Here is a 55,728-nt window from a genome sequence, read left to right as displayed (position 1 = left end):
CGTCGAGGGACTGCGGCGGCGCACCGCCCGCCGTGGCCTCGTAGGCGAACGCCAGCCCCGGTCGGCCCCCGGCCGGCCGACGACCCGCTGCTGGACCGGCTGGTCCGCAAGGTGGTCGGAGCGATCCTCAAGGAGGTCTACGCGGACCTGACGCGGATGGAGGCCGCGCTGGCCCGGAGCGCGACGGACTGGACGTCCGTACGGCCGCCGAAGCTCACCAACGGACCGCTGACGGGGAAGTACCGCACGGCCGTCGACAGCACTCCGCGCAGCGGCCGGACCATCTCGCGCGCCGATGTGGCGCACGCGATGCTGGCGCTGGTCGACGATCCGGCGTCGGTGAAACAGGGCCTAGAGGCTCACGCCGACCGTCACGGGTTCGTTGACGAGCGTGACGCCGAATGCCTCGCGGACTCCGGAGACGACCTCGCGGGCGAGCGCGAGGAGGTCCTCGGTGGTCGCCTCGCCGCGGTTGGTGAGGGCGAGGGTGTGCTTGGTGGAGATACGGGCCGGTCCGGTGCCGTATCCCTTGGTGAATCCGGCCTTGTCGATGAGCCAGGCCGCCGAGGTCTTGATACGTCCCCCGTCCGCGGGGAAGGCGGGGGGCGTCACCTCGGGGCCGAGCCGGTCCTTGGCGCGGGCGAGGAACGCCTCGTACTCCGCCTCCTCCAGGATCGGGTTGGTGAAGAAGGAGCCCGCCGACCAGGAGTCGTGGTCCTCCGGGTCCAGCACCATGCCCTTGTCGGCGCGGAGCCCGAGCACCGTTTCCCGGGCGGCCGCCGCGGGCACGCGCTCGCCCTGTTCGACGCCCATGGCGCGGGCCGTCTCGGCGTACCGCAGTGGCGCGGACAGGCCGCCCGCGTCCTCCAGCTCGAAGCGGACACGCAGCACCACGAAACGGTCGGGTTCGGCCTTGAAGCGGCTGTGCCGGTACGAGAACGCGCAGTCGGCATTCGGGATGGTGACCGTTTCCCGGGTGTACCGGTCGTAGGCGACGACCTCCGTGATGGTGGAGGAGACCTCCTGCCCGTACGCGCCGACGTTCTGGATCGGTGTCGCACCGGCGGAGCCGGGGATTCCGGCCAGGCACTCGATGCCCGCGAGACCGGCTTCGACGGTGCGGGCCACGGCGTCCGTCCAGATCTCACCGGCGGCGAGTTCCAGTCTCGTGCCGTTCAGCGCGAAGCCCTTGGTCGCGATGCGCAGGGCGGTGCCTTCGAAGCCCTTGTCGCCGATGACCAGGTTGCTGCCGCCGCCGATGACGAGAAGCGGGGTGCTGCTCCCGTCGGCCTCGCGCACGGCTTCGATCACCTCGGCGTCGGTCGTCGCCGTGAGGAGGCGGGCGGCGGGGCCGCCCAGCCGGAAGGTGGTCAGGGGGGCGAGGGGGGCGTCATGGAGTTCCTGCACGGGGACAAGGGTACGGTCCGTGCCCCCGCCGCTCGGGCGGGGGCACGGACCGTGCGCGCGGAAGCGCGGCTCAGAGCATGTCGGGTGACCTCCGACCGGGCGGCCACGCCCTGGCACGCACGCTTCCCGCGTTGTCGTCGGTCGCCAACGCTCCGCGTTGACTCCCTCCTCCGCCTTGGAACCGCACGCACCAGACCGCGTCCGCTATCCGATCCGAGGTCACCCGACAGGCTCTCAGGCGGCGACAGCGGCACGCTTCTCGACCACCGCGGACTCCGGGGCCGAGGTGCCGCGGCGGCCCGGGATCAGCAGGGCGGCGAGGGCGGCCAGAGCCACCGCCGAGGCACCGATCCACACCGCCGGAACGGTCCCGTCCGTGAAGGACCGGGCGGACTCGTAACCGCCCTGCGAGGAGAAGACCGTGGCGAGCACGGCGACCCCGAGGGCTCCGCCGACCTCGCGCAGGGCGTTGTTGGCGCCGGAGGCGATGCCCTGCTCCGCGGGGCGGACGCTGGACATCACGAGACTGGCCGCGGGTGCGAAGTACAGAGCCATGCCGACCCCGCCGACGATCAGGCCGGGCAGCTGCGAGGCGTACGAGGCGTCGGGCGCGATGATCACCGCGAAGAATGCGAGGCCGACCGCCTGGAGGGCGAGTCCGGCCACGACCACCGGGCGGCCGCCGAACCGGTCGGAGAGCATCCCCGCGATGGGCGCGACCAGCATCGGCATTCCGGTCCAGGGCAGCATCCGCAGGCCGGCCTCGGTGGGCGAGTAGCCCAGCACGCCCTGGAAGTACTGGCTGAGCAGGAAGATCGAACCGAACATGCCCAGGAACATCAGCATGCTCGCCATGTTGATCCCGAAGAACGCGCGGTCACGGAAGAGCCGCATGGGCAGCATGGGGCGCTTCGCGCGGAACCCGTGGTGGATGAAGGCGGCTATGAGCGCTCCACCCGCGATCAGCGAGCCGAGGACGGTGGGGCTGGTCCAGCCGTCGGAGTTGGCGTTGACCAGGCCGTAGACGATGCCGAACAGTCCGCCGCTGACCAGGAGCGTGCCGGGGATGTCGAGCCGTGCGTCCGGCGCGTACGACTCCGTCAGGCGCAGCCGTGCCAGCGGCAGCAGGGCCAGACCCACCGGAACGTTCAGCCAGAAGATCCACTGCCAGGACAGGTGCTCGGTGAGGCTGCCGCCGATCAGGGGCCCACTGGCCACGGCCAGTCCGGTGACCGCGCTGAAGATGCCGAGCGCGGCGCCGCGACGGGCGGGCGGCACGGCGGCCGTGAGCAGGGTGAGCGTCAGCGGCATCATGATCGCGGCGCCCACGCCCTGGACCGCCCGGAAGGCGATCAGTTCGTTGATCCCCGGCGAGAGCGCGGCCGCGGCGGAGGCGCCGGTGAAGACGGTGAGCCCGGCGAGGAAGAGCCGGCGGCGGCCGAACCTGTCGCCGAGGGCCGCCCCGAGCATCAGCAGGACGGCGAAGGTGAGGGTGTAGGCGTTCACCGTCCATTCCAGCTCGGCGAGCTCGCCGCCGAGGCTCTTGCGGATGGAGGGCAGGGCGGTGGTGACGACGAGGTTGTCGAGGGCCGCCATGAATCCGGCGACGCTGGTGATGACAAGGGCCCAGACCGCTCCCGAGCGGCCTGCTGTGTGCTGGTTCACTGCTCCCCCTGGGGGTTAGTTATCAATGACTAACTTCTCTGGGCAGAAAACCGGGCGGAACCCCGGTCGCACGGTTCAGGCGATCGGCCTGGCCGCGTCGTAGAACCCCGACCAGACCCGATGCTCGGCCGGGAAGCCGAGCGAGGCCAGCGTGTTGATGAGCATTCCGTACGCGAAGAACGTCGTCGTCTCCTCGGCGTCGGCACCGAGAGCGAGGTGGACGTCGCCCCACATATCGACCCAGGCGGCGCGCACCGTCTCTCCGAACTCGTGATCCCCCGCGGCCCTGGCACTCGCCACGGCCGCGTACGTCTGCATCTGCATCTGGAGCTTTTCGGGGTCGTCGACGATGAGCCGCTGGTACGCGGCGGCCATCGCCGTCACCGCCGCGTCGCCCTTGAGCCCCTCCGCGGCCTCGGCGAAGACCTTGCGGGTGTCCGCGAAGCACCGCTCGACGGCTGCGAGGAACATGGCCTGCTTGTTGGGGAAAAGACGGAAGAGGTACGGCTGCGAGACACCGACGCGCTTGGCGATCGCCTCGGTGGAGGTGGCGCTGTACCCGCCGCGGGCGAACTCGATGATCGCCGCGCGGATGACGCTCTCACGCCGCTCTTCTGCACTCATCCTTGCCATGCGAGGAAGTTAGTACTCAATCACTAACTTAGTCAACCGGTCCGTCCCCACGAGTAAGGGCACGGCCCCGTGGACCGTGCCCTTACTGGTGTCGCGTCACTTGCGTCGCGTCACTTGCGTCGCGCGGTGCGGCCTCAGCCGAGCCGCACCACCGCGCGGGACATGCCCAGCACCTTCTTGCCCTCGCTCATGGCCGTCAGATCCACCCGCACCTGCTTGTCGTCCAGCAGGGCGGCGACCTTGGCGCTGACCTCGATCAGGGCGCCGTCGTCGTCGTTCGGCACGACGACCGGCTTGGTGAACCGCACCCCGTACTCGACGACCGCGCCCGGGTCCCCGGCCCAGTCCGTGACCACCCGGATCGCCTCGGCCATGGTGAACATGCCGTGCGCGATCACATCCGGCAGTCCGACCTCGCGGGCGAACTTCTCGTTCCAGTGGATCGGGTTGAAGTCGCCGGAAGCGCCCGCGTACTGCACCAGCGTCGCCCGGGTCACCGGGAAGGACTGCGCCGGCAGCTCCGTACCGACCTCGACCGACTCGTATGCGACCTTCGCCGTCATCACGCCTCCTCGGCGGCGCGCGCCACCAGCTTCGTCCACGCGGTCACCACATGCTCACCGGACTCGTCGTGGACCTCGCCACGGATGTCCAGGATGTCGTTGCCCGCCAAGGACTTGATGCCCTCGATGGTCGAGGTGACCGTCAGCCGGTCCCCCGCCCGGACGGGGCGCACATAGGCGAACTTCTGATCGCCGTGCACCACCCGGCTGTAGTCCAGGCCCAGCTGCGGATCCTGCACCACCTGCCCGGCGGCCTTGAAGGTGATCGAGAACACGAAGGTCGGCGGGGCGATCACATCGCTGTGGCCGAACGCCTTGGCGGCCTCGGGGTCGACGTAGACCGGATTCGTGTCGCCCACCGCCTCGGCGAACTCGCGGATCTTCTCCCGGCCGACCTCGTACGGCGGGGTGGGCGGATAGGTCCGCCCCACGAAGGACTGGTCGAGCGCCATGAGCTCGCTACCTCCTGATGAAAGATGAACAGGCCGAAGAACAGCCTTCATACAACGACACGAGGCCGCCCCCAATGGGGACGGCCTCGTGTACGAGCCTGTTTTCAGCGCGTTTCGCGGTGCGCAGTGTGCGAGTTGCAGCGCGGGCAGTGCTTCTTCATCTCAAGACGGTCCGGGTTGTTACGCCGGTTCTTCTTGGTGATGTAGTTCCGCTCCTTGCACTCCACGCAGGCCAGCGTGATCTTCGGGCGGACGTCGGTGGCAGCCACGTGAGTGCTCCTTGGACGGACGGATGGACGGATGAACGCAAAAAAGAGTAGCCGATCGAAGGACCGACCCCACAATCGGCTACCGTAAGTAGCGGTGACCGGACTTGAACCGGTGACACAGCGATTATGAGCCGCTTGCTCTACCGACTGAGCTACACCGCTTTGATGACGAGTCCCCCCGCCGAAGCGGGGTTTCCCGATCACCAGAGCCCCAATGCGGAATCGAACCGCAGACCTTCTCCTTACCATGGAGACGCTCTACCGACTGAGCTATTGGGGCGAGCGATGAAGACATTACACGGCTGTCGCCGATCGCCCAAATCCGTTTCGAGGGCCCATCCGGCGGCCTTGACCGACACCCCGCCGATCCCGTGATCGACAGCCCTGGAGACCGTCCTCCGACCGCCTGAGCAGCACCTCGGCCTCCCCGCGAGGCACCCTCCGCCGCAGCTGTGCACCCGCGCCCCACGCATCCCTGGGGCCACACCGGTACGACTATTTCGCTCCTCCTCGAACCCGGCCGAACACGCCCCTAGGCTCGATTCACTCTGCGTGATCTTGTCCCCATTTCCCAGGAGCGCGATGCCCGACAGCCAGCCGTGGCAGCCGGACGACCACGCCGCCGACGCGGCCGATGCGTCCAGCAGTCCCGACACCGTCACCTCGGCCGGGGCCGGCCTGGTGCTCTGCGGCGCCCGTCTCACCGACGGCCGCGTCGTGGACGTACGGCTCGGCGGCGGCCGCATCGAGGCCGTCGGCACCGCGGGCAGCCTGACCGCGCCCGGCCCCCGGATGGACCTGCGCGGCTATCTGCTGCTCCCCGCCCCCGCCGAACCCCACGCCCACAGCGACACCGCGCTCACCGCCGACGGCACGGGTCCCGGCACCCCGGGACCGGTGTCGCACCGCCCGGAGGACATCCGGCGCCGCACCATCGAGGCCGCCCTGCTGCAGCTCGGTCACGGCGCCACGGCGCTGCGCTCGCACGTGCGGATCGGGGACGTCCAGGGCCTCGCCTCGCTCGAAGCCGTACTGCAGGCACGCCGTTCGCTGAGCGGACTGGCCGACCTGACCCCGGTCGCCGTGCCCCGGCTGCTCACCGGAGTCGCGGGCGCCGACAACCTGGCCATGCTGCGCGACGCGGTGAAGATGGGGGTCGGTGCGGTCGGCGGCTGCCCGGATCTCGATCCGGACCCGGCGGGGTACGCGGAAGCCGTCCTGGAGGTCGCCGCCGAACAGGGCTGCCCCGTCGATCTGCACACCGACGGCGACGATCCGGCCCGGCTCGGCCGGCTGGCCGCCATGGCCGGAGGGCTGCGGCCCGGTGTCTCCCTCGGCCCGTGCGCCGGCCTCTCCCTGCTCCCCCCGCAGGCCGCCGCCCGCGCCGCCGACCAACTCGCCGCGGCCGAGGTGACCGTGATCTGCCTCCCCCAGGGCGGCTGCTGCGGCACGGAGGGCCGGGGCACCGCGCCCGTACGACTGCTGCGGGCGGCCGGAGTGCGGGTCGCGGCGGGCAGCGGGGCACTGCGGGACATCGCGAACCCCGTGGGCCGCGGCGATCCGCTGGAGGCCGCCTATCTGCTGGCCTCGCAGCACGGACTGCCGGCCACGGAGGCGTACGAGGCGGTGTCCTCGGTGGCCAGGGCGGCAACGGGGCTGCCCGGTGTCAGGGTCGAGGCGGGCTTCCCGGCCGAGCTGCTCGCCGTGCGCGGGGAGCAGCTCCCGGGCGCGCTCTCGCTCGCCTACAGCCGGATCGTGGTGCATCGCGGCCGGGTGGTGGCGCGGACGAGCGCGGTGCGCGAGTACGGCGACTCCGAGACCGTCGTGGCCCTCGGTCTGCCTCACCAGGAGAGACCGGATTCCGGTCCCTGCGGCGGGCCCTGAGCGCGGCGGGCCGTCGCGGCGTACGGTCGTGACCATGCGCATTGTCATCGCAGGTGGACATGGTCAGATCGCGCTGCGGCTGGAGCGGCTGCTCGCCGCGCGCGGGGACGAAGCCGTGGGCGTCATCCGCAATCCGGACCAGGGCGAGGACCTCCGGGCGGCGGGTGCCGAGCCGGTCGTCCTGGATCTCGAATCCGCCTCCGTGGAGGAGGTGGCGCAGGTGCTGCGCGGCGCCGACGCGGCGGTCTTCGCGGCCGGTGCGGGCCCGGACAGCGGCTCGGCACGCAAGGAGACGGTGGATCGCGGGGCGGCGGTGCTGTTCGCGGACGCGGCGGAACGGGCAGGCGTACGGCGCTACGTCGTGGTCTCTTCGATGGGCGCCGACCCCGACCACCCGGGCGACGAGGTCTTCGACGCGTATCTGCGGGCCAAGGGCGCGGCGGACGCGTACGTGCGCTCCAGGACCGCGCTCGACTGGACGATCCTGCGCCCCGGCATGCTGACGAACGACGCGGGCAAGGGGGCGGTCCTGCTGACCGCGTCGACCGGCCGCGGGCCGGTGCCGCGCGACGACGTGGCGGCGGCGCTGCTGGAGCTGCTGGAGACCCCGGCGACGGCGGGGCTGACGCTGGAGCTCATCTCGGGGAACGTGCCGGTGGCGGTCGCGGTCAAGGACGTCGCGGGGAACTGACCGGGCGGGCCGGGCGGCCTTCCGGCGCCGCGGGGCGTCGGACCCGGCCGCGTGCGGGCTTTTCGGGCTCGGAGGTCACCCGACAGCCTCTCAGGCGCCCGGTGCCGGGCGGACGGCGATGCCGTGGCGCTCCAGCAGCGCGGCGGTGACGCCGTCGCCCTCGCGGAGCTCGCCCGTGAACGTACCGTCATAGACCGTTCCGCGCCCGCAGGAAGGGCTGCGCGCCATCAGCAGCGCCTCGGTGCACCCGGTCCGGCGCGCGGCCTCCAGCGCCCTTTCCGCGCCGTCCACGAACTCCTCCGTCACGTCGTGCCCGGTGTCGTCGACGACGCGGGCGCGGCCGTCCAGCACGTCGTGGCCGTCGCCGCCGGTGATCTCGGCGGGGCGGCGCGGGGTGGGCAGTCCGGCGGAGACCTCGGGGCAGAAGGCCACGGGGCGTCGGTCGCCGATGGCCGCGGCCACCGCGGCGGAGGCCTTGCCGCGGCCGTCGAAGCGGCAGGGCACGCCCTGCAGACAGGCGCTGACCAGTACGGATTCCATGTTCACGGCCCTTTCGCGGTCTTGCGGTCTCGCGGTCTCGCGGTCTCGCGGTCTCGCGGCAGCAAACAAAGAAGGCCCCTGTCTGAGACAGGGGCCTTACCATGTGGCGGCGCCAGGGTTCGAACCTGGGTAGGCTGAGCCGGCAGATTTACAGTCTGCTCCCTTTGGCCACTCGGGCACACCGCCGGGGATTGTTGCCGTGAGAACCGCTTTTTGGCGGTGCTCCGTGGCAACGACGTAAACGATACCCGATGCCCGGGGGTGCTTCGCCACCGGATTGATCAGCGGCCCGATCGGGCGCGGGTGGCTAGGCTTTGATCGGCGACGCGGGGCCGACAGGCCCGCCCCCGCCCGTATGCACCCCGTTTCCGAACCCCCGATACAAGGAGCCACACGTCATGGCCGACTCCAGTTTCGACATCGTCTCGAAGGTCGAGCGGCAGGAGGTCGACAACGCCCTCAACCAGGCCGCCAAGGAAATCTCGCAGCGTTACGACTTCAAGGGGACCGGCGCCTCGATCTCCTGGTCCGGCGAGAAGATCCTGATGGAGGCGAACGGCGAGGAGCGGGTCAAGGCGATCCTCGACATCTTCCAGTCCAAGCTGATCAAGCGCGGCATCTCGCTGAAGTCGCTGGACGCGGGCGAGCCGCAACTGTCCGGCAAGGAGTACAAGATCTTCGCCACGATCGAGGAGGGCATCTCCCAGGAGAACGCCAAGAAGGTGGCGAAGATCATTCGCGACGAGGGCCCGAAGGGCGTCAAGGCTCAGGTCCAGGGCGATGAGCTGCGGGTCAGCTCGAAGAGCCGGGACGACCTGCAGGCCGTGCAGGCACTGCTGAAGGGCCAGGACTTCGACTTCGCCGTGCAGTTCGTGAACTACCGGTAGGTCCCGCCCCTTCGGTGTGCGGAGCGGGATACTCCGCTCCGCACCCGGGTGCGATGTCCGAAAACCGCCGGTCATGCCGGAGCGGGGAACGCAGACTTGTCCATGTCGGGCGACGATCCAGTCGAATCCCGGCATGACGTGCAGGAAAGGGACGAGTCATGACCATGTACGCAACGGTCGACAGCCCGCTGGGTGAACTGCTGCTGGTCGGCGAAGAGATCACCGGCGGGGTGGCGCTCGCCTCGCTCTCGCTGCCCGGCCAGAAGGGCGCCGCGGTCGTCCAGGACGGGTGGATCCACGCCCCGGAGGCCTTCGCGGGGATCGCCGCTCAGCTGCGGGAGTACTTCGCGGGGCGGCTGACCCGCTTCGACATCGTGTACGCGGACGGCGTGGGCACCGACTTCCAGCGCCGGGTGTGGGCCGCCCTGGACACCGTCCCGTACGGGGAGACCGTGTCCTACGGACAGATCGCCGAACGCGTCGGCACCCCGGGGGCGGGGGTACGGGCCGTGGGGACGGCGATCGGGCGCAATCCGCTGCTGGTCGTGCGGCCGTGCCATCGGGTGATCGGCGCGGACGGGGCGCTGCGGGGTTACGCGGGCGGCGTGGAGCGCAAGGAGCGGCTCCTGGGGCTGGAAGGCGCCCTGGCGGTGCGTTGAGATGTCCGGACTCTTCCCGAGGCCTCGTACCGTCGTCGCGCCGGGAGCCGTGCATGTGCCGGAGTGGCTGTCGCCGGAGCGCCGGCGGGAGCTGGTGGCGGCCTGCCGGGAATGGGCGCGCGGACCCGTGCCCCTGCGGCACACGGTGCTGCCGGGCGGCGGGGTGATGTCCGTGCAGACGGTCTGTGTGGGGTGGCACTGGCAGCCGTACCGGTATTCGCGCACGGCCGACGATGTGAACGGCGCGCGGGTGGCCGAATTCCCCGACTGGCTGGCGGCGTTGGGGCGCGAGGCGCTGACCGCGGCGTACGGGGACGAGAGTCCGGTACGGACGTACGCGCCGGACACCGCGCTCATCAACTTCTACGACGGGGCGGCGCGGATGGGCATGCACCAGGACAAGGAGGAGCGGTCCGGCGCTCCGGTGGTGTCGCTCAGCATCGGCGACACCTGCGTCTTCCGCTTCGGCAACACGGAGAACCGCGGAAAGCCCTACACGGACGTGGAGTTGGCCTCGGGCGATCTGTTCGTGTTCGGCGGGCCGTCACGTTTCGCGTTCCACGGCGTGCCGAAGGTCTGCCCCGGGACCGCCGATCCCGCGGCGGGGATGAGCCGCGGCCGGCTCAATGTGACCCTGCGCGAGACCGGGTTGGGTACCTTCGGCACGGACGGGCGTCAGCGGCGTTCGCGGGAGTTCCCGAACAGCAGCCGGTAGAGGATCAGCAGGACCAGCGAACCACCGATGGCTGCGATCCAAGTGGCCGTGTCGAAGAAGTCGTTGGCGATGGGGCGGTCGAGGAAGCGCGACGATATCCAGCCGCCGAGGAAGGCGCCGACGATGCCTATGAGGGTGGTGCCGACCAGGCCGCCCGGGTCGCGGCCCGGCAGCAGGACCTTGGCGATGACTCCCGCCACCAGTCCGAGAATGATCCATCCGATAATGCTCATGCGTGCGAACCTACCCGTCACTCGTTCCTGGAATCCAAGACGCTCGTGCCTGTGACGTGGTTGCCTGCGCGCCCCATGAGCGGGCGGCGCCCCGGCCGCCCATGGGTCAGGTGCGGGCGCTGAACTCCGGCCAGGGCGCCGGATCGGCCGTTTCGTCCTCGGACTCCTCGGAGTACCACGCGGTGCCGTCCAGCCAGCTGCCGAGCCGCTGGGCGAGGTCGGGCTGATCCGCGTACCAGGCGTGCCCCGGCGCATCGGCGCCCGGCAGGAGGAGGTGCTTCTCCCGGCGCGAGGCGGTGCGGGCGGTCTTCTCCGCGGCTGCGAGCAACTGCTCGGTGTCGTTCATGCGTTCATGGTGAATGACGGCACTGACAGTGGGGCGGTGCCGCGGGGCTCGGGCCGTCCGCCTGCGCTCCTCGTCACTCCACGGGCCCGTTCCGGTTACTGCTGTCCGTGACCGGGGCTGATACTGACCATGCAGAGCGACGACGGGCAAAACCCTCGGAAGGCGAGTGACCATGAAGCTCATACAGCTGATCCTGAACATCCTGTGGGTGGTGTTCTGCGGGTTCTGGATGGCCCTCGGCTACCTCGTCGCCGCGATCATCTGCTTCGTGCTGATCGTGACGATCCCGTTCGGCATCGCGTCCCTGAGGATCGCCGGTTACGTGTTGTGGCCGTTCGGGCGGACGACCGTGGAGCGGCCCGACGCGGGTGCGCCGTCCTGCGTCGGCAATGTGATCTGGCTCGTCTTCGCCGGGTGGTGGCTCGCGCTGGGGCACCTGATCACCAGCATCCCGCTGTTCGTGTCGATCATCGGTATCCCCTTCGGCTGGGCGAACCTGAAGATGATCCCCATCTCGCTGATGCCGCTGGGCCGCGAGGTGGTCCCGAGCGACGAGGCCTTCGGCGCCCGCTGATCGCTCCGAGCGGCCCCGGACTCCTCGTCCGGGGCCGCTCGCGTGAGCCGACGCGTCGATGGAGTCCCGACAGGCTCTCAGGGGCGGGGGCCCGCCATCTGCTCCAGCCGGGCGATGCGCTCCGCCATGGGCGGATGCGTCGAGAAGAGTTTGGACATGCCCTGGCCGGGGCGGAACGGATTCGCGATCATCATGTGGCTCGCGGTCTCGATCCTCGGCTCCGGTGGAAGCGGGAGCTGTTTCGTTCCTGCGTCGAGCTTGCGCAGGGCACTGGCCAGGGCCAGCGGGTCGCCGGTCAGCTGGGCACCGGAGGCGTCCGCCTCGTACTCGCGGGAGCGGCTGACGGCCAGCTGGATGACGGACGCCGCGATGGGGCCGAGGATCATGATCATCAGCATCCCGAGGATCCCGGGCCCGTCGTCGTCGTTGGACCGGCCCACCGGGATCAGCCAGGCGAAGTTGACCAGGAACATGACGACGGAGGCGAGCGCTCCGGCGACGGACGAGATCAGGATGTCGCGGTTGTAGACATGGCTCAGCTCGTGTCCCAGTACGCCGCGCAGCTCCCGCTCGTCCAGGATCTGCAGGATGCCTTCGGTGCAGCAGACTGCGGCGTTGCGCGGATTGCGCCCGGTGGCGAAGGCGTTGGGGGCCTGCGTCGGAGAGATGTAGAGCCGGGGCATGGGCTGGCGGGCAGCGGTGGAGAGCTCGCGGACCATGAGGTAGAGCTGTGGTGCCTCGAACTCGCTGACGGGGCGGGCCCGCATGGCCCTGAGCGCCAGCTTGTCGCTGTTCCAGTACGCGTAGGCGTTGGTGCCGACGGCTACGAGGAGCGCGACGATCAGGCCCGTACGTCCGAAGAAGCTTCCGATGACGATGATGAGTGCGGACAGTCCCCCGAGGAGTACGGCGGTTCTCAGCCCGTTGTGCCGGCGGTGCACGGTACGCCCTCCAAATGGTGCGGCAGGGGAACCCTTTGCTTGGTGGTCTCCACTCCCCCAGTGGAGCCTCCCGTACAGGTCAACGCGAGGCGAGAGGAGCTAGTTCCCTTGTGCGCGCCGCCGCAGGGCAGGGCCTGTCCGGCACTCGCGGGCCGGATCAGGCTCTGGGCCGTACGGGTCAGTGGCTGTGCGCGTGCCGGTCCGGTGCCCGGTCGCTCAGCGCTGGGCGGGGAAGCCGGCGACCGCGAGCGCCTCGGAGTCCGGCTTGATCTCGCTGGTGCAGTGGGCGCAGCGGGAGGCGATGGCCGGGATCTCGGTGTAGCAGCGGGGGCAGTCGCGCAGGGCGGCCTTGATGTCGACCTTCTCCGCCTTGGCGAAACGGTTCTGGACCTTCGCCATGGGAACCACGACACCGAAGTAGAGGACCGCGGCGGTGATCAGGAACGCGATGGCGGCGGCCAGGAACTTCCCGTACGGGAAGATGGCGCCCTCGACCGAGAACTGCGCCGAGCTGAAGTCTCCGACGGAACCGGTGGCGAGGCCGATCAGTGGGGTGATGAAGGCCGTGCTGAAGCCGGTGACGACCGCGGTGAACGCTGCTCCGACGGCCAGCCCGATGGCCATGGAGATGACGTTTCCGCGCAGGATGAAGTCCTTGAACCCGTTCAGCACTGCTCTTGCTCCTCTGGAATGCGTATGTGTGGGGGGTGTGCGGGCAAGACCTTGCCCTGTACGGGCCGTCCCGGGCAAACCGATCTTCGGTATGTCAGAAGAGATTGACGGCGGCGAACCTGAGGACCGTCTGCGGAGCGCCTGAGAGCACCACACCGGCGACGGCGGTGAGCGTGATCGCGACGGCGAGGGAGGCCGGGGCTCCATGCCTGGTGGGGGCGGGTGTGAAGCCGTCCGCCGGGGTCTCGTCGCGGGCCGCCGCCGGGGCTCCTTCCGGAGCCTCCTCCGGGGCGCGGAAGAGCGTCGCGGTCCACTGGAGGTAGTAGTAGAGCGCGATCACGACGTTGACGGCCATGACGACGGCGAGCCAGCCGAGTCCGGCGTCGACGGCCGCGGAGAAGACCGTGACCTTGGCGAAGAGACCGATGACGCCGGGCGGCAGGCCCGCCAGGCAGAGCAGGAAGAAGGCCATCGCCAGGGCGGCGAGGGGTCGGGTGGCGTACAGACCGCGGTAGTCGGTGATCCGGTTGCCGGGGCTGGTACGGGCGACCAGGGCGGCGACCGCGAAGGCCCCGAGGTTCACGACGGCGTACATGAGGGCGTACGCGACGGTGGAGCCGATGTGCTCGTCGCTGGAGTACGCGGCGGCGGCGATCGGCACCAGCAGGTAGCCGGCCTGGGCGACGGACGACCAGGCGAGCAGGCGCACGGCGCTGCGTGCCCGGCCGGCGTTCTGGCGCAGGGCGGCGACGTTGCCGATCGTCATGGTGAGCGCGGCGAGGACGGCGAGGGCCGGTCCCCAGACATCGGCGTACGCCGGGAACGCGACCACGGTGACAAGGATGAGGCCGGAGAAGCCGACCGCCTTGCCGACGACCGAGAGGTAGGCCGCGACCGGCAGGGGGGCGCCGATGTACGTGTCGGGAACCCAGAAGTGGAAGGGCGCGGCGGCCGTCTTGAACGCGAAGCCGACCAGGGTGAGGGCGACGCCCACCTTGGCGAGGGTGTCGAGCTGACCGGGTACGTCGTCGAGCCGGGCGGCGATCTCGGTGAGGTGCAGGGTGCCGGTGGTCGCGTACACGAAGCTGACGCCGAGCAGCATGACGGCGGTCGCGACGACGGAGGAGAGGAAGAACTTCAGGGCGGCCTCGGAGGACCGCCGGTCGCCGCGCTTGATGCCGACGAGCGCGAAGGCGGGCAGCGAGGCGACTTCGAGGGCGACGACGAGGGTGGCGAGATCGCGGGCGGCGGGCAGCAGTGCGGCGCCGGACGCGGAGGACAGCAGCAGGAACCAGAACTCGCCGGCGGGGAGCTTGCGGATGTCGCCGAGCGAGAGCAGGGCGGTGAGCAGGGCGCCGCCGAGCACGAGGGCCTGGATGACCAGGGCGAAGTGGTCGGCGGTGTAGCTGCAGGCGTCGGCGGCGCCGGATCCGGTGGCCGCCGCATTGAGGCAGAAGGTGGAGCGGTCGCCGTCGCGCAGCGGGACGAGGAGGGCCAGGGCGGCGACGAGCCCGGTGATGGTCAGCGCGCCGAGGAGCGGTTTGCGGCGCTCGGGCAGGAAGAGGTCGGTGACCAGGACGATCAGCGCCATGGCCGCGACGACGACCGGGGGTGCGATCGCGAGCCAGTCGACGGACTGGATGAGGCTGGTGGTGCTCTCGGCCGCGGTGGTGACGAGGTCCGGGGTGACGACGGCTGTGGTCACGACTTGCCTCCTGCGAGGAGCTTCTGCACGGCCGGGTCGGTGAGGCCGAGGAGGACGGCGGGCCACAGACCGGCGAGGACGGTGAGCGCGACGAGCGGGGTCCAGGCGGCGAATTCGTACGCCTGGACATCGGCGAGATGCGGCTCTTCGCGCTTCTCACCCATGCAGACCCGGCGTACGACCATGAGCATGTACGCGGCGGTGAGCAGGGTGCCGAACGCGGCGATCGACATGAAGGTGAGGAAGGCGGGCCGGCTGAGGCCGTCGGCGGGGTCGAAGGAGCCGAACAGGGCGAGCATCTCGCCCCAGAATCCGGCGAGGCCCGGCAGGCCGAGGGAGGCGACGGCGGCGAAGGCGAGGAGGCCGCCGAGGTGGGGTGCCCGGCCGTAGAGCGCGGCTCCGGTGGCCCCGGAGAGGGTGTCGAGGTCGGCAGTGCCGTACCTGTCCTTGACCGCGCCGACGAGGAAGAACAGCAGGCCGGTGATGAGGCCGTGGGCGATGTTGGCGAAGAGCGCGCCGTTGACTCCGGTGGGCGTCATGCTCGCGATGCCGAGGAGCACGAAGCCCATGTGTCCGACGGAGGAGTACGCGATCAGGCGCTTGAGGTCGCCCTTGGAGCCGGGGCGGACCAGCGCCAGGCAGGCCAGCGATCCGTAGATGATGCCGACGACCGCGAAGGCGGCGAGGTAGGGCGCGAAGGTGTGCATCCCGTCGGGGGCGATGGGGAGCAGGATGCGGACGAATCCGTACGTGCCCATCTTCAGCAGGACGCCCGCGAGGAGGACCGAGCCGACGGTCGGGGCGGCGGTGTGGGCGTCCGGCAGCCAGCTGTGCAGCGGCCACATCGGGGTCTTCACGGCGAGCCCGATGCCGATCGCCAGAACGGCGATGACCTGCACGGACGAGGTGAGTCCACGGCCGTTGTCAGTGGCGAGTGCCACCATGTCGAAGGTGCCGCTCTTCAGTCCGATGAGGAGCAGGCCCAGCAGCATGACGACCGAGCCGAGCAGTGTGTAGAGGATGAACTTCCAGGCGGCGGCCTGCCGCTGCGCACCGCCCCAGCGGGCGATGAGGAAGTACATCGGGATGAGCACCATCTCGAACGCCAGGAAGAACAGCAGCAGGTCGAGTACGGCGAAGGTCACGAGGGTGCCGGACTCCAGGACGAGCAGGAGAGCGACGAAGGCCTTCGGGGAGGGGCCCGCGGGCAGCTTGAAGTAGCTGTAGAGCGCGCAGAGGAAGGTCAGCAGCGCGGTCAGTACGAGAAGGGGGAGCGAGATGCCGTCGATGCCGAGATGGATGCGGACGTCGAGCGCCGGGATCCAGCTGATGTCGGTGGTGGCCTGCATCTTCGACGGGTGGTCGTGGTCGAAGCCCGCGGCGAGGACGATCGCGGCGACGAGGATCGCACCGGTGACGGTCACGCCGTGGCGGAGCACGGCCTGGTCGGGGCTGGTTCCCTTCAGTCCCGGCGGGGCCGGCAGCAGGGCGGCCACGGCGCCGATGAGCGGGACGACGACGATGAACGCGAGAAGGAACTGCATCACGGATTCACTGATATCGATCACGGCTCACGACCCGGCGTTGGTGTTGGCGAAGACGACGGCGGCGATCGCCAGGACCAGGGAACCCGCGAGCAGCGCGCCGAGGTAGGTCTGCACGTTGCCGGTCTGGGCTCGGCGGACGGCGGTGCCGAGCCAGCGTGCGCCGGTGCCGGAGCCGCGTACGTAGGTGTCGACGACCTCGCGGTCCAGGAAGCGGACGAGGCTCGCCGCGGCCTGGACGGGGCGGACGAACAGCGCCGTGTACAGGGCGTCGAGGTGGAAACCGGCGGCGGCGTGGTGGTGGAGCGGGCCGAGCAGCAGTCGGCCGGGGTCGGCCGGGTCGGGGGCGTCCCCGTCGGCTCCGTAGGCGGCGGTGTGTGCCGTCATGGCCTGGGCCTCGATGAGGGCGGGTTCGGCGTCGGGGTGGGCGACGACGGTGCCGACGGTGGTACGGGCGGCGAGCGCCGAGGTGTGGCGCCAGGCGCCGTAGGTGACGAGGCCGCCGACGAGGCCGACGCCCGTGGAGAGGACGGCGGTGGTGACGGTCGGGGTGAGGCTGTGGCCGTCGAACCAGTCGGTGATCGTGCCGACGGTCAGTCCGAAGGCGATGGTGGGGATGGCGAGGACCCAGAGGACGGCGGTCATCGCGACGGGCTGCCTGCCGTGGTCGGGGGCCTCGGCGCCGCGCCCCCGGAAGGCGAGGAGCCAGAGGCGGGTGGCGTACGCGGCGGTGAGGACGGCGGCGAGCAGTCCGGCGACGAGTACGGTCCAGCCGGCGGCGGCCGGGGCGACGTGCCGGTCCCCGAGCGCGGTGTGCTCGGCGGCGACGAGGACGGCTTCCTTGGAGAAGAAGCCGGCGAACGGAGGGATGGCGGCGAGCGCGAGCAGGGCGACGGTCATCGTCCAGTAGGCGTCCGGGATGCGCTTCGTCAGGCCGCCCATGCGGGACATGGCGGCCAGCGAGTTGGTCCCGGCGGCGTGGATGACGACGCCGGCCGCGAGGAAGAGGACGGCCTTGAACGCGCCGTGGGAGAGGAGGTGGAAGACGGCGGCCCCGCGGTCGCCGACGGCCAGGGCGCCGGCCATGTAGCCGAGCTGGCCGATCGTCGAGTAGGCGAGGACCCGCTTGATGTCGTCCTGGGCGAGGGCGGCGAGTCCTGAGCCGATCATCGTGATCGCCGCCATGACGGCGAGTACGACGAGCGCCGCGCCGGACTGGGCGAAGACGGGGAGGAGCCGGGCCACGAAGTAGATGCCGGCGGCGACCATCGTCGCGGCATGGATGAGCGCGGAGACGGGGGTGGGGCCGGCCATCGCGTCGGGCAGCCAGGTGTGCAGGGGGAACTGCGCCGACTTGCCGGCGACGCCCGCGAGGAGCAGCAGGGCGATGAGGGTGGGGTGGTCCAGGCCGCCGTTGGCGACGGCGCCCAGGATGCCGGTGATGCGGAAGGTGCCGGTGTCGGCGGCGAGCGCGAACAGGCCGATCAGGAAGGGGACATCGCCGAGCTTGGTGACCAGGAAGGCCTTGAGGGAGGCGGCGCGGGCTTCGGGCGTCTCCCAGTAGTGGCCGACGAGGAAGTACGAGCAGATGCCCATGATCTCCCAGCCAACCAGGAGCACCATCAGGTCGCCCGAGTAGACGACGAGCAGCATTGCGGAGGTGAAGAGGGAGACGAGGGCGGCGTACGAGGGGTAGCGGGGGTCGTCGCGCAGATAGGCGGTCGAGTAGATCTGCACACAGGTCGCGACGAGCCCGACCAGGACGGCGACGAGGACCGCGAAGCCGTCGAGGTGCAGGGCGAGGTCGATCGGGACCGAGCCGGTGGGGGTGAGCTGGGTCGCGGCGTCGATGGCCCGGCCGCCGCCCTGGCGTGCGGCGACGACGGCGGCGATGACGGCGGCGGCGAGGGTGGGCAGTACGGCGAGGGGCCGTACGAAGCCGGGGGCAAAGAGAAGCGCGCGAAGCCCCTTCTCGGGGCGGCGGCGGGAGACGGGCGGGCCGGACAGGAGACCGGCCGCGGCGCCCAGGAACGGAAGGAGGGGGACGAGGACGGCGAGGGTCGTGGTGGTCACGCGGTGGCCTCTGCCTTCTTTGCCTTCCCTGCCGCAGCAGTGGCCTGGTCTTCGGTGCCGGTGCCGGACTCGTCGTCCGGGAGGGCTTCGGCGGCGTCGGTCTCGGCGGTGTCGCGGAGGCGGTCGACGTCCGAGCTGCCGCGGTTGCGGTACACGGCGAGGACGATCGCCAGGCCGATGCCGATCTCCGCCGCCGAGATGGCGATGGTGAAGAGGGTGAGGGCCTGGCCGGAGTGCAGGGTGTCGCGGAGCCAGACGTCGAAGGCGACCAGGTTGAGGTTGACGGCGTTGAGCATCAGCTCGACGGACATCAGGACCAGGATCGCGTTGCGACGGGCGAGCACTCCGTACAGCCCGGTGCAGAAGAGGAGGGCGGCGAGCACGGCGGGATAGGCGAGGTGCATCAGCTCTGCTCCTTACCGCGCTTGCGGGACAGGACGATCGCGCCGACTAGGGCGGCTAGCAGCAGGACGGAGAGTGCTTCGAACGGCAGCACCCAGTGCCGGAAGAGGAAGGAGCCGGTCACGTCGGTCGAGCCCCGGGCCGGTCCGCCCAGGTCGATCCAGGTGGTCCGGAAGGCGTCGACGACGACCCAGACGAGCGCGCCGGCGGAGGCGACCGCCACGGCGAGGGCCGCCCAGCGGTTGCCCGAGTCGGCGTCCGGGGAGCGGCCGATGGGGGCCCTGGTGAGCATCAGCCCGAAGAGAAGGAGGACGACCACGGAACCGACGTAGATCAGTACCTGCACCCAGGCGATGAACTCCGCGGTGAGCAGGAGGTACTCGACGGCGAGACCCCCGAGCGCCACGACCAGCCAGAGGGCGGCATGCACCAGCTGCTTGGTCGTGACGGTGACGAGGGCCGCGCCGAGGGTGGCGATGCCGACGAGGACGAAGGCGATCTCGATGCCGGTCGGGGAGAGGAAGCCGGAGTGGGCCGGCTGGGCGGCGAGGGCGGTGTGAGCGGAGTGGGCCGCGGTGGCTGCGAGTGTCACTCCTCCCCCTCTGCTTCGCTCTGGTTCTGCTGGGTTTCCTGAGCCTGTCGGGCCTGCTGTGCCTGCTGGGCTTCCTGGGCGCGCTGGGCTTCGAGTTTCTCCGCCGTCTTGCGGGCGGCGGCGATCTCCTTCGGCTCCTCGGCGCCCGGGTCGAGCGCCGGCGGTTCCGGCACCGTCCACATCCATGCGCGGAGCTTGTCGCGCTCATGGGTGAGTTCGAGGATGTCCGTCTCCGCGTACTCGAACTCCGGCGACCAGAACAGCGCGTCGAAGGGGCACACCTCGATGCAGATACCGCAGTACATGCAGAGCGAGAAGTCGATCGCGAAGCGGTCGAGGACATTGCGGCTGCGCTCGCGGCCGCCCGGGGTCGAGGCCGGCACCGTCTCCTTGTGGGAGTCGATGTAGACGCACCAGTCGGGGCACTCACGGGCGCAGAGCATGCAGACCGTGCAGTTCTCCTCGAACAGCGCGATGACGCCGCGGGAGCGGGGCGGGAGCTCGGGCTGGACGTCCGGGTACTGCGCGGTGACCGTCTTCCTCGTCATCGTCCGCAGGGTGACGGCCAGGCCCTTGGCCAGGCCGGAGCCGGGAATCGGGGGCATCAGCTGATCGCCACCTTCACGATGCCGGTGAGCGCGATCTGCGCGAGAGCGAGCGGGATGAGCGTGGTCCAGGCGAGCTTCTGCAGCTGATCCTCGCGGAGCCGGGGGTAGGACACCCGCAGCCAGATGACGACGAAGGCGAGGACCGCGGTCTTGAGGAGCGTCCAGACCCAGCCGAGTCCGTCGGCGCCGAACGGGCCGTGCCAGCCGCCGAGGAAGAGAACGGTGGTCAGTCCGCACAGGACGACGATGCCCGCGTACTCGGCGAGCAGGAACAGGGCGAAGCGCAGGCCGGTGTACTCGGTGTACGCGCCGAAGATGATCTCCGAGTCGGCGACCGGCATGTCGAACGGCGGGCGTTGCAGCTCCGCGAGTCCGGCCACGAAGAAGACCAGCGCGCCGACGATCTGCCAGGGCAGCCACCACCACTCGAAGGCATCGAGGATGCCCGGGAGGGAGACGGTGCCGGCCGCCATCGCGACGGAGGCGGCGGCGAGCAGCATCGGCAGTTCGTACGCGAGCAGCTGGGCGGCGGTACGGAGGCCGCCGAGGAGGGAGAACTTGTTCGCCGACGCCCAGCCGGCCATCAGCGAGCCGAGGACTCCTACGCCCATGACGGCGAGCACGAAGAAGATGCCCGCGTCGACGACCTGCCCGACCGCGCCCTCGCCGGGGCCGATCGGGATGGCGACGAGTACGAGGAGGTACGGGAGCAGCGCGACGGCCGGCGCGAGCTGGAAGATCCGGCGGTCGGCCTCGGCCGGGACGATGTCTTCCTTCTGCGCGAACTTCACGCCGTCCGCGACGAGCTGGGCCCAGCCGTGGAAGCCGCCGGCGTACATGGGGCCGAGGCGGCCCTGCATATGGGCCATCACCTTGTGCTCGGTCTGCCCGACGACGAGCGGGAGGACCATGAACACGGCGAAGACGATGACGAGGCGGAGGGCGACGTCCAGTACGTCGTTCACGCGGTATCGCCTCCGGCGGGGGGATCGGGGGTCTCTGGGGTTTTCGCGGTTTCTGGGGTTTGCGGGGTCTCTGGGGTTTTCGGGTGCGCCGAGGGTTCGGGGTGGTTCGCGGGGGTGGTCTCGGTAGCGGGGGTGGCGTCGGTGTCGGTGTCCGCGTCGGGGGTGCCGCTGCGCGTGGCCTCTCCCCTACCCGCCTCTTCCCGAACCGGGGGCTCCGCCCCCGGACCCCCGCTCCTCGAACGCCGGAGGGGCTGGGGAGTACCGGGGTCCGGAGTGGCCCCGCCAAGACCGGGAGCAGCCGGGTCCGGAATGGTCCCGTCCGGCTGGGGAGCACCCGAGTCCGCCCCCGCCCCCGCATTCGCGTCGAAAGCCGGGCGGGCGTGATGCCACGGGGCATCGCTGGTTCCGAGGCTCGGGTCCGCTGCCCCGGTCCCCGTACCCGTATCGGTCCCCGTACCCGTACCCGCACCCGGCGCAACCGTCTCCGCCTGCCGGCTCGTCGGCTGCTGGCTCGCCGAGCCCTGGGAAGCGCTCCGAGTGCGGCGCGGGGTCGTGGTCCTGGGTGTCGTCTCCGTACCCGCATCCGCGCCCGCTTCTGGGGCCGGGGCCGCTGCCGCCGCTGCCGTGCGCTGGGCGGCCGAGCCCTCGCTCGTGCTGCGGGTGCGGCGCACCGGGCGGTCGCCCGCCGCTCGCGGGGTGCGGGCCGGGCGGGACGGGGCGGGCGGGAGCTGGCCCTTCAGGGGGCCCCATTCGTTCGGGTCGGGGACGCCGGGCGGCAGCATCGTGCGCCGCTTCGGGCCGCCGTGCTCCGACTCGCCCGGCTCCTTCGCGCCGGGCCAGGCCTTCGCGACGCGCGCCGCCAGCACGAAGTCCTTGCGCAGCGGGTGGCCCTCGAAGCCCTCGGGCAGCAGCAGCGGCACCAGGTGCGGGTGGCCGTCGAAGCCGATGCCGAACATCTCGTGCGTCTCGCGCTCGTGCCAGGCGGCGCCCGCGTAGACGTCGATCGCGGTGGGAAGGACCGCCGCCTCGTGCGGAACGGTCGTACGGATCATGAGCCGACGGACCTTGCCCCCGGCCAGGGCCGCGACATGGACGCAGACCCGGAAGCCGGTGCCCGGTTCGTCGACCGCGCTCAGCCAGTCGAAATACGTGCAGCCCAGCCGGTCGCGGGCCGTTTCGAGGGCGGCGATCCAGGCGGCGGCCGGTACGTCGACGGTCAGCAGGTCGTACGCGTACTCCGCCGTCGCGTCCTCGCCGAAGAGCTCGGCGGCGGCGTCGGGCAGGCGGTCGTAGGCGTCGGCAGGGGTGGTGGTCATGCGCGGTCCTTCCCCGGGGCCGGCGCCGGGTCCTGCGGGGGCGCGACCAGGCCGCTGCGCAGTGCGGCGGTGGAGGGACGGCTGCCGCCGCCCGTCGCGTACCGCTCGCCCAGCGACTCCCGGGCGATCTTCTCCTGGAGCTTGAGGATGCCCTGGAGCAGCGCCTCCGGCCGGGGCGGGCAGCCGGGGACGTAGACATCGACCGGGATGATCTGGTCCACGCCCTTGGTCACGGAGTACGAGTCCCAGTACGGGCCGCCGCAGTTGGAACAGGCACCGAAGGAGATGACGTACTTGGGCTCGGGCATCTGCTCGTACAGCCGCTTCACCGCCGGGGCCATCTTGTCCGTCACCGTGCCGGAAACGATCATGAGATCGGCCTGGCGCGGGCCGGGCGCGAACGGGATCACGCCGAGCCGGATGAAGTCGTGCCGGGCCATGGAGGCGGCGATGAATTCGATGGCGCAGCAGGCGAGCCCGAAGTTGAAGACCCAGAGGCTGTAGCGGCGGCCCCAGTTCAGGACCACCTTCATCGGCTCGGGCGCCAGGCGCGACAGGACGCCGAGCCGCTTGGGCTCCGGCAGGAAGGTCGGCTCGGGCTGCGGTTCGGATCCCTCGTCGGCCCGCGGGCTGGTCACGTCCATTCGAGGACGCCCTTCTTCCATGCGTAGAGCAGTCCTACGGCCAGGAAACCGAGGAAGATGAACATTTCGACCAGCGTCGTCGCCCCGTATCCGGGTGCGGCGAATACGGTCGCCCACGGAAACAGGAAGATCGAGTCGACGGCGAAGATCACGTACAGGAAGGCATAGACGTAATAACGGACCTGGGTATGTGCCCATCCTTCACCCACCGGATCCACGCCGCACTCGTACGTCAGGAGCTTTTCCGGCGTCGGGACCACAGGACGCAGCAGTCGGCCGGCCCCGAAGGCGACGGCGACGAACAGCACGCCGATCACGGCGAGCAGTCCGACCACTGAGTAACCGTGGAAGTAGTCCGACGCGAGAACGGTCGATTCCGGCAGGTCCGCCACGTCCGCCCCTCGCTCCCTCGAATCCGTCCGGTGATCTGTACGCACGGGAGTCTAGGCCCTGTTAAAGAGACGGTAAGCAGCCGCGTCGGACAAGGGGTGGGGTTATCCCTACTTCACCTCACCCATGAGCCCCATGGCGTGCGCCGGTCCGGCCCGGCAGGCTGGGGCGTATGACCATGAGCCCCCCGGTGCCGGACAACGACCGACCACCGCCCGCCCGCCTCGTCCTCGACCGTTGGACCTGGAAGGAGATCGGCCATCTGCTGGCCAATCTCCCCATGGCCATTGCCGGGTTCGTTTACACGGTTGTCATGATCGCTGTCGGCGTGGGACTTGCGGTCACGGTGATCGGTCTGCCCCTGCTCGCCCTCGGGCTGCACGGGGCGCGGCTGATCGGCAAGGCCGAGCGGGGCCGGGCGCGGGCGATGCTCGGGGTGCGGATCGACGAGCCGAGCCCGATGGATCTGTCCCGCCGGGACAAGGGGTTCTTCTCCTGGCTGTGGTCGAGCATCAAGGACCCGGTGGGCTGGCGGACGGTGCTGTACTCCTTCATCCGGCTGCCCTGGGGCGTACTCACCTTCGCGGTGACGCTCGTGAGCCTCCTCGTGCTGTGGCCGGTGCTCCCCCATGTCGCGCGGCTCCTCAGCAACGTGGACCGGTCGATGGTGCGCGGGCTGCTCTCGCCCTCCGACGAGCTGGAGCGCCGGATCGCCGAGCTGGAGTCGGACCGGGGGGTGGTCGTCGACACGGCCGCCGCCGACCTGCGCCGCATCGAACGCGACCTCCACGACGGCGCCCAGGCCCGCCTCGTCGCCCTCGCCATGGGCCTGGGCCTGGCGAAGGAGAAGCTGACCGACGACCCCGAAGCCGCGGCCCGCATGGTCGACGAGGCCCACGGCGAGGTCAAGGTCGCCCTCCAGGAACTGCGCGACCTCGCCCGCGGCATCCACCCCGCCGTCCTCACCGACCGCGGACTCGACGCCGCACTCTCCGCCATCGCCTCCCGCTGCACCGTCCCCGTCGCAGTGAGCGTGGATCTGCCGGGGCGTCCCGCGGAGGCGATCGAGGGGATCGCGTACTTCACGGTCTCCGAGCTGCTCCAGAATGTGAGCAAGCACAGCGCGGCGCGTTCAGCGTCCGTCGAGGTGTGGCGCTCCGGGGAGCGGCTGATGCTCCAGGTCACCGACGACGGACGGGGCGGGGCCCGGATGGACGGCGGTACGGGAATGGCGGGGCTGGCCGAGCGGCTGGGCGCCGTCGACGGGCTGTTCGTCCTCGACTCACCGGTCGGCGGACCCACGACGGTCACCGCGGAACTGCCCTGGCGGGACCGTGAGCAGCGGAAGGACAAGGAGCCGGGCAATACGGGGGCGGCCGAGCGCCGCTAGCCTCCCCCGGTCGAGCGCCACCAGCCTCCCCGGCCGAGCACCGCCAGCCTCGCCCGGCCGACCGCCACCAGTGCAGCCCGGTCGAGCGCCACCAGTACAGCCCGTGCATGGCCGTACGCACCCCTCGATGGTGGGGAAAACCCCCGGCCGAAGAGGGATACCCCCCTCATGGCGGGCCGGCCCGCGGAACAGCACCCTTGTCATAACGGCAACAGACCGCTGATGAAGATGAGAAGAAACGGACAGCACCCATGGCCACGGCATACGGACCGGACACTCGGGACCACCAGCGGTCCGGAGCCGACTTCGGGGACCATCCCCCGGTGAAGCACTTCTTCCCCGCCGCGCTGCGCGCGCCCGTCGAGGGCAGGACCTGGCGCGAGCTCACGTACCTGCTGCTGAGCCTGCCGATCGGCGTGGTCCTGTTCTGCCTCTCGATCCCCCTGACGACGCTGGGCGTCGGCATGCTGATCACCTTCCTCGGGGTTCCGATCCTGGCCGGCGCGCTGGCCATGTGCCGCGGCTTCGGCGCGATGGAACGGGCACGGGCGCGCGGACTGCTGAAGGTGGATGTGGCGGCCCCGGCGCCGGTGCGCGGCAGGACCGGCGGCCTGATGTCCTGGATGGGCGCGATGCTCAAGAGCGGGGCGTCCTGGCGGCATCTGCTCTACGCACTGCTGCACATGCCGTGGGCGATCTTCGCCTTCTCCGTCGCGGTGACGTTCTGGACGATCGGGTGGACCGCGTTCACCTACCCGCTGTGGCGCTGGGTCTTCCCGGCGTACACGGGTCGGGGCGGCATTCAGCTGTACAGCGACCGGGCCCATGACGTCCGCCTCGACTCCTCCGTCGAAATGGCCCTGACCAGCGCGGTCGGCCTGGTGTTCGTCCTCGTCACGCCGTGGATCATCCGTGGTCTGGTGAGCGTGGACCGGGTCATGGTGGCCGGGCTGCTCGGGCCGTCCCGGCTGGCGACCCGCGTCTCGGAGCTGGAGTCGGACCGGGGGGTGGTCGTCGACACGGCCGCCGCCGACCTGCGCCGCATCGAACGCGACCTCCACGACGGCGCCCAGGCCCGCCTCGTCGCCCTCGCCATGGATCTGGGCCTGGCGAAGGAGAAGCTGACCGACGACCCCGAAGCCGCGGCCCGCATGGTCGACGAGGCCCACGGCGAGGTCAAGGTCGCCCTCCAGGAACTGCGCGACCTCGCCCGCGGCATCCACCCCGCCGTCCTCACCGACCGCGGACTCGACGCCGCACTCTCCGCCATCGCCTCCCGCTGCACCGTCCCGGTCAACGTCGAGGTGGACCTGGCCTCCCGGCCGGCCCAGGCGATCGAGGGCATCGCGTACTTCACGGTCTCCGAGCTGCTCCAGAACGTGAGCAAGCACGCACGGGCGACCCGCGCCTCGGTCGATGTGTGGCGGGCGGCGGACCGGCTGATGCTCCAGGTCACCGACAACGGGCGCGGCGGCGCCGATGTGTCGTCGGGCAGCGGGCTCGCCGGGCTGACCGAGCGGCTGGAGGCGGTGGACGGCGTCCTGGTCGTGGATTCCCCGCAGGGCGGCCCGACCCGGATCACGGCCGAGTTGCCGTGGCGCGGCTGAACACGGCTGAAGTCCACCCGGCGGCCGAGGACAGCAGGGCGCCGATGCTGGGATGCTGGAGACCGTAGATGCGGGACCAGCGAACAGTGGGGGATACGGCTTCATGGTGGAGGACAGGGTGCGAGTAGTCATCGCCGAGGATTCGGTGCTGCTCCGGGAAGGACTCACCCGGCTGCTGACCGATCTGGGGCATGACGTCGTCGCCGGAGTGGGGGACGCCGAGGCGCTGATCAAGACGGTGAGCGATCTGGCGGGGCAGGACGCGCTGCCCGATGTGGTGGTCGCCGATGTGCGGATGCCTCCGACCCACACCGACGAGGGTGTGCGGGCGGCCGTGCGGCTGCGGAAGGACTATCCGGGGATCGGGGTGCTGGTCCTTTCGCAGTACGTCGAGGAGCAGTACGCGACCGAGTTGCTGGCCGGGTCCAGCCGGGGCGTGGGATATCTGCTGAAGGACCGGGTCGCCGAGGTCAGGGAGTTCGTGGACGCGGTGGTCCGGGTGGCGCAGGGCGGGACGGCGCTGGACCCGGAGGTGGTGGCGCAGCTGCTGGGCCGGAGTCGTAAACAGGACGTCCTGGCCGGGCTGACGCCGCGCGAGCGCGAGGTGCTCGGCCTGATGGCGGAGGGGCGGACGAACTCCGCGGTGGCCAGGCAGCTGGTGGTGAGCGACGGCGCCGTGGAGAAGCACGTCAGCAATATCTTCCTGAAGCTGGGGCTGTCCCCCAGTGACGGGGATCACCGCCGGGTGCTGGCCGTTCTGACCTACCTGAAATCCTGATGAACTGACACCCTGTCAGATATCTGGTGGAGGTCACCGCGGGGAGCCGGCCACGGCCGCCGCGGTGACCGGGGCGGGGTACCGGCACCGATGAACGTCACCGGGGTCCTAGCACCAAAGGATGAGTGCACAGCGTCTTCATCGAACGGCTGGGGGGCTTGCGAAACATGACAAACCGGTATCAAATCGCGTCCCAAAATGACGTCCACCATTTGACCGGTCCGGGGAAGGCGACCCTTACCGACGTAGGGTGGGCATGGGGACCGTCGGCGGGCCGGCGGGACCCGAGCCGCCGCCCCGAGGGAGGTCCAGTTCAGTGACCAGCCAGGTCAGTAGCCCAGCCGAACAGGCCGATGAGGCCAGCGAGGCGCTCGTCGGGGGACAGCGTGCCCCCCGCCCCGATCATGCGGGCGCCGGCGAGAAGGAGATCCGCCGCCTCGATCGGGTGATCATCCGCTTCGCGGGTGACTCCGGAGACGGTATGCAGCTCACCGGTGACCGCTTCACTTCGGAGACCGCGTCGTTCGGAAACGATCTTTCGACGCTGCCGAACTTTCCCGCCGAGATCCGCGCCCCCGCAGGGACCCTGCCGGGGGTTTCTTCGTTCCAGCTGCATTTCGCGGACCACGACATCCTCACGCCGGGGGATGCGCCGAACGTCCTGGTCGCGATGAATCCGGCCGCGTTGAAGGCGAACATCGGCGATGTGCCGCGCGGGGCGGAAATCATCGTGAACACCGATGAGTTCACCAAGCGGCCGATGGCGAAGGTCGGCTACCCGACCAGTCCGCTGGAGGACGGGTCGCTGGACGGCTACAACGTCCACCCCGTCCCGCTGACGACGCTCACGATCGAGGCGCTGAAGGAGTTCGGGCTCTCCCGCAAGGAGGCCGAACGGTCGAAGAACATGTTCGCGCTGGGTCTGCTGTCGTGGATGTATCACCGTCCGACCGAGGGGACCGAGGCGTTCCTGCGGGCGAAGTTCGCGAAGAAGCCGCAGATCGCGGAGGCGAACGTGGCGGCGTTCAGGGCCGGATGGAATTTCGGGGAGACCACGGAGGACTTCGCGGTCTCCTACGAGGTGGCGCCCGCCTCGCAGGCGTTCCCGGCGGGTACGTACCGCAATATCTCGGGGAACCTGGCGCTGTCGTACGGGCTGATCGCCGCGTCCCGGCAGGCGGACCTGCCGCTGTATCTGGGCTCGTACCCGATCACTCCGGCCTCCGACATCCTGCACGAGCTGAGCAAGCACAAGAACTTCGGGGTGCGGACCTTCCAGGCCGAGGACGAGATCGCGGGGATCGGGGCGGCGCTGGGGGCCGCGTTCGGCGGATCCCTCGCCGTGACCACCACCTCCGGGCCCGGGGTGGCGCTGAAGTCGGAGACGATCGGGCTCGCCGTCTCCCTGGAGCTGCCGCTGATCGTGATCGACATCCAGCGCGGCGGCCCGTCCACCGGTCTGCCGACCAAGACCGAGCAGGCCGACCTGCTCCAGGCGATGTACGGGCGCAACGGCGAGGCCCCGGTCCCGATCGTGGCCCCCAGGACCCCGGCCGACTGCTTCGACGCCGCCCTGGAAGCCGCCCGCATCGCCCTGACCTACCGCACCCCCGTCTTCCTGCTCTCCGACGGGTACCTCGCCAACGGCTCCGAACCGTGGAAGATCCCCGAGACCGACGAACTGCCCGACCTACGGGTCCGGTTCGCGACCGGCCCCAACCATGAACTGGCCGACGGCACCGAGGTGTTCTGGCCCTACAAGCGCGACCCGCACACCCTGGCCCGGCCGTGGGCGGTGCCCGGCACCCCTGGTCTCGAACACCGCATCGGCGGCATCGAGAAGCAGGACGGCAGCGGCAACATCTCCTACGACCCGGCCAACCACGACCTCATGGTCCGCACCCGCCAGGCCAAGATCGACAACATCGAGGTCCCCGACCTCCAGGTCGACGACCCCTCCGACGCCAGGACCCTGGTGCTGGGCTGGGGCTCCACCTACGGCCCCATCACCGCCGCCGTCCGCCGGCTCCGCGCGGCCGGACAGCCCATTGCCCAGGCCCATCTGCGCAACCTCAACCCCTTCCCGGGCAACCTCGGCGACATCGTCAAGCGGTACGACAAGGTCATCGTCCCCGAGATGAACCTCGGCCAGCTCGCCACCCTCATCCGGGCCAAGTACCTCGTCGACGCCCACAGCTACAACCAGGTCAACGGCATGCCGTTCAAGGCCGAACAGCTCGCGACGGCACTCAAGGAGGCCATCGATGCCTGACGCCAACCAGCTCCTGCACCTGGTGCCCAAGGCCGAGGCCAAGCAGTCCATGAAGGACTTCAAGTCGGACCAGGAAGTCCGCTGGTGCCCCGGCTGCGGCGACTACGCCGTCCTCGCGGCCGTCCAGGGCTTCATGCCCGAGCTCGGCCTCGCGAAGGAGAACATCGTCTTCGTCTCCGGCATCGGCTGCTCCTCCCGCTTCCCGTACTACATGAACACCTACGGGATGCACTCCATCCACGGCCGCGCCCCGGCCATCGCCACCGGGCTCGCCTCCTCCCGCCGCGACCTGTCCGTCTGGGTCGTCACCGGCGACGGTGACGCCCTGTCCATCGGCGGCAACCACCTCATCCACGCCCTGCGCCGCAATGTGAACCTCAAGATCCTCCTGTTCAACAACCGGATCTACGGCCTCACCAAGGGCCAGTACTCCCCCACCTCCGAAGTCGGCAAGATCACCAAATCCACCCCGATGGGCTCCCTGGACGCCCCGTTCAACCCGGTCTCCCTGGCCATCGGCGCGGAAGCATCCTTCGTGGCCCGCACCATCGACTCCGACCGCAAGCACCTCACGAGCGTGCTGCGCGCGGCGGCCGACCACCCGGGCACGGCGCTGGTGGAGATCTACCAGAACTGCAACATCTTCAACGACGGCGCGTTCGAGGCCCTCAAGGACAAGGAACGCGCCCAGGACGCCGTCATCCGCCTCGAACACGGACAGCCCATCCGCTTCGGCACCGACAACACCAAGGGCGTCGTCCGCGACCCCGGCACCGGCGACCTCCAGGTCGTCACCGTCACCCCGGAGAACGAACAACAAATCCTGGTCCACGACGCCCACGCGGCCTCCCCGACCACCGCCTTCGCCCTTTCCCGCCTCGCCGACCCCGACACCCTCCACCAGACCCCCATCGGTGTCCTGCGCGACATCGACCGCCCCGTCTACGACACCCTCATGGCGGACCAGCTCGACACCGCCGTCGAACAGCACGGCAAGGGCGACCTCGCCGCTCTCCTCGCCGGCAACGACAACTGGACCGTCGTCGGCTAGGCCCTGTCGTCGAACTGCCGTCGCCGGACGGGCGGAATTTCGGCCCGTCCGGCGATTGCGTACCGGGGGTGCGGCCGGCCACCGCGCACGATGTGGCCATGAGCCTCGACCGTCCCGTGTACCGCATCAAGCGGCGTCTGCTCGGCAAGCCGCTCACCACCGAGCGCATCAGCGAGGAGAAGCTGAACAACCGGACGGCGCTCGGAGTGCTCGCCTCCGACTGCATCAGTTCGTCCGCGTACGGCTCCGAGGAGATGCTCCGGGTTCTCGTACCCGTCGTCGGAGCCGCCGCCTTCACTCTTCTGATGCCGGTGACCGGCGCGATCCTGCTGGTACTGCTGCTCCTGACGCTCTGTTACAGCGATGTCGTCATGATCTACACCCGGGCCGGCGGGTCCTATGTCGTCGCACGGGAGAACTTCGGGCCGAACGTCGCGCAGATCGCCGCCGTGGCACTGCTCGTCGACTACATCGTCACCGTCGCCGTCCAGGTCTCGGCGGGCACCAACGCCCTGATCTCGCTCGCCCATCTGGCCGGCGGCAACTTCACCGGCCTCGACCACCTCCAGATCCCGGTCTCCGTCGGCGTCATCGTGCTGCTCGCGTACGGGAATCTGCGCGGGATCCGCGAGGCGGGCCGGGCCTTCGCGCTGCCCGCCTATCTCTTCATGGCCGCCGTCGGTCTCGTCCTCGTCGTCGCCGCGGTGCGCGGGCTCACGGGCGAGCTGCCGCACGCCGATCTGCACGCCGCCGGGGTCGTACCGCTCGGCACCCCGGGCAACGGCTGGCTCTACGGCGCCTCGCTCTTCATCGTGCTGCGCTCGTTCGCCAACGGCGGCTCGTCCCTCACCGGGCTCGAAGCGATCTCCAACGGCATCTCCGCGTTCCGCGAACCGCAGGGCCGCAACGCCCGCCGCACCCTGATCACCATGAGCTGTGTGCTCGGCGTCCTGGTCCTCGGCGTCTCCACGCTGGCGCACTTCACCCATGCCGTCCCCTACGCCGACGGCACTCCGACGGTCATCGCGCAGGAGGCCCATCTCGCCTTCGGCGGCGGGCTCATCGGGACGGCCGGGCTGGTCTTCGTACAGCTGGCGACCGCACTGGTCCTCTACACCGGCGCCAACACACCGTTCACCGGCTTCCCGTTCCTCGCCAGCTTCGTGGCCGAGGACCGGTTCCTGCCGCGGCTGCTGACCCGGCGCGGGCACCGGCTCGCGTTCTCCAACGGCATCATCGCGCTGACCGTCGTCTCGCTGGCACTGCTGCTGGCCACGGGGGCCAGTGTGGACAAGCTGGTGGCGTTGTACGCGATCGGCGTGTTCACCGCGTTCACCATGGCCGGGGCCGGTCTCACCGCGTACCACCTGCGGCGCCGGGAGCGGTTCCGCCGGCTCAAGATCACGGTCAACGGGCTCGCCGCGATCATCTCGGCCGCCGTCGTGCTGATCTTCGCGGTCACCAAGTTCACCGAGGGCGCCTGGCTGGTCGTGGTGGTCTTCCCGCTCGGTGTGTGGGCGCTGATGCGGATCAACCGCGAGTACCGGCGCGAGGCCGCGGCGCTCCAGAGCCTCCAGCCGGCGGGGGCCGACCGGCCCCTGAGCCTGCGCCATCTGGTCTTCGTCCTCGTCGAGACGCTGGACCTGGCGACGATCAAGGCACTGCGGTACGCGCACGAACTGCACCCGGACGAGATCCGGGCCGTGCACTTCGCGATCGACGAGGCGCACGGCAGACAGCTGGCCGCCCAATGGGAGGCGACGGCCGCCACATCCGTCTCCCTGGAACTGGTGGAGTGCCCGGACCGGCGGCTGCGCCACGCGATGAAGGAGCTCGCCACCCGCACCACGGAGGACGGCCGGACCTCGCTGACGGTGCTGGTGCCGCGGCGGATGTACGCCAATGTGCTCGGGAAGCTGCTGCACCGGGGCACGGGCGAGCAGATGGCGAAGGCGCTGGGGCAGCTGCCGCACGTGGCGGTGACGATCCTGCCGTTCGACGTGTCGCGCGCGCTGCGCACACTGGAGGAGGGACAGGCGCCTCAGCCGGACTGACCACGCGGGCCCTACGGGGCGCGCCTCAGCCGGACTTGCCCTACGGGGCGTGTGCCTTCCGTTCGTCGTACGTCTCGCGCGCCGTCCGCACCGCGTCCAGGCGGTGTTCGGTCCAGCGGGCCAGCGCCCACACCTGCTCGGCTGCTTCCCGGCCCAGGTCGGTGAGCGTGTAGTCGACCCTCGGCGGGATCACCGGCTTCGCGTCCCGGTGCACGAAGCCGTCACGCTCCAGCGTCTGGAGGGTCTGGGCCAGCATCTTCTCGCTGACGCCGCCCACCTCGCGGCGCAGCTCGCTGAAGCGGTACGAGCGCTCCAGCAGGGCGGCGAGGACCAGGACGCCCCAGCGGCTGGTGACATGTTCGAGCACCAGCCGGGAGGGGCACATCGGCCGGTTCACGTCGGGCCGCGCGCCCGGTTCACTCACGTTCACACCAGTACCTTACTTCAAAGTGGGTACTTTCGATTGGTTAGTACACCCCCTACAGTGAGTCGCACGAGCCCGAACACGGACAAGCGCCACAAGTGCCACAAGTGCCACAAGTGCCACCCAGGAGGAGAAACCCCATGAGCATCGTCGTCACCGGAGCCACCGGAGAGCTCGGCCGTCTCGTCGTCGAGGAGCTGCTGGCCACCGTGCCCGCGAGCGAGATCGCCGCCGTCGTGCGCAACGAGGAGAAGGCCGCCCCGCTCGCCGCCCGGGGCATCGAGCTGCGCGTCGCGGACTACGACCGGCCGGAGTCCCTCAAGGACGTCTTCCGGGCCGGCGACCGGGTCCTGCTCATCTCCGGCAGCGAGGTCGGCAGGCGCGTGCCGCAGCACACCGCGGTCATCGACGCGGCCAAGGCTGCGGGCGTCGCCCAGCTCGCGTACACCGGCGTACTGGGCGGCCCCGACGCCGACTTCCAGCTGGCCGCCGAGCACAAGGTCACCGAGCAGCTGATCCTCGACTCCGGGCTGCCCCACACCTTCCTGCGCAACGGCTGGTACACCGAGAACTACACGGCGAACCTCGCCCCGGTCCTGGAGCACGGCGCCGTCGTCGCCAACGCGGGCGACGGGCGGGTCTCCTCCGCCACCCGCGCCGACTACGCCGCCGCGGCCGCCGCCGTGCTGACCGGCGAGGGCCACATCGGCGCGGTCTACGAGCTGAGCGGCGACGTCGCCTGGTCGTTCGCGGAGTACGCGGCCGCGGTCGCCGCCGCCACCGGCAAGGAGATCGCGTACAAGAACGTCCCGGCCGCCGTGCACCAGGAGATCCTGGTCGGCGCCGGCCTGCCCGAGGGCTTCGCGGCAATCCTCGTCGATGTCGACGAGGCGATCGGGCGCGGCCTGCTCGCCGCCACGAGCGGCGACCTGGCCCGGCTGATCGGCCGCCCGACGACGCCGCTCGCCGAGACGGTGGCCGCCGCGGTGGCAGCGGCGTAACACCGCTCCTCCACACCTCAAGAGCCCCATGTCATGACCGTATTGCGATACGGCCATGACACGGGGCCCTTCCCGGCGCTACCGTCGTGCAGTTGACGCAGACACGCCTGGAGGGCCCGTGAAGGGGATCAACGAACAGCGGGCAGGACTCCTGTCCGGCATCGGCGCCTACGGCCTGTGGGGGCTCGTCCCGCTCTTCTGGCCACTGCTGAAGCCGGCCGGCGCCATCGAGATCCTCGCCCACCGCATGGCCTGGTCCCTCGGGTTCGTCGCCATCGCGCTGCTGGCGCTGCGCCGCTGGTCCTGGATCGGCGAGCTGATCCGGCAGCCGAGGAAGCTCGGCCTGATCTCGGTGGCCGCGGCCACGATCACGGTCAACTGGGGCCTGTACATCTGGTCCGTGAACAACGGCCATGTCGTCGAGGCGTCGCTCGGCTACTTCATCAATCCGCTGGTCACCATCGCCATGGGCGTCCTGCTCCTCGGCGAACGGCTGCGCCCCGTGCAGTGGGTGGCGGTCGGCACCGGTTTCGCGGCGGTGCTGGTCCTGGCGATCGGTTACGGGCGGCCGCCGTGGATCTCGCTGACCCTGGCGTTCTCCTTCGCGACGTACGGCCTGATGAAGAAGAAGGTCAACATGGGCGGCCTGGAGTCGCTCACCGCCGAGACGGCCGTGATGTTCGTGCCCGCGGTCGGCTATCTGCTGTGGCTGGGCGCCCGGGGCGAGTCGACATTCACCTCCGACGGCGCGGGCCACGCGGCGCTGCTGGCCTCGGCGGGCCTCGTCACGGCCGTCCCGCTCACCCTGTTCGGCGCGGCGGCGATCCGGGTGCCGCTCTCCACGCTGGGCCTGTTGCAGTACCTGGCACCGGTCTTCCAGTTCGTTCTCGGCATCCTCTACTTCCACGAGGAGATGCCGCCGGAGCGGTGGGCCGGGTTCGCCCTGGTGTGGCTGGCGCTCACCCTGCTGACGTGGGACGCGTTCCGGACGGCACGGCGGACGAGGGCCCAGGTGCGCGAGGCACGGCAGGCCGCGCAGCAGGCGTCGCGGCCGAATCCACCGGCCGGTGAGCCCGCTTCACGCGCACAACTTTAGTTACCTGGTTGCTTTTTTAACTCGGTTACGTTTTCCTGGGTATCACGGAACCGCGACCGAGGAGCCCGTATGTCTGCAACCGCACCCATCACCCCCGTACTGATCGTCGGTTCGGGTCCGACCGGCCTGACCCTCGCCTGCGATCTGGCACGGCGCTCCGTCGGCGTACGGATCATCGACAAGTCCCCCGAATTCCCGCGCAGCTCACGGGCCAAGGGCCCCAACCCCCGTTCCCTGGAGGTGCTGGAGGACCTGGGCGTCGTCGACCGGGTCCTGGCCGTGGGATCGGCACCGCTGGCCATGCGCAAGTACCGCAACGGGCTGCCGGTCGCCGATGCCGACCCGTTCGAGTCCTCGCAGCCGACGCCGGACGTCCCGTACGACCGGGGCGCGCTGATCGCCCAGTGGCAGCTGGAGGAGATCCTGCGGGACCGCCTCGCGGAGTACGGCGTGCACGTCGAGCTCGGCTCCGAGGCGGCCGGCCTGTCGCAGGGGCCCGGGTCCGTGACCGTCGCCCTCACCGACGGCCGGAGCATCGAGGCGCGGTACGTGGTGGGCTGCGACGGCGGCCACAGCGCGGTGCGCAAACTGCTCGGCGTCGCGTTCGAGGGGAAGACCACCGAGGAGCAGGCGATGGTCTGCGGGGACGTGGAGGTGGACGGCCTCGACCGCGGTCTGTGGCACCAGTGGTTCGACGAGGACGGGGCCGTGATGCTGTGCCCGATCCCGGGTACGCGCACGGGCTGGTGGTTCCAGGCGGGACCGGAGCGGGACGCGACGGGAGCCCTTGTGCCACCGTCCCTCGAAAGCTTCCAGCGCCTGTTCGCCAAGCACACCGGACTCCCGGGCGACCGGCTGTCGCACGCGACCCTGCTGTCCACGTACCGGGTCAACGAGCGCATGGCCGACCGCTACCGGGTGGGCCGCGTGCTCCTGGCCGGGGACGCGGCGCATGTGCACTCCGTCGCGGGCGGGCTGGGCATGAACACCGGCATCCAGGACGCGTTCAACCTCGGCTGGAAGCTCGCCCGGGTCGTCGAAGGCCGGTCGGCCCCCGGGCTGCTGGACACCTACGAGGAGGAGCGGCTGCCCGTGGCCTCCTGGACGCTGGACATCACCGCCGAGCGACTGCGGGCGACCCTCGAAGCGATCCGGCAGCCGGGCGGCGGCCTGGACTCGGCAATCTCCGGGGACACGGCGGGCCTGGGCCTCGGCTACCACTGGAGCTCGCTCTCCACCACCGGCTCCACCCCCCGGCTGCGGGCGGGCGACCGCGCCCCGGACGCCCCCTGCCGTGACGCCGGAACGGGCGCGCCGACCCGCCTGTTCGAGGCGTTCGCGGGCCCGCACTTCACCCTGCTGGGCTTCGGCCCGGACACGGCGGAGGTCCTGCGGGCGACGGAAGCGGCGTACGGCGACGCGGCGCGGGTGTACGGGGTGGACGCGGGAGCCCCACGCGACCTGACCGACGACGCGGGCCACGCCCGCACGGCGTACGGCGCCGAGCCCGGCACCGGCCTCCTCGTCCTGGTCCGCCCCGACAACCACGTGGCCCTGATCGCCCCGGCCCCGGAGAGCGGGGCGGTCGGGGACTACCTCGACCGCCTGGCCGGTACGGCCTGACGGCGGGGAGCCCCTGCGGCTGCGGGCGCCGCGCGGGCTCCGGGTCGGTGGCCGGCCGGGCGCGGAGCTCGACGTCGTACCGGACACCGTCGTACGCGAGCTTCTGCCGCTGGAGCCCGTTCGCCCCGAGCTTGTCCCGGCATGACCAAAGCCCCGCCACACTCCTGGATCGGGAGCGTGGCGGGGCTTCGATCGGTGGAGGCAGGCCGCTGCCGGAGTTCGGCACCGTCCGAACGCTTCGGCAGCCTCGGCTTATACAGCTGGAAGGCCAGAGACTACGCACCACCCGACCCAATTTCACCCGATCGTGTACGCGATCAGGTGACGTGTTCTGCTCGATGAACTCTGCCGCTCATGATCGGTGAGCGACTGGCGCCGCCCGAGGACGTGCTCCGTGTCCTTCCCCAGGCCCAGCCGCTGGCCCTGCCCGTTCAAGAGAAATGGCTCATCGTGCATTTGACTCCGCATGAGCAGGAGCGCCTGCTGATCCATGTGGCGGCTGACGTGGCGCAGCGGCGCCGCAGTAGCGGGCTGCTCCTCAACTACCCCGAGGTGATGGCCCTGCTGACGGTGCACGTCTTCGAGCAGGCACGCGCCGGCCGGACAGTCAGCGACGTCATGGACTCGGGCCGGCAGTTACTGAGCCGGGCCGAAGTGATGGACGGCGTTCCGGAGATGATCAAGAACGTTCAGGTGGAGGCCACTTTCCCGGACGGCACCAAGCTGGTCACCATCCACGATCCCTTCCCGGAGGGGACCGAGGAGCCCGAAATCCACCCGGGCAAGGTCGAACACCCCAGGCCGCCCCGCAAAGCGGACTGCCCGGTCGACTGCGACGGCGGCAGTGGCAACGATTCACCGTCGTGCTGTGACAAGTGCCGGGACGCGGAGTCCTGGTACAAGGCGATCGAGTTCAACGCAGACCTGCAGGAGGACGCCACCACGCTGCCGGGTGAGGGCAGGACGAGGATCAGGGTGAAGAACATGTCGGACCGCCCCGTCCAGGTCGGTTCCCACTATCACTTCGCCGACGTCAACCCGGGGCTGAAGGTCCTCAAGGTCGAGGTCCCTTCCGGTCCGGAACTGGAGTCGCCCCAGGAGCTCAAGGACTGCGAGGCGGCGCGGATGCGGCGGCTGAACATCGCCGCGGGTACGTCCGTGCGCTTCGAGCCCGGCGACGAGTGCTGCGTCGAGCTGGTGGAGATCCAGGGAGATCGACAGGTCAAGGGACTGCGTGAGGTGGCACACCGGTGAGCAACAACAAATCCACCCCGGCCGGCAGCAGGTCGGCGAGGTCGCCGGAGAACTCGGCGCCGAGCAACGTGCTGAAGCGGGCCGATTACGCCGCTCTGTACGGGCCCACCGCCAAGGACCGCGTCCGCCTGGCCGACACCGCCCTGACCATCGAGATCGAGGCGGACTGGAGCGGTGGTCCGAAGCACAGCGGTAACGAGATGATCTTCGGCGGCGGAAAAGTGATCCGGGAGTCGATGGGAATGTCCCACATCCCCAGAGACGGGGACGCTGAAGGCCGCACGCCCGTGGACACGGTCGTCACCGGTGCGCTGATCCTCGACTGGTGGGGGGTCGTCAAGGCCGATGTCGGGCTCCGCGACGGTGCGATCGCCGCGATCGGCAAGGCGTACAACCCCGAGACGATGGACCCGATCCCGGACAACGAGTTCGAGATGCCGGACCGTACGTCCCCGAGTGACAGGCTGCCGGAGACGGTGCAGCCGACGAACTTCGTGGTCGGTCCGAGCACCGAGGTCATCTCCGGCAACGGGCGGATCCTCACCGCGGGGGGTGTGGACACCCACGTCCATTTCATCTGCCCGGAGCAGATCCACGAGGCCCTCGCCTCGGGCGTGACCACGCTCATCGGCGGCGGCACCGGCCCCGCCGAGGGCAGCACGGCCACCACCGTGACCCCGGGCGAGTGGCACATCACCCGGGTCTTCGAAAGCCTGGACGCGTACCCGGTCAACATCGGCCTGCTCGGCAAGGGCAGCACGGTGAACACGGATGCCCTCAACGAACAGGTCGACGCAGGCGTCATCGGGTTCAAGGTCCACGAGGACTGGGGAGCCACGCCCGCCGTGATCGACGCGGCGCTGGACGTGTGCGAAAGCCGTCAGGTCCAACTGGCCCTGCATGCCGACTCACTGAACGAATCCGGCTTCCTGGACAGCACCCGCAACGCCTTCACGAGAGACGGCAGAAAGCGTTCCGTCCACATCTTCCACGTCGAGGGCGCCGGCGGTGGCCACGCCCCGGACATGATCGAACTGGTCAAAGAGGAGAACGTGCTGCCCGCTTCGACCAACCCGACCCGCCCCCTGACGGTGAACACCGTCAAGGAGCACGTCGACATGATGGTGGTCTGCCACCACCTCAATCCGGACATTCCGGCGGACATGGCCTTCGCCGACTCCCGCATCCGGCCGTCCACCATGGCCGCGGAGGACCTCCTCCACGACATGGGCGCCATCTCGATGATGTCCTCCGACGCCCAGGCGATGGGACGCATCGGCGAGATGGTCATGCGCACCTGGCAGACCGCACACGTCATGAAATCCCGGTACGGCCCTCTGAAGGAGGACCTCGCCAACGCGAAGGTCCGCCCGATCGCTGACGACGCCGACCACTCCCACAACGCGGAGAGGCTGATCCCGAACGACAACTACCGGGCGCGCCGCTACGTCGCCAAGTACACGATCAACCCCGCGATCACTCACGGCATCGACGGTCACGTCGGTTCCGTGGAGACCGGGAAGCTCGCCGACCTGGTGCTCTGGGAGCCGAAGTTCTTCGGCGTCAAGATGCACATGGTCCTCAAGGGCGGGCAGCTCGCCTACGCGCAGGTCGGCGACGCCAACGCATCGATCACGACACCGCAGCCCTTCCTGCCACGAGCGGTCTGGGGCTCCACCGGCCGTTCCCCCCTGAGCAACTCGTACAACTTCGTGGCACCGGGCGTGGCCGACAAGCTGAACGCGCGAGTCGTCACCGTCCAGGACAGCGGCGGGAACGTCACCGAGATGACGACCGGTGGGCTCGGCCTCGGCAAGAAGTTCATGGACATCTCGACGAGCATCCGGGACGTCACCAAGGCCGACATGAAGCTGAACGACACGGTGCCGGAGAGTCTCCACGTCGACCACAACAGCTTCGAGGTCACCATCGGCGGTGCGACCACAGGGGACGCCCGCACGGAACTCAACGGAGCGACCGTGCCGCGGTCCTTTGTCACTGAAGTCCCCATGGCTCAGCGGTACTTCCTCTTCTGACCGGCCTCCGCCCGGACGGCGATGCCGTCAACCGCAGCAGTGGTCCGGGCAGGCACCCGTGCCCTCCTGGACCACTGCACCATCCGACCCCGCGAAAGGCAGCCGGATCGCCCATGAGCCGTGCCGCACTGCTCCTGCTGGCCGACGGCCGCTTCCCCGCCGGCGGGTACGCCCACTCCGGCGGCGTCGAAGCCGCGGTCGCCCACAAAGCCGTACACGACATCAACAGCCTCGAAGCCTTCTGCCGCGGGCGCCTGCACACCACCGGTCTGACCGCGGCCGGCCTGGCTGCCGCGGCCGCCGCCGGATGCGACCCCCTGATGCTGGACGACGCCGCCGACGCACGCACCCCCGTCCCCGCGCTGCGCGCCGTGGCCCGCAAGCTCGGCCGGCAGATGATGCGCGCGGCACGCGCCACCTTCCCGTCCGCCGAACTCGACCGCCTGGCCGCCGAGCGACCCCAGGGTGCCCATCAGCCCATTGTCCAGGGCATCGCCGCCCGAGCCGCCGGGCTCACCCCGAAGGACGCCGCCTGTGCCGCAGCGTACGAGGCCGTCGGCGGCCCGGCCACCGCAGCGGTGCGCCTGCTCAGCCTCGATCCCCTCGCCGCCTCGTGGCTGCTGGCACGCCTGAGCACGGAGGTCGACACCGTCGCTGCGAACGCCGCCGGCGCGGCGGCCCGCGTGGAGACCGAAGGTCTTGACGCCCTGCCGTCGGCGTCCTCTCCGCTGCTGGACATCACCGCGGAACAGCACGCCGCCTGGACCGTGCGGCTCTTCGCCTCTTGAACCCACCCCTGCCCCCTGGAGCTTCCATGCACCTCGATCACCCCGTGACCATGCCCCACCGCCACACCTACAGCGCCGAGCCGCTGCGCGCGGACGGCAGCCTCCGCGCCTTCCGTGTCGGCCTGGGCGGTCCCGTCGGTTCCGGCAAGACCGCCAGCGTCGCCGCGCTCTGCCGCACGCTGCGCGACAAACTCTCCCTCGCCGTCGTCACCAACGACATCTACACCCGCGAGGACGCCGAGTTCCTGCTGCGCGAGGCCGTGCTGCCGCCCGAGCGGATCACCGCGGTGGAGACCGGAGCCTGCCCGCACACCGCGATCCGGGACGACATCTCCGCCAACCTGGAGGCCGTCGAGCACTTCGACGAGACCCTCGACCCCCTCGATCTCGTGCTCGTCGAGTCCGGTGGCGACAACCTCACCGCCACCTTCTCCAAGGGCCTTGTCGACGTGCAGATCTTCGTCATCGACGTCTCCAGTGGCGACGACATCCCCCGCAAGGGAGGGCCCGGCATCACCACCGCCGACCTCCTCGTCGTCAACAAGACCGACCTCGCTCCGCACGTCGGTGCCGACCTGGCCACCATGGCCGCCGACGCCGAACGGCAACGCGGCGCCCTTCCCGTCGTCTTCACCAGCCTCACCTCCGACGACGGCATCCGCGAGATCGCCGACTGGATCACCGGGCACCTCACCCGGTGGCGCGCGAAGGCGGCGGCATGAGCTCCGGCTCCCGACTCGCTGAGCCCGATACCCCGCTCGATCCCGCCGTCCCCGCCGCCGACACCGAGGCATCCCCCGGACACCCGGACGGTGTGCATGCCACCGCCCGCATCCGTGCCACGTACAACGGGCGCGTCACCACGCTCCCGCAGCTGCGCAGTGACGGCCCGTTCCATCTACGCCGCATGCGCACCGGCGGACGGGCTGCCACAGTGGGGATCATCGGTGCGATGAGCGCCCCGCTCGGCGGCGACCGACTCGCCCTCGACATCACCGCCGAAGACCGAGCCGAACTGGAGGTCACCACGGCCGCCGCCACGCTCGCCCTCCGCGGTCCCACCACCGCGCCGGCCACCTACGACGTACGGCTGACCGCTGGGGAGCACGCCTGCCTGCGCTGGCTGCCACAGCCACTGATCAGCGCCGCCGGCAGCAACCTGCACCAGACCTACACCGTCAACCTTGCCGCGACCTCGCGACTGCTGCTGCGCGAGGAGCAGATCCTGGGCAGAGCCGACGAGGAGCCGGGTCACCTCGTCAGCCGCATCCGGGTCCACTACGCCGGCCGCCTGCTGCTCGACCAGCACACCGCCTACGGGAACCCGGCGCCCGGGTGGGACGGCCCCTCGGTCCTGGACGGACACCGCGCCGTCGGCCAACTCCTCGTCGTGAACCCGGAGCTGGACGTCAGCCGTGCCCCCGTCCTGCTCCGCGAAGGGATCAAGGACGGCTGTGCGGTCCTCGCGCCTCTGGCCGGCGGCCCGGCGCTGCTTGCCACCGCTGTCGCTCCGTCCTCCTCGGCTCTGCGGGAACTGCTCGACGAAGCGCTCAGGCACGCCCTCGGCGAGTAGTGCAGAGGGCCCAGGTCCCGCCGTTCCCGCCCCACCCGGCCGGTCAGTCCCCCACCACGTCCTGCGGATACCAGCGCAGCTCGACGGTGTTGCCGTCCGGGTCCTGGACGTACACCGACTGCGCCTCGCCCCGGGCGCCGGAGCGGGAGACCGGGCCCTCCAGCACGGTGAAAGTGCCCGCGTCGATCACCTCCTGCCAGTCCAGCGGCTCGACGACCAGGCAGATGTGGTCGACGTTCGACTCATGGCGCGGTCGGCCCAGCAGATCGATGATCATCGTCGGGCTGACCCGCACCGACGGGAACGGGAACTTCCCCGCCCGCCACTCGTCCACCTTGATCGGCTCCAGGCCGAGGGGACCGCAATAGAACTCCAGGGAACGTTCGACATCCTGCACGTTGAGCACCAGGTGGTCGAAGTCCTTGACTCTCACTCGCACAGCACAGCCTTTCACCGCTCGGGAGCGGTTCGGTTCGGTTCGGTTCGGTCTCTTCGCTTCGGTTCGGTTTCTTCGCTTCGATGCATTCGATTCACGGGGCCGGAGGAGCCGGCGGCCATGGGACCCCGGCCAGCAAGGGCACGATCTGCTCCTCCTCGTAGTCGAGGTGCGCGTTCAGTTCCGTGGACATCCTGTCCAGTTCGGCGCGGAAGCGCTCGGGTTCGGCGATGCCGATGTCCGCCAGCAGGGCCGCCAGCTCGCCCTGGATGCGGGCGACCGTGCGGTGTTCGTCGGCGAGCCGGGCGAAGGTGTCCGTCAGGTGCGGGTGGTAGCGGGCGATGCCGGGGAACAGGTGGGCGTCCTCGCTGGTGTGGTGGAACTCCAGCGCCTGGCAGAACGCCAGGCAGCGCTGCCTGATCTGCAACCCGAGGCCCGGAACAGGTGGCGCGCCGGGACCCCGGTGGGCGGCCCGTGCGGCGAAGTGGGCGTCCACCTCGCCCTTCACCTGGCGCAACTGGCCCCGCAGCCAGGTGTGGACCTCTATCACCTTGTCGGCGAGGGTGCTGACCTCGCGCGGGGCCTCCCAGCCGTCGGGCTCGGCGCGTTCCAGCACCACGACCGGGAGGAGCCGGGTGGTCCGGGCCTGGTAGTCGGCGTAACCGGGCGCGGCCTTCACGGCGTGACCGAACAGTTCCTCGCGCCGCGCCCCCTCCGCGGGGACCGCGAGGGCCTGGAACGCACGGGTGCCGAGCTCCACCCGGACCACGGGGTGGGCGAGCAGGTTGTGGTACCAGTCGGGGTGGTGCGGGGAGCCGAGGTTGGAGCCGATGACCAGCAGCGCGTCGCCGTGGCGGACGTAGCCGAGGGGGGTGGTGGTCTCCTTCCCCGACCTCGCGCCGGTGGTGGTCAGCAGGAGCAGGTCCCCGCCTTCGAAGGGACCGCCGACCTTACCGCCGTTGGCGCGGAACTCCTCGATGACGGATTGATTGAAAGGTGTGGGCATACGTTCTGTGTCTCCGTGGGAACGGGTGATTGCGATGCGCGGCCCATGACGGTGCACGGTGCCGGGACATGCGGAAGGGGAGAGTGCGACCAGCGGTCGCCGCTGCGTCAGATACAGGGCGCGGAGTATGAACTCATGACGGGCCCCTCGGTGAAGGGTGTTCGCCCGAGCACCGGCCGGCCCACTGCTCTTTGGCCGGCGTCACGCGACACCGGGTTCATTACACGCACCCCGGCGGGGGCCTGTCAACGCGCGCCCGTCCACGCACCGGACGCTCCTAGGGCCTCTCGTTCGGGTCAGGCCGGGCTCGCGTGCCCCGGCACCGCGCCTCGCCGCGTTGTCGTCGGTCCCCGACGCTCCTTCCCCAAGCTCTCGGCTCCGCCTTGCGATGCACGGCACCGGACCCCGCTCCCCGCTCCCTGCTCCCTGCTCCCTGCTCCCTGCTCCGGCCTGACCCAAACGAAAGACCCTAGTCTTGTGCCATGCCCATCCCACCCGCATATGCCCTCGTCGCCACCGACCTGGACGGCACCCTGCTGCGTCGCGACGACACCGTGAGTCCTCGCACCCGCGCCGCGCTCGCCCTGGCCGCCCGCGCCGGGGCCCGGCATCTCGTGGTCACCGGGCGGCCCGTGCCCGGGATACGCGGACTGCTCGCCGAACTGGGCTACCGGGGACCGGCGGTGTGCGGTCAGGGGACCCAGTTGTACGACGCCGGGTCAGGGCGGCTGGTGCGTGCGCTCACCCTGGACCGGGAGGCGGCCGACACCGCGCTCGGCAAGATCGAGGCCCAGGTGGGGCCGGTCTTCGCGGCCGTGGACCAGGACGGGCCCGAGGGGCGGACCCTGATCGAGCCGGGGTATGCGATGCCCCATCCGACGCTGCCCGCCCAACGTACCCGGCACCGCCACGAGTTGTGGTCCGCGCCGGTCGTCAAGGTGCTCATCCGGCACCCGGAGCTCACGGACGACGCGCTGGCCGAGGCGGCCCGTGATGCCGTCGGCGATCTCGCCACCGTCACGCTCTCCGGCCCCGGCACGGTCGAGCTCCAGCCGTACGGCGTCGACAAGGGGACCGGGCTCGCGCTGGCCGCCGAATACCTCGGCGTGGCCGCCGACTCCACGATCGCCTTCGGGGACATGCCCAACGACCTGCCGATGTTCCGCACGGCCGGGTACGGCGTGGCCATGGCCAACGCCCATCCGCAGCTGCGGGACGCGGCGGACGAGGTGACGTCGTCGAACGAGGGCGACGGCGTCGCGGAGGTGCTGGAGCGGGTGTTCGGCTGAGTCGTCCGTACCGGCCGACGGGGTGTCAGAGCGACATGAAGCACCGGCGGGGTGTCAGAGCGACATGAGGCAGTAGAGCCGGTGCGGCTCGGGGCGGGCCCGCGCCTCCTCGGCCAGGTCCGCCAGCTCGTTCAGGAAGCCGGCCAGCTCGCCGGGCGGGAATTCGCCTCCGAACTCCTCGATGCGCGACCAGGCCTCGGCCACCGCCGTGAACCCGCCGGGCCTCGCGGCCGCGAGCGCGTCGCGCAGCTCGTCCGTGAGCGTGACCAGCCAGCGGGAGTCGTCCTCGGGGGAGCTGAGCAGCCGGTTGAAGCGCGGCAGCGACGTGACGTCGTCGTACGGCGTGCCGGTGAGCAGGTTCTCGGCCTGGCCCAACTGCACGTACGGGTCGATGCCCTTGACCTGGAGCAGGGGGAGACCGGCCGCCTCGACACCCTGGTCGAAGGTCGCCAGGGCCGTCGGGTCGTCCGGTGCGCTGAAGTAGTCGTACAGGTTTCCCATGCGCCGCATGCTCGCACGCCCGTCTGACAGTCGGCCCGGCCCCGGTGCGTCCCGCCCGGCCCTCACGGCTCCGGCGGCACCCCGATCGCCCGCAGCACATGGGCGACCAGTGCCGCGATCTCCTCCTCGTCCGGTATCGGTTTGCGCAGGACGTGGCGGTAGTACATCGGGCCGTACAGCATCTCCACGACCAGCGGAAGATCGGCGTCCGGCGGGATCTGCCCCTGTTCCTGGGCCCTGCGCAGGCGGGCGACCGCCTCATCGAAGCGGGGGTCGACCAGCTTCGCCCGGACGGTCCGCGCGAGTGCGTCGTCGTGGTGCATCTCGGAGAGGATCCCGGCGTACGCGGGACCGAAGGGCGGCGTGGAGATGAGCTTCACCGCGCCCATCAGATTGGCCCGCAGATCGGCGGCGATGTCGCCGGTGTCGGCGAACGGCGTCGTGCCGACCAGCGCGTCGGTGAAGGCCTCCAGGATCACCGCACTCTTTGACGGCCACCAGCGGTAGATCGTCTTCTTGCTGACACCCGCTCTGGCCGCGATGGCCTCGACGGTGACGCGGCCGTACCCCTTCTCCGTGCACAGTTCGAGAGCGGCCTCCAGGGTCGCCCTTCGTGATCTCTCGCTGCGACGCTGCGAACTCGGCGATGTGATCATTCGGTGAGCATAAGCGTGTTCGAGTCACCCCTTGTTGACAGCATGTCGCCAGAGATCGAACAATACCCAGGCGGAAACGGAACGTGCCGTGTCGTATCGTTCCTGCAGTTCGCACCGTTCGTGCCGTTCGTGCCGCGACGAGCCGATCGGGGGACGGCTCGCCCGGCCGACGGCGCGAGTGGGGTGTTGCACCCCGTGCGTCAGGCGGTGATGTCCTTCGCCGTGAAACGGGCCCAGGCCGCCGAGCCGAACACTGCCGCGTACAAGCCCTGAAGCCCCAGGTTCTTGACCACTTCGTCCCAGTGGACGGGGTCACGCAGCAGGTCCGCGTACGACATCCAGTAGTGCGGGAAGAGATACGGATGCATCCCGCTCAACTGCGGGATGCCGTCCATGATCTGCACGGTGATCAGCAGCCCGACGGTGGCGGCCATGGCCGCGATGCCGCTGCTGGTGAGGGTCGAGGCGAACAGGCCGATCGCCGCGAACCCGATCAGCGACGCCGCGACCACCACCGCGATCAGCCCGGCCCGCAGCAGCCCTTCGCCGAAGCCGATCCGCGTCCCCGAGATGGTCGTGACCTCGCCGACGGGGAAGAGCAGCGCGCCCACGGCGAGCGCGGAGAGGGCCACCACCAGGGTCGCGACCAGGCAGAACACCAGCACCGAGGCGTACTTCGTCAGCAGCAGCCTGGTCCGTCCGGCGGGGGCGACCAGCAGATAGCGCAGCGTTCCCGCGTTCGCCTCGCCCGCGACCGAGTCCCCCGCGACGACCCCGACGGCCATCGGCAGGAAGACCGGGAGCGTCACGGCGAGAGCGGCGAAGACCAGGAAGAGGCCGTTGTTGGTGACCTGGGAGAGGAACGCCGGGCCTCCCCCGCCGCCGCCCGGTCCGGGCGATGAGCCGTGGTTCGTCTCGATCCGCACCGCGATGCCGATCAGCACGGGCACGGCGGCCAGCACCCCGAGCAGCGCGAGGGTGCGCCAGCGGCGGAGCATGGTGGTCAGTTCGGAGCGGAGGATCCCGAAGGTCCACAGCGGGCTCGGTGCCCTCCCCGCCCCGGCGACTGCGGCTTCAGCCTGCGACATCGAAACCCTCTCCGGTGAGTGCGACAAAGGCGTCCTCCAGCGAGGCCCGTTCGACGCCGAAGGACCTCAGGCGTACGCCGGCGTGCACCAGCGCCGCGCTGAGGTCGGCGAGTTCGACGTCGCCCGGCGGGGCCTCGGCGCTCACCCGGTCGCCGTCGACCGCGATCCCGGTGACGCCCAGTTCCTTGAGGACCCGGGCGGCGTCGCCCGGGTCGGGGGTGGTCACGGCCAGCCGGCCGCGGGCGCCCGCCGCCAGTTCCGCGACCGGGCCCTGGGTGATCAGCCGGCCCCTGGCCATCACCGCGGCATGCGTGCAGACCTGCTCGATCTCGTCGAGGAGGTGCGAGGAGAGGAAGACGGTGGTGCCGTCCGCCGCCAGTTCCCTGACCAGGGTACGGATCTCCCGCATGCCCTGCGGGTCCAGGCCGTTGGTCGGCTCGTCGAGGACGAGCAGGCGGCGCGGCTGGAGCAGGGCGGCGGCGAGGCCGAGGCGCTGCTTCATGCCGAGCGAGAACGCCCCGGCCTTCTTCCCGGCCGCCGCGGCCAGCCCGACCCGGTCCAGGGCGTGGCCCACCCGGGACCGGCGGGTACGCGGATCGGCGGTCGGGTCGGCGGAGTCGTACCGCAGCAGATTGTCCCGGCCGCTCAGGAAGCCGTACAGCGCGGGCCCCTCGATCAGCGCGCCGACCTGCGGGAGCACGGTGCGGGCGGCGCCCGGCATGGTATGGCCCAGGAGCCGCGCGGTGCCGGACGTCGGGTCGATCAGGCCCATCAGCATCCGGATGGTGGTGGTCTTGCCCGAGCCGTTGGGGCCGAGGAATCCGAAGACGCTGCCGCCGGGGACGCTGAGGTCGAGGCCGTCGACGGCGAGCTGGCCGCCGCGGTACCGCTTGGTGAGGCCCCGGGTCTCGATCACGGCTCCCGGCTCGTTGACCGCCCTCGGTTCGACGACGGTCCCGGACTCTGTCATGCGTACTCCCCATGGGTCGGGCAGGGCCCGTCCGCCGGACGGGCTGGGGCCTGTCGTCGAACTACCGTCGTCGCCCGAAGGGCGGCCGTTTGACGACGGGCCCCAGGGCGGACCGCCCCGCCGTACGGAGCGTACGGCGGGGCGGGTGAGCGGTGCGGGAAGCGCGGCGCGCCCCGGCGTCAGGAGGCGTTGTTCGCCGCCTGGACCAGCGCGTCCTTGGTGACCGCTCCGACGTACACCTTGCCGTCGTCCGTCATCAGGGCATTGACCAGGCGGGTCTTGAAGACCGTGCCCGAGCCGAACTTGCCGGAGACCTTGTCGCCCAACGCGTCCAGGAACTGCTGGGCCTCGGCCGGGACATCGCCCGACGCCTTCGAGGGGAGCCCGGTGCCGCCCGGGGTCGTGATCTCGGCGATGGCGCTCCAGCCCTTGCCGATGACCTTGGTGTCCTTGGCGTCCGCTCCCCCGGCGCCCAGTCCCTCGGCACCCGGGATCAGGCCGTCGAGGCCCTTGTCGGCCTCGTGCTGCGCCTTCGCGTCGTCGGCCTCGGTCACCTCGGTGCCCTTGGGCGGGGTGAACGTGAACGAGGAGGCGTCCGGCTTCGAGAAGTCGACCTTGGTGAATCCGGCGTCGACGACGGCCTTGCCACCGGCGCTCGGAAGCAGCGTGAACTTCAGCGGCACGCCGTTCTCCGCGTCGACCGCGATCGTGACCGAACCGATCGTGGAACCGCTCTGCTTCGGCTTGAGGACCAGCTTGTACGCGTCGCGCCCGGCGACCTGCGCGGTGCCGTCGACCGTCACCGACGTGGTGGGGCCGGCGGCCTTCAGCACCTGCTCGGCAAGTGCCTTCGGGGTGGTGGGCACGCCCTCGGGAACGGGGTGCCCGGACTTCTTCCCGGCGTCCTGGCCGGCCCGGTCCTCGGTGGCGTGGTAGGCCTCGTCGGACTTGCTGTCGAATGCCCAGACCTGATCGCCGTTGCGGATCAGGCTGTACTCGGACGCGTTGTCCAGGATCGACAGCCGCTGCTTGTCGGGGCCGTCGGCGGCCACCCGGAGGGTGTGCGTGCCGGAGGCCAGCTCCGTCATCCGCTCCTGCGGATCGGCGCTCGAACCGCCCTTGCCGCCCCCGCCGCCCGGGGCGAAGGAGTCGGCCAGACCGCCGAGCGACGGGATGCCGAGGTCCGTGCTGATCTTCACCGTGCCGGAGAGCTGCTGGGTGTCCGAAGCGGCGATCTTCTCGATGAGTTTCTGTGCGCTGATCTTCGGCAGATCGGGGTCGCCGGAGCTCGCGAGCGCCGGGACCAGCCCGATCGTCGCGGCCGCAACTCCCGCCACCGCGACCGGGACGATGTAGCGCGCCGCCTTGCGGCGGCCGGCGGCGGTGCCCCTGGTCCCGCCGTTGGTCTCTGCGCTGTCGTTCGGTGCCATGTGTGCCCTACCTCCGTGGTCGGCGGCTTCCGTCCGGTTGCACTCGTCCACTCCGTGCCGCCATTCTCACCCGGTTTGGTCAGGAGTGGTTGTTCTCCATCTGACCAAACCGGTGGTGCGGAAGCGTCAGCCCCCGGGAGCAACTCCGCGTACCTCTTCGGTATGACACCGGACGGCGATTGCTCCCCCGTCCAGTAGGGGACGCCACGACGGCGGCCCGGAGCCTGTCGCGTGGCCGCCCGGTCCGGAGGTCACCCGACAGCCTCTCAGCCCGCGCGGTGCACCACCGCGTCGCACAGCTCCCGCAGCGCGGCCTTCGCATAGCCCTCGGGCAGCGGCGTCAGCGTCGCTCGCGCCTCCTCCGCGTACCGGACGGTGTCCCGTCTGGCCTGCTCCAGCGCCGGGTGGGCGCGCAGCCTGCGCAGCGCCTCGGCGTGCCGGGCGTCGTCGCTGAGGTCGCCGTCGAGCAGCTCGACGAGCTCCAGGTCGTTCGGCTTCCCGTCGGCCGCCGCCTGCGCCCGCAGGTGGAGCACGGGGAGCGTCGGGATGCCCTCGCGCAGATCGGTGCCCGGGGTCTTCCCGGACTCGTGGGAGTCGGACGCGATGTCGAGTACGTCGTCGGCGAGCTGGAAGGCGACGCCGAGCCGCTCCCCGTACTGGGTGAGGATGTCGACCGCCGACTCGTCCGCGCCGGCCATCATCGCGCCGAACCGGCAGGCCACCGCGATCAGCGAGCCGGTCTTGCCGCGCATCACTTCCAGGTAGTGCTCGATCGGGTCACGGCCGTCGCCCGGCCCCGCGGTCTCCAGGATCTGGCCGGTGACCAGCCGCTCGAACGCCTCCGCCTGGATGCGTACGGCCTCCGGTCCGAGGTCGGCCAGTATGTGCGAGGCGCGGGCGAAGAGGAAGTCGCCGGTCAGCACGGCCACCGAGTTGCCCCAGCGGCTGTTGGCGCTGTCCACGCCGCGGCGCACGTCCGCCTCGTCCATCACGTCGTCGTGGTAGAGCGTCGCGAGGTGCGTCAGCTCGACGACGACGGCCGCGGGCACGATGCCCGGCGCGTCCGGGTCGCCGAACTGGGCGGCCAGCATGGCCAGCAGCGGCCGGAAACGCTTGCCCCCGGCGCGTACGAGATGCTGCGCGGCCTCCGTGATGAAGGGCACGCCGCTCTTGGTGGCATCGAGCAGCCCGGACTCGACAGCAACCAACCCGGCCTGGACATCGGCCTCAAGTGCCTGGTCCCGCACGCTCAGCCCGAACGGCCCGACGACGGTCACGAGGGGATCTCCTGTCTGCTGACGATCACACGGAATGTCGATGTGTCGCTGTCATCACTCAAGTCAGCGTATCCGGTCCCCTTTGGATCACCGTGGGCGCCTTCCCGCCACCGCCGGTATGTTCGGGATCAGCTCATACGATCAGGAGTTCTCCCTTTGTCCCACACGGCCACCGACACCGAACCGAGTCAGCCGCCGCCCGAAGACGACCATGCCTTTTTCGGCCAACCACGAGGGCTGATGACCCTGTCCGGCCTGGAGGTCTGGGAACGCTTCTCGTTCCTGGGCATGCAGGCGATCCTGGTCCTCTACTTCGCGGACACGGTCGCCCGCGGCGGCATGGGCATGGAGGCGGGCACCGCTGCGTCGGTCTCGGCCGCCTACGGCACCCTCGTCTACCTCGTCTCCGTCGCCGGCGGCTGGCTGGCCGACCGCATCCTCGGCTCGTACCGCGCCGTCCTGTACGGCGGAATCCTCATCGCCTGCGGGCATTACGCCATGGCGGTGCCCACCGACACCATGACCTGGGTCGGTCTCGGCCTGATCAGCGCCGGAACCGGTCTGCTCAAGCCCAATGTGGCGACCATGGTCGGCAAGCTCTACCGCACCGACGACGAGCGCCGCGACGCCGGCTTCGCCCTCTATTACATGGGCATCAACATCGGGGCGTTCCTCGGCCCGCTGGTCACCGGCTGGCTCGGGGACCACGCGAGCTGGCACTGGGGCTTCTCGGCCGCCGCCTTCGGCATGACCCTCGGTCTGATCCAGTACGTGCTGGGCCGGCGTCACCTGGCCGGGCGAAAGCACAGCGCCGAATTCGCGCTGGCACCAGCACCCATGCGCCGCGCCATTCGGCTGATCGTCGCCGGTGCCGTCGTGGTCGCCGCCGTCGCCACCGCGCTCGCCCTGGCGGGCTGGCTGACCATGGACCGCTTCGTCGACCTGCTCACCCTGATCTCGGTGATCGCACCGGTCGTCTACTTCGTGGTGATGTTCCGCAGCCCCCGGGTCACCTCGGAGGAACGCGGCAGGCTGCGCCCGTACGTGGTGCTGTTCCTGGCCTCCGTCGTCTTCAACTTCATCCTGTTCCAGGCGTACTCGACGATGATGCTGCTCGCGTCGACCAACGCCCGTACCGAGATCTTCGGCTTCCATTTCCCGGCGAGCTGGTACGCCTCCGCGCTCGGCGCCTTCGAGGTCGCGCTCGCCCCGGTGGTCGCCACCGTCTGGGCCCGGATGGGTCCGCGCCAGCCGCACGCCTCCAACAAGATCGCGATCGGGGTGATCCTCGGCGGGCTGTCCTTCCTGCTGATGGTGCTGCCGACCTCCGGGCACTCCGGCGACACCTACAAGATGGCCGCCTGGTGGATCGTCGGCTCGTACCTGCTGCTCGGCCTCGGCGACATCCTGCTGGAGACCTCCGGCATGTCCGCGACCACCAAGCTCGCCCCCAAGGCGTTCGCCAGCCAGACGATGGCGCTCTGGTTCCTCTCGCTGGCGCTCGCCAACGGCATCCAGGCCCAAGTCGTGAAGCTGTACGGCGAGGTCTCCAACCCCGCCTACTTCGGTGTAAATGGCGCGATCGCGGTGGTGGCCGGTGTGGCCGTCATCGCCGCCGCACCCTGGCTCAAGCGCACCATGCACCCCGTCCACTGAGGTACCGCCATGCACATCCGCACCACATTCCCGTATGACACCACCCATGAGGACGTCCGCATCCCGCTGCCGGACGGCACCCGGCTGTACGCCCGGATCTGGCGACCCGTCACCGACGAGCCGGTGCCCGCGCTGCTCGAATACCTGCCCTACCGGCTGAGCGACTGGACGGCGCCGCGGGACTGGCAGCGCCACCCCTGGTACGCGGGCCACGGCTACGCCTCCGTCCGGGTGGATGTGCGCGGGCACGGCAACAGCGAGGGCCTGCCGGGTGACGAGTACGACGCGACGGAGCTGGCCGACGGCGTCGCCGTCATCCACTGGCTGGCCCAGCAGCCGTGGTGCTCCGGCCGGGTCGGCATGTTCGGCATCTCCTGGGGCGGCTTCAACTCGCTCCAGATCGCCGCGCTGGCCCCCGAGCCGCTGAAGGCGATCGTCACCGTCTGCTCGACCGACGACCGCTACGACAACGACGTCCACTACATGGGCGGCTCGGTCCTCGCCGTCGACATGCACGCCTGGGCGGCCACCATGCTGGCCTTCGTCTCCCGGCCGCCGGACCCGGCGCAGGTCGGCGACGGCTGGAAGGACATGTGGCTGAAGCGGCTGGAGGCCGTCGACCCGTTCATCCACACCTGGCTGGCGCACCAGACCCGCGACGACTACTGGAAGCACGGCAGCGTCTGCGAGGACTACTCCGCGATCCGGGCGAACGTCCTCGCGGTGGGCGGCTGGCACGACCCCTACCGCGACACCGTCCTGCGGCTCGTCGAGCACCTCGACCCGGACCGGGTCCGCGGGCTGATCGGGCCCTGGTCGCACCAGTACCCGGACCGCGGTCTGCCGCCGGGGCCGTCGATCGGCTTCCTCCAGGAGACGCTGCGCTGGTGGGACCAGCACCTGAAGGACAAGGACACCGGCGTCATGGCCGAGCCGCTGCTGCGGTCCTGGATCAGCGAGTCGCACCGTCCCGCCACGGTGTACGAGACGCTGCCGGGCCGCTGGGTCGGTGAGAACAGCTGGCCGTCCCCGGACATCGCGCCGGTCGCGTACGCCCTCCAGGGCGGCCCGCAGATCGTCGACTCGCCGCAGCAGACGGGGCTGGACGCCGGGCGCTTCTTCCCGTTCGGCAACGACGCCGACCTGCCGCCCGACCAGCGCGACGAGGACGCCAAGTCGGTCTGCTTCGAGTTCCCGGTCGAGGACGCCCCGATCGAGATCCTCGGCCGCCCCCGGGTGAAGCTGCGGATCCGGATGGACGTGCCGCGCGGCCAGGCGGTCGCCCGGCTCTGCGACGTCGCACCGGACGGCTCCTCCACCCTGGTCACCCGGGGCGCACTCAACCTCTCCGCCCGCAACGGCCGCGACCGCGCGGAGGACTGGCCGGTGGGCGGCACCGAGGACGTGTCCTTCGAGCTGAACGGCATCGGGCACACCTTCCCGCCCGGCCACCGGATCAGGCTCGCGGTCTCCTCCTCGTACTGGCCGTGGATCTGGCCGCAGGCCGGGTCGGTGGGCTTCGTCCTGGACGCCGACGGCAGCCTCGTCGAACTGCCGGTGCGCCGGTCCGCCGAGGAACCCGCGATCCGGTTCGAGGAGCCGGAGCAGTCGGAGCCGCTCGGCGTCGTGTACCCGGCGACGCTCGACGAACAGCGCCCGGAGCGGCTGGTGGTCCGCGACGTCGCCAAGGGCGAATGGCGGCTGGAGGTCGACCCGCGCTACGGCGGCACCCGGGTCTACCCGGACGGCCTGGAGTTCACCGAGGACGCCCTGGAGACGTACACGGTCCAGGAGAACGACCCGCTCTCCGCACGCACCCGCTCCGACTGGGCGATCCGGCTGCACCGCCCGGAGCTGGCGTGGGACGTACGGGTCGAGACGCGCTCCGAGATCAGTGCGGACGACAGCGACTTCATCACCTCCGACGAGGTGGTCTGCAAGGAGGGCGGCGAGGTCGTCTTCCACCGCACCTGGGAGAAGCGGATCCCGCGCACGGCGGGCTGAACCGAACCCACCGCCGTGCCCCGCGCACCCGGGGCACGGCGGAACTTTCCGGGCATCAGGAGCAGTTGGGACACTCCCGCGAGAGGGTGGCACCGACGTAACGTGTCCCCCAAGCGACCTGGAAAGCGAGGCAGCAACACATGCCCGAGCAGAGCAGCCCGCTCGATCTGGCCGAGGGCGACCCCTTCGGTCCGCACAACCTTCCCTACGGAGTGTTCTCCACCCCCGACCACCCCGAGGACCGCCGGGTCGGCGTCCGCATCGGCAATCACGTACTGGACGCCGGAGCCGCGGCGCACGCGCTCGGCTCGCCCTACGCGCAGCTCCTCGCGCAGCCGGACCTGACCGCGCTGCTGTCGGCGGGCCGCACCGCGTGGCGGGACGTCCGGCGGGCGCTGACCGCGTGGGTGACGGTCCCGGCGCACCGCGCGGACATCGAACCGCTGCTGCACCCGGTCGATTCCGTGACGCTCCATCTGCCGTACGCGGTCGCGGACTACGTCGACTTCTACGCGAGCGAGAACCACGCCACCAACGTCGGAAAGATCTTCCGGCCGAACGCCGAGGCGCTGACGCCCAACTGGAAGCACCTCCCGATCGGCTACCACGGCCGGTCCGGCACCGTCGTCGTCTCGGGGACGGACGTGGTGCGCCCGTCCGGCCAGCGCAAGGCGCCGGCCGACGCGGCCCCGGTCTTCGGCCCCTCCGTCAAGCTGGACATCGAGGCCGAGGTCGGCTTCCTCGTCGGCGTGGGCTCCGAGCAGGGCCGCCCGGTCCCGCTCGGCGACTTCCGCGACCATGTCTTCGGGCTCTGCCTGCTCAACGACTGGTCGGCGCGGGACATCCAGGCCTGGGAGTACGTCCCGCTCGGCCCGTTCCTCGGCAAGTCCTTCGCCACCTCCGTATCGGCGTGGGTGACACCGCTGGAGGCCCTGGAGTCGGCTCGCATCGCACCCCCGGCGCGTGACTTCCCGCTGCTCCCCTATCTGGAGGACGCCGGCGAGGAGGAGGCCGGCGGCCTCGACCTGCGGATCTCCGTCGCGATCAACGGAGAGGTGGTCGCCGAGCCGCCGTTCGCCACGATGTACTGGACGGCGG

54 protein-coding genes, 3 tRNA genes and 1 pseudogene (1 of these 58 running past the window's edge) are annotated in these 55,728 nt (G+C 70.5%); 25 read left to right on the top strand and 33 right to left on the bottom strand.

Annotated elements, in window-relative coordinates; all coding sequences use genetic code 11:
- Window positions 1-54: 54 nt before the first annotated feature.
- Window positions 55-354: pseudogene (locus tag ACFVX4_RS08810) on the top strand (NAD(P)-dependent oxidoreductase); the annotation flags it as partial.
- Here the strand turns inward: ACFVX4_RS08810 and ACFVX4_RS08805 are convergent.
- The 8 genes from ACFVX4_RS08805 to ACFVX4_RS08770 form a co-directional block, all read right to left on the bottom strand.
- Window positions 352-1,407, bottom strand: coding sequence for a UDP-N-acetylmuramate dehydrogenase (locus ACFVX4_RS08805; protein ID WP_389973466.1), 1,056 nt, complete (start codon window positions 1,405-1,407; stop codon window positions 352-354). The pseudogene ACFVX4_RS08810 and the gene ACFVX4_RS08805 overlap by 3 nt on opposite strands.
- Window positions 1,408-1,641: 234 nt before the next feature.
- A complete protein-coding gene (locus ACFVX4_RS08800; protein WP_389973463.1) occupies window positions 1,642-3,072 on the bottom strand; it encodes a DHA2 family efflux MFS transporter permease subunit in 1,431 nt (476 codons plus the stop codon).
- 75 nt (window positions 3,073-3,147) lie between these two features.
- Complete coding sequence (locus tag ACFVX4_RS08795; RefSeq protein WP_389973999.1) at window positions 3,148-3,696, bottom strand: TetR/AcrR family transcriptional regulator; 549 nt, start codon at window positions 3,694-3,696, stop codon at window positions 3,148-3,150.
- 143 nt (window positions 3,697-3,839) lie between these two features.
- Entirely contained in the window at window positions 3,840-4,268 is a 429-nt protein-coding gene (locus tag ACFVX4_RS08790; protein WP_389973460.1) for a MaoC family dehydratase, read from the bottom strand.
- Window positions 4,268-4,720, bottom strand: coding sequence for a MaoC family dehydratase N-terminal domain-containing protein (locus ACFVX4_RS08785; RefSeq protein WP_389973457.1), 453 nt, complete (start codon window positions 4,718-4,720; stop codon window positions 4,268-4,270). The genes ACFVX4_RS08790 and ACFVX4_RS08785 overlap by 1 nt, the downstream gene beginning before the upstream one ends.
- A gap of 104 nt (window positions 4,721-4,824) precedes the next feature.
- Entirely contained in the window at window positions 4,825-4,989 is a 165-nt protein-coding gene (rpmG, locus tag ACFVX4_RS08780) for a 50S ribosomal protein L33 (RefSeq protein ID WP_003956487.1), read from the bottom strand.
- Between the two features lie 89 nt (window positions 4,990-5,078).
- Window positions 5,079-5,151: transfer RNA gene (locus ACFVX4_RS08775), tRNA-Met, on the bottom strand.
- A 45-nt stretch (window positions 5,152-5,196) separates the two neighbouring features.
- A tRNA-Thr gene (locus ACFVX4_RS08770) sits at window positions 5,197-5,269 on the bottom strand.
- Window positions 5,270-5,571: 302 nt separating this feature from the next.
- On the opposite strand from ACFVX4_RS08770, the gene ACFVX4_RS08765 reads away from it, so the two are divergent.
- Together ACFVX4_RS08765 and ACFVX4_RS08760 are read left to right on the top strand one after the other, a co-directional pair.
- Entirely contained in the window at window positions 5,572-6,873 is a 1,302-nt protein-coding gene (locus ACFVX4_RS08765; protein WP_389973454.1) for an amidohydrolase family protein, read from the top strand.
- A 34-nt stretch (window positions 6,874-6,907) separates the two neighbouring features.
- A complete protein-coding gene (locus tag ACFVX4_RS08760; protein WP_389973451.1) occupies window positions 6,908-7,564 on the top strand; it encodes an SDR family oxidoreductase in 657 nt (218 codons plus the stop codon).
- A 90-nt stretch (window positions 7,565-7,654) separates the two neighbouring features.
- Here the strand turns inward: ACFVX4_RS08760 and ACFVX4_RS08755 are convergent, their stop codons facing one another.
- Window positions 7,655-8,104: a DUF523 domain-containing protein gene (locus ACFVX4_RS08755; RefSeq protein ID WP_389973448.1), complete on the bottom strand. Its 450-nt coding sequence runs from the start codon at window positions 8,102-8,104 to the stop codon at window positions 7,655-7,657.
- Window positions 8,105-8,208: 104 nt separating this feature from the next.
- Window positions 8,209-8,290 (bottom strand) — tRNA-Tyr (locus ACFVX4_RS08750).
- Between the two features lie 212 nt (window positions 8,291-8,502).
- Between ACFVX4_RS08750 and ACFVX4_RS08745 the strand changes: the two genes are divergently transcribed.
- The 3 genes from ACFVX4_RS08745 (at window position 8,503) to ACFVX4_RS08735 (ending at window position 10,365) form a co-directional block, all read left to right on the top strand.
- Window positions 8,503-8,991, top strand: coding sequence for a YajQ family cyclic di-GMP-binding protein (locus ACFVX4_RS08745; RefSeq protein WP_030926258.1), 489 nt, complete (start codon window positions 8,503-8,505; stop codon window positions 8,989-8,991).
- Window positions 8,992-9,149: 158 nt separating this feature from the next.
- Window positions 9,150-9,650, top strand: coding sequence for a methylated-DNA--[protein]-cysteine S-methyltransferase (locus ACFVX4_RS08740; RefSeq protein ID WP_385546113.1), 501 nt, complete (start codon window positions 9,150-9,152; stop codon window positions 9,648-9,650).
- A gap of 1 nt (window position 9,651) precedes the next feature.
- Complete coding sequence (locus ACFVX4_RS08735; protein WP_389973445.1) at window positions 9,652-10,365, top strand: alpha-ketoglutarate-dependent dioxygenase AlkB family protein; 714 nt, start codon at window positions 9,652-9,654, stop codon at window positions 10,363-10,365.
- On the opposite strand, the gene ACFVX4_RS08730 is transcribed toward ACFVX4_RS08735, so the two are convergent.
- Together ACFVX4_RS08730 and ACFVX4_RS08725 are read right to left on the bottom strand one after the other, a co-directional pair.
- Window positions 10,326-10,598: a GlsB/YeaQ/YmgE family stress response membrane protein gene (locus ACFVX4_RS08730; RefSeq protein ID WP_266415556.1), complete on the bottom strand. Its 273-nt coding sequence runs from the start codon at window positions 10,596-10,598 to the stop codon at window positions 10,326-10,328. The genes ACFVX4_RS08735 and ACFVX4_RS08730 overlap by 40 nt on opposite strands.
- Before the next feature lie 106 nt (window positions 10,599-10,704).
- Window positions 10,705-10,944 (bottom strand): hypothetical protein, encoded by a 240-nt coding sequence (locus ACFVX4_RS08725; protein WP_389973442.1) that lies wholly within the window; start codon window positions 10,942-10,944, stop codon window positions 10,705-10,707.
- A 172-nt stretch (window positions 10,945-11,116) separates the two neighbouring features.
- Between ACFVX4_RS08725 and ACFVX4_RS08720 the strand changes: the two genes are divergently transcribed.
- Entirely contained in the window at window positions 11,117-11,518 is a 402-nt protein-coding gene (locus ACFVX4_RS08720) for a YccF domain-containing protein (RefSeq protein WP_072485811.1), read from the top strand.
- A gap of 77 nt (window positions 11,519-11,595) precedes the next feature.
- Here ACFVX4_RS08720 and htpX read toward each other — a convergent pair whose 3' ends face one another.
- The 12 genes from htpX to ACFVX4_RS08660 all read right to left on the bottom strand — a co-directional run bounded on the left by htpX (window position 11,596) and on the right by ACFVX4_RS08660 (window position 23,372).
- Window positions 11,596-12,459 carry a zinc metalloprotease HtpX gene (htpX, locus tag ACFVX4_RS08715; protein ID WP_389973439.1) on the bottom strand — a complete coding sequence of 288 codons (864 nt, stop codon included), beginning with the start codon at window positions 12,457-12,459 and terminating at the stop codon, window positions 11,596-11,598.
- A 216-nt stretch (window positions 12,460-12,675) separates the two neighbouring features.
- Window positions 12,676-13,131 (bottom strand): MscL family protein, encoded by a 456-nt coding sequence (locus tag ACFVX4_RS08710; RefSeq protein WP_389973437.1) that lies wholly within the window; start codon window positions 13,129-13,131, stop codon window positions 12,676-12,678.
- Window positions 13,132-13,225: 94 nt separating this feature from the next.
- Window positions 13,226-14,836: an NADH-quinone oxidoreductase subunit N gene (locus tag ACFVX4_RS08705; protein ID WP_389973435.1), complete on the bottom strand. Its 1,611-nt coding sequence runs from the start codon at window positions 14,834-14,836 to the stop codon at window positions 13,226-13,228.
- Complete coding sequence (locus ACFVX4_RS08700; RefSeq protein ID WP_389973996.1) at window positions 14,833-16,380, bottom strand: NuoM family protein; 1,548 nt, start codon at window positions 16,378-16,380, stop codon at window positions 14,833-14,835. Before ACFVX4_RS08700 ends, ACFVX4_RS08705 begins: the two co-directional genes overlap by 4 nt.
- A 27-nt stretch (window positions 16,381-16,407) precedes the next feature.
- Window positions 16,408-18,453, bottom strand: a complete 2,046-nt coding sequence (locus ACFVX4_RS08695) for an NADH-quinone oxidoreductase subunit L (protein ID WP_389973432.1) — start codon at window positions 18,451-18,453, stop codon at window positions 16,408-16,410.
- Window positions 18,450-18,857, bottom strand: coding sequence for an NADH-quinone oxidoreductase subunit NuoK (nuoK, locus tag ACFVX4_RS08690; RefSeq protein ID WP_389973430.1), 408 nt, complete (start codon window positions 18,855-18,857; stop codon window positions 18,450-18,452). Before nuoK ends, ACFVX4_RS08695 begins: the two co-directional genes overlap by 4 nt.
- Window positions 18,857-19,447, bottom strand: coding sequence for an NADH-quinone oxidoreductase subunit J (locus tag ACFVX4_RS08685; RefSeq protein WP_389973427.1), 591 nt, complete (start codon window positions 19,445-19,447; stop codon window positions 18,857-18,859). Before ACFVX4_RS08685 ends, nuoK begins: the two co-directional genes overlap by 1 nt.
- The gene (locus ACFVX4_RS08680) at window positions 19,444-20,052 is read right to left on the bottom strand and encodes a NuoI/complex I 23 kDa subunit family protein (protein WP_389973425.1); all 609 of its coding nucleotides are present in this window, start codon (window positions 20,050-20,052) and stop codon (window positions 19,444-19,446) included. The genes ACFVX4_RS08685 and ACFVX4_RS08680 overlap by 4 nt, the downstream gene beginning before the upstream one ends.
- Window positions 20,052-21,020: a complex I subunit 1 family protein gene (locus ACFVX4_RS08675; protein ID WP_266415574.1), complete on the bottom strand. Its 969-nt coding sequence runs from the start codon at window positions 21,018-21,020 to the stop codon at window positions 20,052-20,054. The genes ACFVX4_RS08680 and ACFVX4_RS08675 overlap by 1 nt, the downstream gene beginning before the upstream one ends.
- Window positions 21,017-22,336, bottom strand: a complete 1,320-nt coding sequence (locus tag ACFVX4_RS08670; RefSeq protein WP_389973422.1) for an NADH-quinone oxidoreductase subunit C — start codon at window positions 22,334-22,336, stop codon at window positions 21,017-21,019. Before ACFVX4_RS08670 ends, ACFVX4_RS08675 begins: the two co-directional genes overlap by 4 nt.
- On the bottom strand, window positions 22,333-22,980 hold the full coding sequence (locus tag ACFVX4_RS08665; protein ID WP_389973419.1) for an NADH-quinone oxidoreductase subunit B: 648 nt from the start codon (window positions 22,978-22,980) through the stop codon (window positions 22,333-22,335). The genes ACFVX4_RS08670 and ACFVX4_RS08665 overlap by 4 nt, the downstream gene beginning before the upstream one ends.
- Window positions 22,971-23,372: an NADH-quinone oxidoreductase subunit A gene (locus ACFVX4_RS08660; protein ID WP_189544080.1), complete on the bottom strand. Its 402-nt coding sequence runs from the start codon at window positions 23,370-23,372 to the stop codon at window positions 22,971-22,973. Before ACFVX4_RS08660 ends, ACFVX4_RS08665 begins: the two co-directional genes overlap by 10 nt.
- Window positions 23,373-23,542: 170 nt before the next feature.
- On the opposite strand from ACFVX4_RS08660, the gene ACFVX4_RS08655 reads away from it, so the two are divergent.
- The 6 genes from ACFVX4_RS08655 to ACFVX4_RS08630 all read left to right on the top strand — a co-directional run bounded on the left by ACFVX4_RS08655 (window position 23,543) and on the right by ACFVX4_RS08630 (window position 32,522).
- Window positions 23,543-24,760: a sensor histidine kinase gene (locus tag ACFVX4_RS08655; RefSeq protein ID WP_389973417.1), complete on the top strand. Its 1,218-nt coding sequence runs from the start codon at window positions 23,543-23,545 to the stop codon at window positions 24,758-24,760.
- Between the two features lie 251 nt (window positions 24,761-25,011).
- Window positions 25,012-26,367 carry a sensor histidine kinase gene (locus ACFVX4_RS08650; protein WP_389973415.1) on the top strand — a complete coding sequence of 452 codons (1,356 nt, stop codon included), beginning with the start codon at window positions 25,012-25,014 and terminating at the stop codon, window positions 26,365-26,367.
- A gap of 103 nt (window positions 26,368-26,470) precedes the next feature.
- Window positions 26,471-27,145 carry a LuxR C-terminal-related transcriptional regulator gene (locus ACFVX4_RS08645; protein ID WP_389973412.1) on the top strand — a complete coding sequence of 225 codons (675 nt, stop codon included), beginning with the start codon at window positions 26,471-26,473 and terminating at the stop codon, window positions 27,143-27,145.
- A gap of 316 nt (window positions 27,146-27,461) precedes the next feature.
- The gene (locus ACFVX4_RS08640) at window positions 27,462-29,417 is read left to right on the top strand and encodes a 2-oxoacid:acceptor oxidoreductase subunit alpha (RefSeq protein WP_389973410.1); all 1,956 of its coding nucleotides are present in this window, start codon (window positions 27,462-27,464) and stop codon (window positions 29,415-29,417) included.
- Entirely contained in the window at window positions 29,410-30,468 is a 1,059-nt protein-coding gene (locus ACFVX4_RS08635) for a 2-oxoacid:ferredoxin oxidoreductase subunit beta (protein WP_389973407.1), read from the top strand. Before ACFVX4_RS08640 ends, ACFVX4_RS08635 begins: the two co-directional genes overlap by 8 nt.
- A 98-nt stretch (window positions 30,469-30,566) precedes the next feature.
- Window positions 30,567-32,522 (top strand): APC family permease, encoded by a 1,956-nt coding sequence (locus ACFVX4_RS08630; protein WP_389973405.1) that lies wholly within the window; start codon window positions 30,567-30,569, stop codon window positions 32,520-32,522.
- Window positions 32,523-32,562: 40 nt separating this feature from the next.
- On the opposite strand, the gene ACFVX4_RS08625 is transcribed toward ACFVX4_RS08630, so the two are convergent.
- A complete protein-coding gene (locus tag ACFVX4_RS08625; protein ID WP_389973994.1) occupies window positions 32,563-32,907 on the bottom strand; it encodes a winged helix-turn-helix transcriptional regulator in 345 nt (114 codons plus the stop codon).
- Between the two features lie 179 nt (window positions 32,908-33,086).
- Here ACFVX4_RS08625 and ACFVX4_RS08620 point away from each other — a divergent pair, with 179 nt between their 5' ends.
- The 8 genes from ACFVX4_RS08620 (at window position 33,087) to ACFVX4_RS08585 (ending at window position 42,317) form a co-directional block, all read left to right on the top strand.
- Window positions 33,087-33,947 carry an SDR family oxidoreductase gene (locus tag ACFVX4_RS08620; protein WP_389973402.1) on the top strand — a complete coding sequence of 287 codons (861 nt, stop codon included), beginning with the start codon at window positions 33,087-33,089 and terminating at the stop codon, window positions 33,945-33,947.
- A gap of 118 nt (window positions 33,948-34,065) precedes the next feature.
- Window positions 34,066-35,043: an EamA family transporter RarD gene (rarD, locus tag ACFVX4_RS08615; protein WP_389973399.1), complete on the top strand. Its 978-nt coding sequence runs from the start codon at window positions 34,066-34,068 to the stop codon at window positions 35,041-35,043.
- A gap of 69 nt (window positions 35,044-35,112) precedes the next feature.
- A complete protein-coding gene (locus tag ACFVX4_RS08610) occupies window positions 35,113-36,666 on the top strand; it encodes an FAD-dependent monooxygenase (protein WP_389973397.1) in 1,554 nt (517 codons plus the stop codon).
- Between the two features lie 354 nt (window positions 36,667-37,020).
- On the top strand, window positions 37,021-37,920 hold the full coding sequence (locus tag ACFVX4_RS08605) for an urease subunit gamma (RefSeq protein WP_389973394.1): 900 nt from the start codon (window positions 37,021-37,023) through the stop codon (window positions 37,918-37,920).
- Window positions 37,921-37,988: 68 nt separating this feature from the next.
- Complete coding sequence (locus ACFVX4_RS08600) at window positions 37,989-39,956, top strand: urease subunit alpha (RefSeq protein WP_389973991.1); 1,968 nt, start codon at window positions 37,989-37,991, stop codon at window positions 39,954-39,956.
- A gap of 113 nt (window positions 39,957-40,069) precedes the next feature.
- Complete coding sequence (locus ACFVX4_RS08595) at window positions 40,070-40,744, top strand: urease accessory protein UreF (RefSeq protein ID WP_389973391.1); 675 nt, start codon at window positions 40,070-40,072, stop codon at window positions 40,742-40,744.
- 26 nt (window positions 40,745-40,770) lie between these two features.
- A complete protein-coding gene (ureG, locus tag ACFVX4_RS08590) occupies window positions 40,771-41,466 on the top strand; it encodes an urease accessory protein UreG (protein WP_266415604.1) in 696 nt (231 codons plus the stop codon).
- Window positions 41,463-42,317 carry an urease accessory protein UreD gene (locus tag ACFVX4_RS08585; protein ID WP_389973388.1) on the top strand — a complete coding sequence of 285 codons (855 nt, stop codon included), beginning with the start codon at window positions 41,463-41,465 and terminating at the stop codon, window positions 42,315-42,317. The genes ureG and ACFVX4_RS08585 overlap by 4 nt, the downstream gene beginning before the upstream one ends.
- A 43-nt stretch (window positions 42,318-42,360) precedes the next feature.
- Here ACFVX4_RS08585 and ACFVX4_RS08580 read toward each other — a convergent pair whose 3' ends face one another.
- A complete protein-coding gene (locus ACFVX4_RS08580) occupies window positions 42,361-42,750 on the bottom strand; it encodes a VOC family protein (protein WP_389973385.1) in 390 nt (129 codons plus the stop codon).
- A 97-nt stretch (window positions 42,751-42,847) separates the two neighbouring features.
- On the bottom strand, window positions 42,848-43,759 hold the full coding sequence (locus ACFVX4_RS08575) for a nitroreductase/quinone reductase family protein (protein WP_389973381.1): 912 nt from the start codon (window positions 43,757-43,759) through the stop codon (window positions 42,848-42,850).
- Between the two features lie 482 nt (window positions 43,760-44,241).
- Between ACFVX4_RS08575 and ACFVX4_RS08570 the strand changes: the two genes are divergently transcribed.
- A complete protein-coding gene (locus tag ACFVX4_RS08570; RefSeq protein ID WP_389973378.1) occupies window positions 44,242-45,048 on the top strand; it encodes an HAD family hydrolase in 807 nt (268 codons plus the stop codon).
- 54 nt (window positions 45,049-45,102) lie between these two features.
- Here ACFVX4_RS08570 and ACFVX4_RS08565 read toward each other — a convergent pair whose 3' ends face one another.
- The 6 genes from ACFVX4_RS08565 to ACFVX4_RS08540 form a co-directional block, all read right to left on the bottom strand.
- Window positions 45,103-45,549 carry a hypothetical protein gene (locus tag ACFVX4_RS08565; protein ID WP_389973375.1) on the bottom strand — a complete coding sequence of 149 codons (447 nt, stop codon included), beginning with the start codon at window positions 45,547-45,549 and terminating at the stop codon, window positions 45,103-45,105.
- A 62-nt stretch (window positions 45,550-45,611) separates the two neighbouring features.
- A complete protein-coding gene (locus ACFVX4_RS08560; RefSeq protein ID WP_389973372.1) occupies window positions 45,612-46,205 on the bottom strand; it encodes a TetR/AcrR family transcriptional regulator in 594 nt (197 codons plus the stop codon).
- 200 nt (window positions 46,206-46,405) lie between these two features.
- Window positions 46,406-47,293, bottom strand: a complete 888-nt coding sequence (locus tag ACFVX4_RS08555; protein ID WP_389973369.1) for an ABC transporter permease — start codon at window positions 47,291-47,293, stop codon at window positions 46,406-46,408.
- A complete protein-coding gene (locus tag ACFVX4_RS08550; RefSeq protein ID WP_389973366.1) occupies window positions 47,280-48,263 on the bottom strand; it encodes an ATP-binding cassette domain-containing protein in 984 nt (327 codons plus the stop codon). The genes ACFVX4_RS08555 and ACFVX4_RS08550 overlap by 14 nt, the downstream gene beginning before the upstream one ends.
- Before the next feature lie 179 nt (window positions 48,264-48,442).
- A complete protein-coding gene (locus ACFVX4_RS08545; RefSeq protein ID WP_389973363.1) occupies window positions 48,443-49,693 on the bottom strand; it encodes an outer membrane lipoprotein carrier protein LolA in 1,251 nt (416 codons plus the stop codon).
- A gap of 266 nt (window positions 49,694-49,959) precedes the next feature.
- Complete coding sequence (locus ACFVX4_RS08540; RefSeq protein WP_389973360.1) at window positions 49,960-50,970, bottom strand: polyprenyl synthetase family protein; 1,011 nt, start codon at window positions 50,968-50,970, stop codon at window positions 49,960-49,962.
- A gap of 156 nt (window positions 50,971-51,126) precedes the next feature.
- Between ACFVX4_RS08540 and ACFVX4_RS08535 the strand changes: the two genes are divergently transcribed.
- The 3 genes from ACFVX4_RS08535 to fahA all read left to right on the top strand — a co-directional run.
- Entirely contained in the window at window positions 51,127-52,626 is a 1,500-nt protein-coding gene (locus tag ACFVX4_RS08535) for a peptide MFS transporter (protein ID WP_389973357.1), read from the top strand.
- Between the two features lie 9 nt (window positions 52,627-52,635).
- Window positions 52,636-54,630, top strand: coding sequence for a CocE/NonD family hydrolase (locus tag ACFVX4_RS08530; RefSeq protein ID WP_389973354.1), 1,995 nt, complete (start codon window positions 52,636-52,638; stop codon window positions 54,628-54,630).
- 140 nt (window positions 54,631-54,770) lie between these two features.
- Window positions 54,771-55,728 carry the 5' portion of a fumarylacetoacetase gene (fahA, locus tag ACFVX4_RS08525; RefSeq protein WP_389973351.1) on the top strand. The gene runs 272 nt beyond the window's last position, so the window shows 958 of its 1,230 coding nt (coding positions 1-958); it begins with the start codon at window positions 54,771-54,773; the stop codon falls past the right edge of the window.

This window comes from Streptomyces sp. NPDC058240, from assembly GCF_042882135.1.
GTDB lineage: Bacteria > Actinomycetota > Actinomycetes > Streptomycetales > Streptomycetaceae > Streptomyces.
The sequence above is the reverse complement of the archived record's forward strand: the minus strand, read 5'-3'. Positions and strand labels throughout refer to the sequence as shown.

Excerpts from the sequence above, each read along its gene's own strand:
- ACFVX4_RS08790 (WP_389973460.1), bottom strand. The coding sequence starts at position 4,268 with ATGACGGCGAAGGTCGCATACGAGTCGGTCGAGGTCGGTACGGAGCTG.
- ACFVX4_RS08550 (WP_389973366.1), bottom strand. The coding sequence starts at position 48,263 with ATGACAGAGTCCGGGACCGTCGTCGAACCGAGGGCGGTCAACGAGCCG.
- ACFVX4_RS08645 (WP_389973412.1), top strand. The coding sequence starts at position 26,471 with ATGGTGGAGGACAGGGTGCGAGTAGTCATCGCCGAGGATTCGGTGCTG.
- ACFVX4_RS08555 (WP_389973369.1), bottom strand. The coding sequence starts at position 47,293 with ATGTCGCAGGCTGAAGCCGCAGTCGCCGGGGCGGGGAGGGCACCGAGC.
- ACFVX4_RS08680 (WP_389973425.1), bottom strand. The coding sequence starts at position 20,052 with ATGCCCCCGATTCCCGGCTCCGGCCTGGCCAAGGGCCTGGCCGTCACC.
- ACFVX4_RS08625 (WP_389973994.1), bottom strand. The coding sequence starts at position 32,907 with ATGTGCCCCTCCCGGCTGGTGCTCGAACATGTCACCAGCCGCTGGGGC.
- ACFVX4_RS08755 (WP_389973448.1), bottom strand. The coding sequence starts at position 8,104 with ATGGAATCCGTACTGGTCAGCGCCTGTCTGCAGGGCGTGCCCTGCCGC.
- ACFVX4_RS08665 (WP_389973419.1), bottom strand. The coding sequence starts at position 22,980 with ATGGACGTGACCAGCCCGCGGGCCGACGAGGGATCCGAACCGCAGCCC.
- ACFVX4_RS08570 (WP_389973378.1), top strand. The coding sequence starts at position 44,242 with ATGCCCATCCCACCCGCATATGCCCTCGTCGCCACCGACCTGGACGGC.
- ACFVX4_RS08610 (WP_389973397.1), top strand. The coding sequence starts at position 35,113 with ATGTCTGCAACCGCACCCATCACCCCCGTACTGATCGTCGGTTCGGGT.
- ACFVX4_RS08795 (WP_389973999.1), bottom strand. The coding sequence starts at position 3,696 with ATGAGTGCAGAAGAGCGGCGTGAGAGCGTCATCCGCGCGGCGATCATC.
- ACFVX4_RS08740 (WP_385546113.1), top strand. The coding sequence starts at position 9,150 with ATGACCATGTACGCAACGGTCGACAGCCCGCTGGGTGAACTGCTGCTG.
- ACFVX4_RS08585 (WP_389973388.1), top strand. The coding sequence starts at position 41,463 with ATGAGCTCCGGCTCCCGACTCGCTGAGCCCGATACCCCGCTCGATCCC.
- ACFVX4_RS08620 (WP_389973402.1), top strand. The coding sequence starts at position 33,087 with ATGAGCATCGTCGTCACCGGAGCCACCGGAGAGCTCGGCCGTCTCGTC.
- ACFVX4_RS08635 (WP_389973407.1), top strand. The coding sequence starts at position 29,410 with ATGCCTGACGCCAACCAGCTCCTGCACCTGGTGCCCAAGGCCGAGGCC.
- ACFVX4_RS08745 (WP_030926258.1), top strand. The coding sequence starts at position 8,503 with ATGGCCGACTCCAGTTTCGACATCGTCTCGAAGGTCGAGCGGCAGGAG.
- ACFVX4_RS08565 (WP_389973375.1), bottom strand. The coding sequence starts at position 45,549 with ATGGGAAACCTGTACGACTACTTCAGCGCACCGGACGACCCGACGGCC.
- ACFVX4_RS08655 (WP_389973417.1), top strand. The coding sequence starts at position 23,543 with ATGACCATGAGCCCCCCGGTGCCGGACAACGACCGACCACCGCCCGCC.
- ACFVX4_RS08720 (WP_072485811.1), top strand. The coding sequence starts at position 11,117 with ATGAAGCTCATACAGCTGATCCTGAACATCCTGTGGGTGGTGTTCTGC.
- ACFVX4_RS08735 (WP_389973445.1), top strand. The coding sequence starts at position 9,652 with ATGTCCGGACTCTTCCCGAGGCCTCGTACCGTCGTCGCGCCGGGAGCC.
- ACFVX4_RS08670 (WP_389973422.1), bottom strand. The coding sequence starts at position 22,336 with ATGACCACCACCCCTGCCGACGCCTACGACCGCCTGCCCGACGCCGCC.
- ACFVX4_RS08595 (WP_389973391.1), top strand. The coding sequence starts at position 40,070 with ATGAGCCGTGCCGCACTGCTCCTGCTGGCCGACGGCCGCTTCCCCGCC.
- ACFVX4_RS08560 (WP_389973372.1), bottom strand. The coding sequence starts at position 46,205 with ATGATCACATCGCCGAGTTCGCAGCGTCGCAGCGAGAGATCACGAAGG.
- ACFVX4_RS08605 (WP_389973394.1), top strand. The coding sequence starts at position 37,021 with ATGATCGGTGAGCGACTGGCGCCGCCCGAGGACGTGCTCCGTGTCCTT.
- ACFVX4_RS08725 (WP_389973442.1), bottom strand. The coding sequence starts at position 10,944 with ATGAACGACACCGAGCAGTTGCTCGCAGCCGCGGAGAAGACCGCCCGC.
- ACFVX4_RS08650 (WP_389973415.1), top strand. The coding sequence starts at position 25,012 with ATGGCCACGGCATACGGACCGGACACTCGGGACCACCAGCGGTCCGGA.
- ACFVX4_RS08545 (WP_389973363.1), bottom strand. The coding sequence starts at position 49,693 with ATGGCACCGAACGACAGCGCAGAGACCAACGGCGGGACCAGGGGCACC.
- ACFVX4_RS08730 (WP_266415556.1), bottom strand. The coding sequence starts at position 10,598 with ATGAGCATTATCGGATGGATCATTCTCGGACTGGTGGCGGGAGTCATC.
- ACFVX4_RS08765 (WP_389973454.1), top strand. The coding sequence starts at position 5,572 with ATGCCCGACAGCCAGCCGTGGCAGCCGGACGACCACGCCGCCGACGCG.
- ureG (WP_266415604.1), top strand. The coding sequence starts at position 40,771 with ATGCACCTCGATCACCCCGTGACCATGCCCCACCGCCACACCTACAGC.
- ACFVX4_RS08530 (WP_389973354.1), top strand. The coding sequence starts at position 52,636 with ATGCACATCCGCACCACATTCCCGTATGACACCACCCATGAGGACGTC.
- ACFVX4_RS08760 (WP_389973451.1), top strand. The coding sequence starts at position 6,908 with ATGCGCATTGTCATCGCAGGTGGACATGGTCAGATCGCGCTGCGGCTG.
- ACFVX4_RS08575 (WP_389973381.1), bottom strand. The coding sequence starts at position 43,759 with ATGCCCACACCTTTCAATCAATCCGTCATCGAGGAGTTCCGCGCCAAC.
- ACFVX4_RS08700 (WP_389973996.1), bottom strand. The coding sequence starts at position 16,380 with ATGCAGTTCCTTCTCGCGTTCATCGTCGTCGTCCCGCTCATCGGCGCC.
- ACFVX4_RS08630 (WP_389973405.1), top strand. The coding sequence starts at position 30,567 with ATGAGCCTCGACCGTCCCGTGTACCGCATCAAGCGGCGTCTGCTCGGC.
- nuoK (WP_389973430.1), bottom strand. The coding sequence starts at position 18,857 with ATGCACCTCGCCTATCCCGCCGTGCTCGCCGCCCTCCTCTTCTGCACC.
- ACFVX4_RS08785 (WP_389973457.1), bottom strand. The coding sequence starts at position 4,720 with ATGGCGCTCGACCAGTCCTTCGTGGGGCGGACCTATCCGCCCACCCCG.